The organism is Geobacter sp. PheSNFMC (assembly GCF_059620965.1).
In genome coordinates, this window is sequence record NZ_JCAMRN010000012.1 from 1 (window position 1) to 52077 (window position 52077).

Genomic DNA, 52077 nt, shown 5'->3' on the forward strand with positions numbered 1-52077 from the left:
GCCAAAGAATCGCGATTCGATCCGCGTGTGTAACCGGGGAGCAGTTATGACAGCACAACAGTATGAAATCATCATAAGCAGAAAACATGAACTGGTCTCCATGCCGGGCTTAACAATTCATGAGTTAAGTCGGTTGTGTGATTGCCACCTATCGGTGGCAAAGCGGCTCTTTTCCATTGGATTGATCGAGCCGTTATCGACAGGAACCCCCCATCTGTTCGACCGAAGCGCTGTGGTCAGGGCCAGAAAAGCCTTGCGCCTGAAGCGTGACCTTGGCCTCAATTTCGATGCCGTGGCATTGGTGATGGAACTGTTGGACCGCATTGACGACCTGGAACGGAGACTCTGAATTTGAGCGGAGTTTGTGTGATGAATGAACGAAGCAGACATCCATCATGGACGCATGAGATAGCCGAAAAGATAAGGAAAGCTAAACTTTACAATCTATTCGAGCATTTGATCGCCAACATTTTGGTGCTGCTCATTTCGTTTATAGTGATTGTTGCCCTCTATAAGTTGGGTGAGGATGTTGTTAATCTGTTGGTGAGCAGGGCTTTCGATCCGCTGAAACACGAGACATTCCAGACCGTGTTCGGCGGGATCATGACCCTGCTCATTGCCATGGAGTTCAAGCACTCCATTTTAGTCGTCACCAAGCGTCAACAGAACATTATTCAGGTCAAGACAGTAATCCTCGTCTCATTGCTTGCCTTGGCCCGTAAATTCATCATCCTGGACATCCACGCCCTTGAAGCGGCCAAGATCGCCGCACTGGCTCTGGCACTCGTCGCTCTAGGGGCCGTGTACTGGCTGATGCGGGAACGGGATGCCTGGAACATGGAACATGGCCGGCAAGAAGAAGGATAAATCTTATTGTTTGTATGATCGGAGTACCACATGCCTCAGTATTCGCCAAGTGACCCTTTCCTGCGCCGATTGCGCTGGCTGACCATCGCGGTCATCACCGTGCTGTTCGCCTGGCATGCCCTGTCGTGGGCGGACCGGGCTTTCCAGAAAGAATCGGCAACACCGCGAGCGGTAACCGCCCGGGGCGATCTGGCCGCCGATGAGAAATCGACCATCGAACTGTTCGAACGGTCCCGCGATTCGGTCGTGTATATTTCAACCTCGGAACGGGTCATGGACTTCTGGAGCCGCAATATCTTCACCATCCCTCGTGGCACCGGGTCCGGGTTCATTTGGGATGACAAGGGACATGTGGTCACCAATTACCATGTCATCGATGGGGCCTCGGAAGCACGGGTCAGATTGTCGGATGGCAAGGAGTACAAGGCCAGTCTGGTCGGCGCCAGTCCCATGCACGACCTGGCGGTGCTGAAGATCGCTACCGGCTTCAAAGGGCATTCGCTGCCGGTGGGGACCTCTCACAACCTGAAGGTCGGACAGAAGGTCTTTGCCATCGGCAATCCCTTCGGCCTCGACTGGACCCTGACTACCGGGATCGTCTCTGCTCTGGACCGGTCATTGAAGGGAGAATCCGGCAGCGTCATCGAGCATCTGATCCAGACCGATGCCGCCATCAACCCGGGCAATTCCGGCGGGCCGTTGCTTGATTCCGCCGGTCGGCTCATCGGCATCAATACCGCCATCTACAGCCCGTCCGGCGCATCCGCCGGGGTCGGATTCGCGGTTCCGGTTGATACTGTCAACCGGGTGGTTCCGCAACTGATTGGTCAAGGGAAATATGTTCGTCCATCCTTGGGAATTGAAATTGATCAGGATCTCAACGAGGCGATTACCGAGCAGCTTGGCGTCAAAGGTGTGGCAATACTCAAGGTGCGTTCAAATTCTCCGGCAGCGCGTGCAGGGTTCAAAGGCATAACCATTAACCGTGACCGAACATTTACTCCGGGGGATATCATTATAGCCGTACAAGGAAAACAGGTCGAAACGACTCCCAAATTGCTGGCTCGACTGGATGACTTCAAGGCGGGCGATACGGTGACCATCACCATTCTCCGTGACGGCAAACAGCAGCAGCGCAGCGTTCAGTTGCAAGCAGAGTAAGCAAAATCAAGCCAGGGAGAAGCGGAATGCCCCAAACCATTGACGATCTCATCCGACGGATCAAGGAACTGCAGGAGGAACTCGAAGTCGAGTTCAAGAAGAAACGGGACGAATTCGAGTTCATCATCGAAAAGAAACGGGTTCGTTTTGCCGAGGAGGTAGCACGGCAGCAACGCCGCCTGAAAATCGGCTGGTTCCGCTATATGATCAAATCAAGACCGCTCAATGTCCTGACCGCTCCGGTTATTTACGCGGGGTTCATCCCCTTCATAATCCTGGATCTGTTTCTCTGGCTTTATCAGTCGATCTGCTTTCCTGTGTACGGCATTCCCAAGGCAAAGCGCTCCGATTATCTGATTTTCGACCGGGAAGACCTCCCGTACCTGAACGTCATCGAGAAGTTCAACTGTTTCTACTGTTCCTATGGCAACGGCCTGATGGCCTACGGTCGGGAGATTGCCGCACGGACCGAACAATACTGGTGCCCGATCAAGCATGCCCGCCGGATAAAAGCGGCTCACGAGCATTATCCGCGCTTCTTCGAGTACGGCGACGCCGAGAGCTGGCAGAAAGGGCTGGAACGGCTGCGTCGGCAATATCCAAAAGAACAACAACCTGCAACCGAGGTGAAGTGACATGGCTACGGCAAGCTACCTGATTTCCTGCCCGTCCTGCGGTACTGGTAACCGTATCCCGGCTGATAAAGAGGGCCTGCGGGGACGCTGCGGTAACTGTAAGTCATCTTTACCGCCGTTGTACTGCCATCCCCAGCAGGTGACCGACCGGACCTTCGACTCCTTCATCAACTACTATCCTGGTCCGGTGCTGGCAGAGTTTTGGGCACCCACCTGACCGCACTGCCATACCTTCGCACCGGTGGTGCAAACAGTTGCTGAAAGACTGGCCGGCCAGGCGGCTGTATTACAAATCAATACCCAGGACAGCCCGTCGTTGGCGGCTCGCTTCAGTATCCGTGGTATACCGGCAATAGTACTGTTGAAGCATGGACGCGTTGTTGATCAATTACCGGGAGCACAACCGATTGATGCGGTTCTGGCATGGTTCCGCCGGAAAGCATGATGAAATCGAATTTGACTCATGGCAAGCAACGGCAAAAACCAACAGCAGTAGCACAGCGTCACTCTAAAGGACTGCATATAGTTGCTTTGTTAAGGGTGCTAAGGGGGGATGGTCCTTCTGGCCGTCTTCGGACTTTTTTCCGATGTGAAAGTGTGACCATGTCCCTAATTCAAGATACTGCTCAATATATCGCTACAATCGGCGTTTGGGGTGAATGCAGAAGCACTTTTAGCCGATCTCAGTTCATCCTGCGGCTTATCTGCTGGTTTCATTTCACTCAATGTAGGAATTGCTGGCAATTGCTGACCTGCCGTGACTCCATCCATGTTGGCCAGCACCTGCTTTCCTCGCTCCGTTGAAAGAAATTGCTTGATCGCCTCGTGGGTGAATGTCGCCTGTTTTCTGCTTTTGCGTAACCGTTCGAAGGCATCGATAATTTCCGGATCATAGGTGGAAAGTTTGAGTGAGTACAAGGGCACATCACACCCCCTTGGCAAAGGCGAGCGTCTGGAATCCCCTGGCATTGGCATATTCCGGTTCCGGTAGTACAATAACCTCGATGTTTCTGGCAGGCAGGCCGTTCTTCAGGAATGCGGCACCGCCGCCGAACAGCAGGACACGATCAAAATCGGCATGCATCCCGACATGAGCCTGCAACTCACCCTGAATATCACGGATGATGTGCTCAATATAGGCAACGCCAGCTTCCTGGATCTCCCGGATGACATCGTGCCGCTCGAAGCCGTACTGCAGGTAGCCCTTCTCGATCAGGAAGGCGATTTCCACGGGGGTGAAGGTGCCAGAAGGCGCGAGATCCTTGATCCGTGGCAGCAGAAAGCTGGTGGCCATCTGGTGGACACCCCGCTTGTTGAGGGTCTTGCCATGGATGATCTGTTTTTTATGAGGTGAGAACAGGGTGAAGATGATGGTGTTGAAGCCGATATCGATGCCGAGAACATTGCCCGTCGGACGCTCCAGAAGTCCGTCAAGATAATCCCTCAGTCCTCCTAGCCCCTGCGGGAATACCGCCACCTCCTTGATTGCCCCACCGGTCAGTGACTTTGCCAAGGCCGACACGGCGCCGCCCGGCTTATGCTGCTCCTGCCAGTAGGAATACGGCAGCCCAACGGCAAGAAGGATGTCACCATCACAGCCAGCCTGTTTCAAGCACTGTTCCACAAATACCGGATAGTAGCGCACGAGCTCTTCCATCGTTTTCAGATAGGAAGAGCCCGATGACATCAGCGAATCTTCCCCGATCAGCAGATTTTCGCCGTTGTAGCTGAACGCAGAAATGATCCTTCCCTTGCGCTCCCCGTAAATCCACTTGGCCGAAGAAAACCCGAGATCACACACCAGCACATTCATATAAACCCCCAAAAAGTTTGTAAGGCAGGTATGCCTCCATACAAAATATCTATAGGGGGGGCAGGTGCCGGTGGCAAATATGGGGATATATTTGGTGACAAATTTGCCACCTCCGGAACTTGGCGCAAATTTGGTAACAAACTTGGTACCAAATATGGCGCAAATACGGAGAAGTGACTATTTGACTCCACTGGCCGGACAAAACTCGTTGCCAGATCTGCTGAGAAGCCAGTCAATTCGTTTCACATATTCGTGCATCAGATGCACCGACTTTATGGCGTAGAAAACATCATCCCAGTTCCTGCCACTGGCTTCGATGCCTGGACATTCCGGGACAGTCGCTAAAAATGCTTTCCGTTCCGAGCTCCATTCGATCAGTAGAGAAGCAGGCTTGGACCGGTATTTTCCCTTTTTCTCCGATTTGATCTTTGACCCATGGTACAGCCTGAGATAGACATCCGGGAAATCTCTCTTCAGCGCCACATGAGCAGCACTCTCTTCCTCTCCGTCAGGAGCAGATTTCAGCTCAGCTGCGGCCAAATGCGGATCAAGACGCCAACTGAGACACCATCGTCCAAAGGAGAATCCCTTTTGCCGGCATGCGGTCGTCAACTTTGGGTCGATATCGTATTGGCGGCGGTACTCGCTTCTAACCACAACTGGGACACGGCCAGTATCGCGCAGCAGATTATAGACCGAAGTCACGGTAGTTTTCCTCAGCGCCCTGGTGATCTCAACAACACTGAATCCTCTCGAAAACGCTTCGATGATCCGGCTGTTGAGAAGCTCTTCGATATCTTCAATCTTCATTGCAGACTCCTTGTCGTAATACAAACTTTTCTATAAAGACTTTTCCTTAGAAAAGTTTGTTAGTTGGATTATTTGACAGATTTCCTGCGCTGTTTTTCCATCGATTGCCGTTCCAAAGTCGTCAATGAAAGGTACAGTCTTCGACACTCTCCCCTGCAGCAGCGCAACATGTTGTAGGCAATCTGACGGATACGCTTGATCTTGAGCTCCGGATACTCAATGTGGAAATAGGTGCGAAGGTTATTGGCAACATCACGCACCGAGACCCTGTACCTGGGTCCGTTCTCTTTCGGGAGATAGGAATTCAAAATGTAACGCTCGATCTTGCCGAAGCTTGGGAATGCCAACATCAGCGCTCTCTTGTCTGATTTGAAGGACATGTTCATCCGGGCGACGTACCATTCATCCGCCCAAAGGCGGGAAAGCAGTTGCAGAGCGTGTTGATCTTTCTCATCCAAAGGCTCGGTCAACAGACCCTCGCCAACCATTCTTTTCAGAGCTTTCAGTGGTACTGGTTTATACTGCTGTGCTGCCTGTTCCAGGTTCATGGTGCATCTCCTTTCGTGATGGCGTATCTGGTGAAATGACGACAAAGTGCTTGGGATCAATGCCGCCTTTCTCGACAAGGGTTTTGATCCGGTCGAGTGCTCTACTGAGGATGTCTCTGACGTTAGAAACAACGCATCCCAGCCGATCAGCAATCTCGTAATTCGACATCTGTCCTTCCATACCGACTCCGAGCGCCCAGTAAAGGACCTGTTGCTCCTTTTCCGTGAGGTGATGGCGCACCGACTGGAATATCACCTCGATGTCGGGCTCTTTCTGTCTTCCCCCGGAGCTTATTTCAGCAACGACCGAAAGATCGTCAGAGCAGAAATGAGAGGGAATCGAATTCGATCCATGGGTCAGAATATCCGGCGCCGGGGTTATGACGCTGATCTGATTTCGGAATATCTTCCAGAAGGCAGCCTCGAATTTGATCTTCTTCTCGCTGTACCGGCTTGCAGCTACGAAAGCAGACTCATAGGCTTCCTGCATGTAGTCGCAATCTTCATAGGGTGAGAAATTCCGATACTTGGCGATATACCCTCTGATTACAGCCTCGTGATCTTTTACCCATTCCATAGCCTGCTGAAAGTCCATGTAGGAACCCTCCAGATAAAAAAAAGCCGGCCTCGAAGTCGTGCTTCGATGACCGGCTTTGCCTGTGCTCAACTCTGTGAGCTTGGCCGTGCCAGAATGAATATTCGATTTAGCGGCTGATATGGCCTATGACCAAATCCAGTCGCTATACTGCCCTGGTGATCAAGTTATTCAGGGGAACAGGGAGGAATCAGTTACTTCAGCTTGATGCCTAAACATGCTGCTATGCGGATAATGTCCTGCTTCGATGCCGATTTTCGTAGATGATCCTCAACTCTTCTGCGTAGCTTTACAGTATCCATCTCCGCCATGATTCGTGTTCCGCATACCTGAATAGCGCCATCCTCGGTCAGAGACACCGCACCGTCCGCGCATGCCTGTTCAATGACGATGATATTTGGAGTCCCTTTCGCAAGCACAAATGAACCCTCCGAAAAGACAACGGTCTGGCCTGATCGGCGCAAATACGAGACCACTGTTCTCATTGCTTCATCCGGAAATGGGCAGTTCATCGTATTCCTTCCTGTCAATCCGACGCCTCTTATGGTTAAAAATTGGTTAAAAGAAGGTTAGTAGGGTGTTGATAACCTTCTAACCAATCGATTGTTCATTGAAATCAGGACAATGGCGGTCGGCCAAAAGTCATGGTTCGGGTCGGTCAATAGTCAATAGTTCGGTAGGCCAAAAGTCAGTACCGGTCGGCCAAAGGTCAATAGTCAGTCGGTCAAAAGTCAATGTCCGGTCGGTCATAGGTCAATGCCTCCGGACAACCACAACAAGTTCATCCTTCAGATCCCACGCTTCCAGAAAGCCTGATTCCTTGAGAAGTTCGAGAGCCCTTTTCAACTCAGCCTTGAAATGCTTTGCCTGCATGCCGGAGCCGCAGAGCTTCAGCAGAGTCTCGACCTTTACCGGGTATGGTTTCCGGTGGCTGGCCCAGTATCCGAACAGTTTTGAGGCAATTCCGTCGGGCAAGGACCGCCTGGTATCCCACATCACCTTGGTGAGAAATTCCTCGTCGAACAGCAACTGCATCTCTTTGCCGACCCACACCTGCCATCGGGTCAGGTTCTCGTTTCGCTCGTTCCTGGACATGAACTTCTGGATCAGTGAAATACTGACAAAGCTGTGCAGGCGCTTGGACTGTATTCGCAACGCTGTGGCCTGCATTCGACTCAGACAATTCCGAAGCCGCTCATAGCTCTGGCCCTTGATGGGCCATCCGAGTGCCTTGATGAACGAATAGGGGGTAAACTCAACGCATTCCCCCAGCGGGCTCTTCTTAATCAAGTGCATCAAGTGCATCCACACCAGCTCGTCATCCTGCCGAAGCTCTTCCCCTCGATAGATGACCTGACCATCGCCAATCACGGCAATCTCCACTTCCTTCATGAACATGCGTGGCAGGTTCCGGTTACGGCAGTTGAATAGCGCCGACCGCAAAATCTCGTTGGGTAACGCCCTGTAGCTCTCCGGCCAATCGGGAAGGTATTTGGGTCTGGCCGCGATGCTCGCCAGCAATTCATTGAATGAGTCAGGTGCTTGCGATTCCTTGGAGTCCGAAAACAGCATGGGTTGAAGATGATCATGCAACCGGGACCTCCCGAATCGGCGTTATTGAAATGATGCTTGTCTCAGGCACTTTTCCGTGCCTCGATCCACGATGCGACTTCCTCAGTTCTCCAGCGTTTGCATCCCATCAGGATGACCGGTTTGGGAAAATCCTGGTATCTCAGCATCCTCCAGAGCGTTGCACGCGATACGTTCATGATTTCCATCAGGTCACGCTGCCTCAAAAGTGCTTCCATTGCTTTTCCTCCGTTCTTGGTGTTTCTCCCTGTCTCTAATATCTATAAGGGGGGCAGGTACAATTTGTGTTCTGACCCGATAAAGTCGTGTAACTGACTAAAAGTTCGTATGAAAAAAATTTCGCCATGGGAATGTCCGGATTCTTTGAGGGTGCCCATGCCGGGAGGGACCGGCAGGCAGGTACTGGTCATTTCCGCCAGATTGGCTTCATTGCCGCCCAGCAGTTTTTTCATCTTCGCCATTCCTTCGGCCTGACCATCACCGAAGATGTAGATATTCATTCCACATTCTGATGCTTCCAGCTCACCCAGTAACCTAACCACTTCCCCACACGAACATTCCTGAACAGAGTCGTATTTGAGCAGATGAGCAAGAGTTGGCGCGTTACCCAGATCAGTGACGGCGACCGCACCTGCCCCCCCTATAGATTATGTGTATGAAGCACACTCCTACTGGAGGCCTGTTCTCCTTATGAAATCGCTCAACATCACCGCACTGGCGTTGATTCTTCCTCTGGCAGCCCATGCCGCAGAGATCCGCCAGCGGCCATTCAGTTATTCGCTCGATGCAGGTACGGCTAAACAGGATGACCAGTTCGTTGTCTGTTCCGACTGCCCTGATCACCGGCTTTCACCCCTGCCAGTGAAACCCAAGCTTACCGTGCGGCTTTCCGACCCGGCAAAACCGGAGCCGCAAGTCTCCCTTGAGACAAAGCCTGTTCAGTCATCCACCAACGGCGCCATTGAGACAGATATTAGGCTCACAACCGTGCAGTTCGATTTCGACAGCGAACGGCTGTCAGGTCATGAGCGTTTGAGATTCGATGGGCTATTGGTTGGATTGTCGAAGCAGAGCACGTTCGGACTGAAGGGCTACACCTGCACGATTGGGACGGATGACTACAACGAGAGGTTGTCGATCAGGAGAGCGAAGCACGTAGCAGGAATAATGAAATCTAATGGTTTTAATGTGGTGACTGTGGAGGGAAAAGGCAAGTGCTGCCCTGTTTCGACCGACAAGCGCCTGAACCGGCGCGTGGAAATCGTGGAACATCGAAAGGAGGAGAAGTGAAGATCATTAACGGCAGGACCATGATGGTTGGCGGATTGATGCTGCTTCTTGTAGCGGTCGCAGGGTTCTCCATGGCGAACGACGACGTGAAGACGGAGAAAGAGAATTTGATGAAGAGTTTCCCGAACCTGAGAATCGACAGTTTCAGAGAATCACCGCTCAAAGGACTCTACGAGATCACCGCAGGCGAGCAGGTATTCTACTTCAGCCCTGAAGGATACCTTTTCTTCGGGGAGATCTGGTCCAAGGACGGCAAGAACCTGACCGCTGAAATACGGGAAAAGGTTGTCGCAGAACGAATCAATGGTCTCCCCCTCGATAAAGCCCTGAAAATCGGTAATGGCCCGAAAAAGGTCATCGAGTTCACCGACCCCGACTGTCCATATTGTCGAAAAGTCGACGACTTCCTTGCGAAACGCACGGATGTGACGCGCTACATCTATTTCGTCCCGCTTCGCAGAATCCACCCCGACGCTGAAAAGAAGGCCCGTTACATCCTGTCACAGCCCGACAGGGGCAAGGCTTTTCACGAGGTCTTTACCGGACAACTGGACGGCAAACCGATTGCCATCGCCGACGGCGTGCAGCAACAGCAGCTGGAGGAGATGGAAAAAATTGCGGCTGGGATTGGGGTCCGGGGAACACCGGCACTCTGGATCGAAGGTGCTCACGTGAATGGTGCGGACATCCAACGGATATCCGGGCTGCTGGACAAGGGAAAGGAGGTGAGCAAGCCGCAATCGCACTGATTCTGTACCACTGTCACCGCAGCACCATCACGTAACCAGCACAAAGGAGAAATGAATGCAGAAACGGAAACTACTTTTGATGACCGCCGTCGCCATGATCGTGACCCTGGTGGCATCGCAGGCCATGGCCCTCGTTGCCCCGGTAGCCGGTTCCTTCGGTTTCGAGGCCTACGACTTCTTCATCAACAACATCCTCAAAGGTCCCTTTGGCGCAATTGCCGGCGTCCTGTCGATCATTGCCGGCGTCGTCGTCATGATCCAGCAAAAGATGGTCCCGGCAGTTCTCTGCATCCTGGGAGGGGTACTTGTCATCAACTCGGACAAGATCGTCACCTCGCTCGGGATGATCATCTGAACACAACGGGGGGCGAAAGCCCCCCTCACCACCTTTGTGAACGGAGCCGGATGTGACCCGCAAGTTTCCCCAATACCTGACCCAGCCGTTCCAGGTTCTCTGGTTTGAGCCCGATGACCTGGCGATTATGACGGCCAGCTTCATCCTGGCTCAGCAGTTCGGAGGGTGGCTCTGGCTGACAATGATCATCGTTCCATGGGCATACAGCCGCTTCAAGCGACAGTACCCGCGAGGCTTCCTGCGGCATGCGCTCTATTTTCTCGGCTTGGCACCAATGAAGGGGTACCCGCAGTTTTTCGATAAGGATTTTCTGGAATGACCACCACAGAGGGAGCAAAGAAGTGAACCTCGATATTTTCCTGCAGAAGAGTTCCAACATTTTCGCCGAGAACCGGTTGCTAAAGTTCGTTGTTGTGGCGCTCGGCATCGCCGTCGTCATCAACACCGCAGGCCTGTTCATGGCGTTGAACAGCCAGCGGGTCATCCTCGTGCCTCCGGTCGTCAACTCGAAAATCTCGGTTTCCGGAGACAAGGCCTCTGACGAGTACCTCAAGGAATTTGCCCGTTACATCCTGAACCTGGCCCTGACCTACAACCCGGTCAATGCCCGGTCGCAGTTCAGCGAACTGCTGGCCGTCTATGATCCCGCCCAGTTCCAGGCATCGCGGAAAGAGCTATACGAGCTGGCCGACAAAATTGAAAACACCAAGGCCTCCAGCGCCTTTTACATCCAGTCGATCATCAACGATACCGAAAAGCGCCGGCTCGAAGTCACCGGCACCAAGAAGACCTACATGGTGGACCAGAAGGCAGAGGACACCCTGAAGGTCTATCTCATCGACTACCGCATAGAAAACGGAAAATTCATCCTGGTCCGCCTCTACGAGAAGCCGGCCCAAGGCGAAAGCAAGGGGGCATGATGCGCAGCACGGTTATGTTACTGGCCGCATTGCTGGTTCCGGCAATACTCCACGCGGCTGATCAATCCGCAATCCAGAAAAAGAGAACCATCGATGACCAGGTTATGGAGAAACCGGTCGAAAGTGAATTTCCTACAGTGGTGCTGCCGGAGGCGACGACTACCATTCGCCTGTCCAGTTCGGATATGAACCGTATTTCCTGCCCGGCCGAGATCCGCGAGGCGCTCACCTCCACGGAAAAAGGGGTCACCATCAAGATCACCGGCAAGGATGCCTTCGTGAAATTTAAGGTCACGAAGAAAGGTGACAAGCTTTCCTATTCGACCACACCAACCGAGTTGTATGTCGTCTGCGGCGAGGAAACCTTCAGCATGATTGTGTTTCCCCAGAGGGTTCCTTCTCAGACCATCCGACTGTCGTCAGGCAGGGAACGCAAGATCAAGGAGAATCTCTCGCTCTATGCCGGGCTCCCCTTCGAGAAGAAGTTGCTTCGCGCCATTCGGGACGTTTACACCGAGAACATCCCCGATTCCTACTCCGTGGTTCGCAAGGACAAGCGGTTTTCCATATTCAGGGAAATTGTCCTGACACTGAAGCGCACCGTGGATATCGAAGGCGAAGGGCTCCGGATCAAGGAGTATGAGGTGAACCTGCGGGGGGAGCCGGCTGAGTTCAGGATGAACGAGAAGATGTTCCTGAGAACGGAGTTGGCGGAAAACCCGGTGGCTGTCGCACTCGAACGACACATTCTGCGTCAGGGGGATACCTCACGGATCTTTGTGGTGGAGCAGCGGGCGGAGAAACAGGAAGGCCGGAAATTGGCCGGCGAGCTGCCGGTCATGGATCATTCCGCTTCCAGCCAGAAGGCAAAGCTGGACACTGCCCAGAAACCGCAACCGGCACCGGCTGACCAGGAGGCGGATGATGAAAAATAAGCTGCTGTCTTACTGGAACGGCCTGACCGGCAACCAGAGGCGACTGTTGGTCTGGGGGGGCGGTGTAGCCATTTTCGGTCTGACTTTCGTGCTCGGGAGCATGGCCATGAACCGCGGCAAGTCGTCTCAACCGGTGAGGAGCACAAAGCAGGCACCGTTGAGCATCGAACCAAAGCTTCTGGAGAAGTCGCAGTACCTTGAGAGCCAGAAGGAAATAGCCAAGCGGGATGACAAGGTTGCCGAACTCCAGCAAAAGCTCGATGAAATAACCCGGGAGAAAAAGGGAGATGCACCGGCAGCTCCAGTGCTGCAGCCGGGAACGTCACTTCCCATATCAGGTGATGCCCGCAATGCTGCATCTGCCCAGGGGCAGGTTCAAAAAGCCGGTTCGGGACGATCCGTACTGGCAAAACAGCCGCTGCCGCCACCGCCAATTCCGCAGACCAGTTCCATTCCGCTGCCGCCTCCTCCCACGTCAGCGCAGACGATGGCTGCCGGACAACCGCCATCACTCCCCGAGACCGAAATAGGCGACATCGCCGTCGTGTCGTCACCCGGGGCAGGAAAGCAGGCGAAAGCCGAATCGGAGGATAAAAAAAAAGACGCAGCAGGTTCAGTTTATCTGCCGCCTTCCTTTATGGAGGCGACCCTGTTGAGTGGCCTGGACGCCCCGACCACTTCGGAAGCCAAAGGTAACCCGGTCCCGGTACTGCTCAGGGTCAAGACTCCGGCGGTTCTGCCCAACAGCGTGAAAGCCAACCTCAAGGGATGTTTTGTCATCGCTGACGGCAAGGGGAACCTGGCTACTGAGCGGGCCGAACTGCTGCTGGTCTCCCTGTCATGCCTCGACCGTAAGGGGCAGGCCGTGGTTGACCAGAAGGTCAAGGGATTTGTCGTCGACGCAGATGGCAAGATCGGCCTGCGGGGACGGGTCGTGGCCAAGATGGGTTCTATGATTGCGAGGAGCATGCTGGCCGGTTTCTTCGGCGGTGCCGGTGACGCTATCAAGGCGTCGGCGACAACTTTAGCCGTCAGTCCTCTCGGCACCACCCAGACCGTAGATCCAAAGGATATTGCCATGTCAGGCGCCGGATCAGGGCTGTCGAGCGGCTTCAAAGAGATCCAGAAGTTCTACATGGAACTGGCCAAGCAGACCATGCCGGTCATCGAGGTAGGCGCCACGAAGCCGGTGACGCTGGTCATTAGCGAGGGGATCAACCTGGAAATCAAAAAGATCGCCAAGGGAGGCGGAAAGTGAAGAGAACACTGGCTCTGGCGGGAATGCTGCTCATGAGCGGCTGTGCCCTGCTCAATCCTTACGAAAGCAATTTCAGTTGCCCGGAGAGTTACAACGGCAAATGTGTCTCAGTCCAGACGGCCTACAGCGAATCATCAGGCGGCGTTGCCAAAACTAAGGATATGGCTGCCGATCAATCCCGTGAGAACTGCGGACCAGAGTCCGATAATTCCGGCGCCTGCACCGAAAGCACGAAGGAAGCGGCAGGAACCAACCCAGCGTCGAAAGAGAACGGAGCCTTGACGAAATACCGTGCCGCACTCTTCGACAAATTCACCGGTCTACTCAAGGAGCCGGTCACGCCGGTCGTTGCTCCCCCCAAGACCATGCGGGTGCTTCTGCTTCCCTATACCGGGCAGGACAATGAGTTCTACATGCTGCGCTACGTTTACTTCTTCGTGGACGAACCGCGCTGGCTCCTGGGCGACACCGTGTCGTCCGGTGAGGAGGAGTAGCGTAATGGGGATCATGTCCGGTCTATTCGGAAAGGACGGTGGCATTACCAAGGGAGAGCTGGAACAGATATCCCGTCGGGAGAAGTTCTCCGATTACTTCCCCTGGATTGCCTACGACGACAGGAAAAATATCTACCTCAACACCGACAACACCTTCGGGATGATGTGGGAGTGCGCTCCCCTGGCATTCGCCTCCGAAACGAGCATCAAAACCCTGGAGGGAATCTTTCGCGTCAATCTGCCGGAAGGTTCGGTCATGCAGTTCATTCTGTTTGCCGACCCGTTTGTCGAACCGATTGTCAATGCCTATGGGGCTCAGAAGACGCGCAGCAGCAAGCTGGTCCACGATGTCTCCGACAATGTCATGCGGTTTTTCCAGGAGGGGGTGGAGGGGCTCGGCTGCCTGAGCGGTATTCCGGTGCGCACCTTCCGGATGTTCTTCACCGTGAAGTTTCCGGTCAAGGAGATCGGCCATGTGAACCTGGACGAAGTGTTCGGCACCATTCAGGAAGTGCTGCGCGGTGCCGGCCTCGCCCCGGTCGTGGTGGGACCGGGACGTCTGCTGGACTGGCTGCGGCGGATGCTGAACGAAGATCCGTCCGGCAATTCGACCCACTACGATGACCGGAACATCATCCGCAAACAGGTGCTGCTCGGTACGAAGATCGAAAAGCGCTTTACCTCGCTCCGCTTCGATAACAGACACTTCCGCTGTGTCACCCCCAAATCGTTCCCCCTGAATGGCGACCCGATCCAGACCAACCAGCTCTTCGGCGGGATCATGGGGATGGCGACCGACTCAGACCAGATCCGTACACCGTTCTTCTTCACTCTCAACATTCTTCTGCGTAACCAGAAGAACAAGCTTCACACCAAGTGCAACCTGGTCCTGCAGCAGCAGGGAGTGGGTAGCTTCGCCCCGTCGCTGGCTCGCAAGAAAGATGAATACCTCTGGGCCGTGGATGAATTGGAACGGGGTACCAAGTTCTACCGGATCATCCCGATCATGTGGGTCTACGGCAGTGACGAGTGGCTGGTGAACGAGTCAGTCACCCGGGCCAAGCGGGTCTGGGAGGGGCAAGGGTATGTCATGCAGGAAGACAAGGGGATTCTCCCGATCCTGTTCATCTCGTCGATGCCATTCGGCCTTTACGACAATGGCAGCAACATCGACACTCTTGACCGTGATCACATCATGCCGGTGGACAGTATCGCCGTGACCCTGCCGATCCAGGGTGATTTCTCGGGGCTGGGCAAGCCGGTCATGCTCTTTGCCGGGCGGAAAGGGAACCTGTTCGGCCTCGACATTTTCAACAAGGGGGTCAACAACCACAACGCCATGGTCTGCGCCTCCAGCGGCGCGGGAAAAAGCTTCTTCATCAATTACCTGGTCTACAACTACTTCGCCATGAACTCCAAGATCAGGATCATCGACATCGGCGGTTCCTACAAGAAGATGACCAAGCTGTTCGGTGCCCGCTACCTGGACTTCAGCGAGGATTCCCAGGTCTGCCTGAACCCTTTCACAAACATCATCGACCCCGAATACGACATTCCGGTCATTGCCCCCATCGTCGCTCAGATGGTTTTCTCCACCGGGAAGACCATCCCCAGCGAGACCGAGATGACCCTCATCAAGGGGGCCGTGCGCTGGGCCTGGCAGCAGGAGGGGAATGACGCCGGCATCGACACGGTCTACGAGTACTTGGCCAACTTCGAGCGCTATTCCTCCGAAGGGGGCGAGATCAAGGAGGCTGCCTCACGGCTGGCTTTCAACCTGGCCGATTTCCGGAGCGATGGGGCCTTTGGCCGCTTCTTCAACGGCAAGAGCAGCCTCGACATCTCCAACGACGAGTTCGTGGTGCTGGAGCTGGAGCATCTCAAGTCCCGCAAGGAGCTATTCCGGGTTGTTACCCTCCAGGTAATCAATGCCGTCACCCAGGATCTCTATCTCTCCGACAAGTCGGACCAGCGCCTGATCGTTTTTGACGAGGCGTGGCAGTTCCTTGGTGAAAGTTCGACTCTGAAGGAGGTTATCGAGGAAGGGTACCGCCGGGCCCGAAAATACGGCGGGAGTTTCACCATCATTACGCAGTCGGTTCTCGACATGAAACTGTTCGGTGGGGTCGGTGATGTGATCAGGAACAACTCCGCCTTCAAGTTCTTCCTGGAGTCGTCTGACTTCGAGAAGGCCCTGGACGAGAAGCTCCTCTATTACGACGACTTCACCATGCGGATTCTGAAGTCAACCAAGAGCAACAAGCCCAAGTATTCGGAGATCTTCATGGACACACCATTCGGCACCGGCGTCGGCAGGCTGGCAGTCGATCCGTTCTCCTATTACGTGTTCACGTCCGATGCGAGCGAGATCGCAGAAATAGAGGCAATGGTGGATGGCGGAGTTAGTTATGAGGATGCGATCCGTGAGATGGTCAAGAAATACCGCAGCTAGCCTGACCATGGCTATGGCGCTCGTGAGTTCGAATGCCCTGGCCGTTGACGGGAAGACCGCCGGCCAAAGTGCAGGTCAGACGGCTCTCTCCCGGTTCGGCACCAAAAGCGGCGTCAACAGCAACATCTCGATGCCGATGACCAACTCCTCGAACCTCATGCAGACCGTCAACGGCGCCACCAGCTTCCCGGCGACCCTGAATGCCCCCTCATCGGCAAAGTTCCTGGAGGTAATGATCCAACCGTCAGGCACCGGCGACCTGCAGCAGGTCATAGTCAGCCAGGATCTCAATACCGATGGCGCCATCGACAATGTCCACACCGTTCCGGCGCTCGTTTCAGGAGTCTGCGCCAACGGCTTCATCTCCTGCACTGCCGGCAGCTGGTCGAACTGCAAATACTACACGTGGGCAGCCGATGCCGATGGCCGCGTTACCGAAGCGCCGGCTTCCATCACCGACCTGGGGGGCTGCTATTGCATCAACAGCAGCTGTGGCAGCAACCTGGTCTGGGTTAACAGCGCCATTGTGCTCAAGGATATCGGCGGTGGTATCGTCAACGCCGTCCATACCAGCAACACCCAGTTCACCATCACCAATGTCGCCACCGACATTACCACCATCACCTACTATGGACAGGTGACCACCCAGACGAACAACGCCGCGGCAAGTGTCTCAGCCTTTGCTTCATCACCGACCGTCTCCACTCTGTCGAGTTACTACACCAACTGGCCACAACTGACCGCCGCTCGGGATTCTGCCGCCATCGCCCAGTCTTCCGATCCCAGCAGTTTTTACTATCTGATTTCCAACTCAGGAGCGGCACGACAGGCGCAGGGCAAATCAAGCATTTGCACCGTCGACCGGGCTGGCCGTGTCGATACCACCGTCAAATCCTTCAATGATTCCGGAAACAGCTCACTCTGTACCGATCACCTGGTCTACATGCGGGTTCACAAGGTCGATGACCTGACCTACAAGCTGGAATACCTGGATACCGGCCCGGGCGGACCAGGGGCGGCACACAACAACTGTGGCGGCAGTCCCGGAGGGGATGGCTGGCATGTGGTCAAGACCGTGACCGTATCGACCCCGGACCCGGCCAAGCTCGGTCAGATCATGTCCGCCACATTCAACATGAACAACATGAGCGGTGGCGGCTGTAACTCCGCTTCGGCCTCGGTGGACGGGATCATCAACGGCTTCGATACCTCTGTTCAGACCGGCATCGTCTGCCCGGCCAAGGGGGCCCAGGGGGTGTCGTTCGACTGGAGCTATTTCTTCGACTTCAAGGAAGATACCTACACGGAAGGGGTAGAAGACAAATGTGCAGCCCTGGCCAACGACCCGGACTGCCGACTCAAGGAAGAGGATATTGACGGTGTCGTGACTTACCAGAACTTCAATCCGACCGGTTTTAATCCGCTCCCGTCCTGCAAGAACTTCACTGGTCAGGTGGGTACCAATAAGATCTGCCGGGACTGGTGGCACAAGAAGCGTACCTATGTCTGCGGCAGCACGCAATACGACTTCTCCGACGTGGCGACCCGCTTCGGGCAGGTGGTTTCCTCCGCCAGCGACAATACCTCGAACCTGACCTTTCAGGACCCGCGTCTCGGTCCCACCGGTTGGACCATAGCCAATGGCAGCATCAATCTGCCGCAGCGGGACCCGGTTTCGGAATGCGAAGTGGCCTGCAAGACCCGCATCGCCAAGACCGACACCCAGGTAACGACGACCGGGACGGTCAATGACATGCGGGTTCCCGCCCAGTCCTACGACATCTTCTACAAGACCTGCATCAATAGCAGCTGTCCTGCCGACCCGGGCGAGGAAATCGTCATCGATTGCCAGTGCATCAACGAGTTTGCCGAGGCTGCCACAGTGATCCAGACACTCAGGCTGGCCGGCAAGGACAACATCTGTTCCAGCGGCCAGAAACAGCCGATGCAGTCGAGGTAAGACCAGATGCTATTCCGCATTGCCTATTCAGTTCTTTATGCCGTCCTTCTGCTTTCCCTCTCCGGGATAACCAGCACCGCACAGGCTGTTGTCAGTTGCCAGGACACGATCACGACGGGAACCACCTATCGCTATATCGATGCCCTGACGTTTTTCACCGAATTCAACGGCAAGACCTACGCCATCGCCAAATCAGCCGTCAGCGGCAGCCAGTCGCTTCCCGACATCTATTTCGACTTCTCGGCGAACATCAGTCGAGAGTATCTGATGACAGGCACTGACACGGCCTCGCTCAAAAAGATGCTTTCTCTCGGGCAGTTCGGAGCGGCCAAACCGGTCAGCGTGGACAGCCAGCAGACTCTGGACTTTCTGATCAAGCGCTATGGGGCCTATCTGGGGGCATCCCCATCGGATAAGAGCACCTATATCGATGTCTGGAAGGAGTTCGGCTCCGTTGGCTTCACCACCATTGACGGTTCCGGGCTTGCCTTTACGAAATGGCCGGCTGCCGGCGCCTATACCGGCCAGGACCCACAAGCGGTCGTCATGGGGAGTGACGGCATCTGGGCCAGCGGTATCGATGGGACGAGGAGCTCCCAGATCGTCGAGTTTCCCGGCAAGCTCGACTGCGCCTTGTCGTACATCGATCCCGGCACGATAACCCCGCCTCCGCCGCCACCTCCACCGCCTCCTCCCGACCCCAACGCTATCAACAACATCATGTGCGGTCAGGATCTGAACAACAACGGTTATGCCGGCGACCAGGGGGAAGTGGCGAACTGCATTCAGACCACACAAGGACAATTCTGCCCGGTTGGTTCCACGGAATGCGTGGAAACCTATACCGCACCGGTCTGCCCAAATGGCTCGACCCTGGAGACGACCCGTGACATGTGTCAGGCCACGGCCCAGAACATCTGCGGCAGCGGTTACACCTGGGATGCCGGCATCGATAAATGCGTGAAGAATGTTGTCTGTCCGGAAAACGGTACCTTCAATCCGGTTGCTGACCGCTGTGAAAAGCTGGTTCAGAACGATTGCCCCGTGGGCTATGTCTATGATGCCAATCCGGCCAGTCCGACCTATGATCGCTGCGTGAAGCCGGCAACGTGCGCTGACGGAGGAGCGTTCGTCGTGGCAAAGGATCGGTGTGAAAAGGCCTGGATGCCGGTCTGCGACACAGCCAATGGCTATGCCTACAACGGTGCGACAGGCAAGTGCGAACGGTCGCCGATCTGTACCTATGGCAGCTACAACGCCACCTACAATATATGCGCCCAGCCCTTTGTGCCATCATGTCCGGGCGGCTACAGCTATAACAGTTCCCGGGGCCGCTGTGAAAAGGCTCCCGAATGTCCGCCCGGAACCACCTACAACGGGGTGACCAACAAGTGTGACGCCATCACCGCTGCCAGTTCCCAGCAGGTGCTCGCCTGCAGTCCAAAGTCATTCCTCTGCGCCTCCTACGCCGATTCCTGCTGCAACGTGAATATTTCCTGCCCCAGTGGTCCCCAGGGGCAGGTGAATGTCACTGCCAATTACTGCTGTCTCGGTTCTGATGCTATTACGATCCAGTCACCCCTCAGCCTCCTGAGCAGGACCGAGTTGACCAGCACCGGTTATGCCCTGTCTGCGTTGCAATGCGACAGTGTCGGCAACTGCGGCTACTACTTCATGGACCGCTACTGTGCCGACGGCTCGCCGGCCAGCGACTGGATGTTGTCCGGTTCGTTCACCATGTCATCGACCCAGATGGTCTGTCCCCAGGGGCAGGCGCTGATCAACGGCAACCAGTGCCTGTCCGCCACCAACCCGACCTGTTCCGGAGGTAACTTTGACCCGAACATGGATGTCTGCTGGGCTGCCTATACGCCGACCTGCAGCCAGGGGACCTATGACAGCGCCAGCGGGCTGTGCGTATTGGCGGCCTCCTGTCCCAACGGCACCCTGAACACGGCGACGGACCTCTGTGAAGCAACCATCACCAGGGATTGCGGTACCTACTCATTTGATGCTGCCGCCAATCTCTGTTTCTCGTCACCGGTATGCGCCAACGGGGCCTACGACGCGAGCCTCAATGTCTGCCAGGCCACGCTGACCCGTAATTGCGGCACGTACAGCTGGAGTCAGTCTGACTTCAAGTGTCTGCAACCCGTTGCATGTCCCAAGGACCCTGCTTTCTCCCAGGCTGCTACCACCACGTTCTCTGCCACGCTCGACAAGTGCGTATCCGATGTTCAGCACGACTGTCCGGCGGGAACAACCTACACACCGCTTCCCATTGGCAAGTGCGAGGCGGTGCCGATCTGCAGCGCTGCCGGCATCTACAATCCGCAGAAGGACAGCTGCTTCGAGGGGTTCAATACCTGTCCGCTCGGGACTCAGTACGCTTGCATGGAATACCAGGGCAAGATGCAGTGCTCCCCGAATCCCTGTTTCAATCCCGGAGCGCCCGGATCAGAGGTGACGACCACCCTTGACGAGTCAATGCTCCAGGATGACGGACCGCGTGATCCCAATGGTCAATGTCTCGGCCAGATCTACATCTTCAACGGCAAGGCATCTCGTTGCCGTCCTCCCGGCATGACGGTCGGGTACCTCAACAACTGCTGCGAGAGCGACAAGGTGGCGTCGGAGGATACCGGCAGCAATATCCAAATGGCAGTTCAGGGCATCCAAATGGCCTATGAGATCGGTCAGGTTGCCTATTACGGCAATGCTCTGGTGACCGGGGCAGCCCAGATTTCTGCAATTTCAACCACCGCTACGGGAGCAGTCACCTCCATGACTGTGGTCACCGCCACCGGCACCACGACTACTCTGTCAGGTGCGGCAGCAACCGGGGCCTACGCCACTATGGCCAGCGGCGCCACCGGGGCATCGGCCATTGGCGCCGGCCTCCAGGCCTATGCCGCCGCACTGTTCAACCCGGCCACCATTGCCATTGCCATTGTTGTCATGGTGGTGATGAAGGTGCTGATGGGGAGCGGTTGTGATCAGGGTGATATTCAGACCGGGATGCAGAATGCCGCCAAGGACTGTCACTACGTGGGGGATTACTGCCAGAAAAAATGGCCGTTGGTTGGGTGTGTACAGAAAGCCAAGAGCTACTGCTGCTTCAACTCGAAAATGGCGAGGATCATCCATGAACAAGGGAGACCGCAACTGCAATCGTTTCAGCCAAACGGCGCGTGGGGTGTACCGGAAGCACCCAACTGCCGCGGCTTTAACCCCGATGAATTCCAGGCTCTGGATTTCTCGCGGATTGATCTTTCGGAATACTTCGAAGATGTGCAGAAGGATCTTGCTACCAAGATCGATGGTTCACAGCAGACCATCATGCAAAATATCCAGAACAAGTACCAGGCGACACCGAAATGATCAGACACACGGGAGTGGCACTGATAGCCCTGTTCCTGTGCGTTTCATCGGTGCAGGCCAAAGAGCTTGGCAACTTCGGCGTGACGTACCGGATTGCGGAGCGGGATGCCTTGACCGAGATCGAGGAACGGGCCAAACAGGTGGACTGGCACAAGGTGCTGGACAAACGCAAGGTCGAGAACTTCCAGGGGCCGCCGGACAGGGTGCGTCTGCCGCGAGCGAGGCAGAGCCGGAGCTTCCCGGTTGATATGACCTACACCACCGAAATCGATGTTCCCGACGGCAAGGGTGGAATCCTCTACCCGAAGGGATACACCTTCAATCCGCTCGACTATGTGACCTACCCGAAAACGTTGGTGGTCATCGACGGCACCGATCCGGAGCAGGTGAAGTGGTTTGCCGCTTCCGAGTATGACAAGCGGCTCGATGTGACACTCCTTCTCACCGGGGGGAGTTTCGGGGCCGTATCGAAGAGGATCAGCCGCCCGCTGTTCTATGCCGACCGGAAGATCGTTGAGAGGCTCAAGCTACAGGCGGTGCCGTCAGTTGTCAGGCAGAAGGGGCGGATCATGGAGGTAACGGAGGTCAAGCTGACAAAAGGTAGCGGTACACCAGCACAAGGCAGAAAGGTGGCGCCATGAAGTCGCAGATATCTCACCACCTGGCAACAGTTTGCATCCTTGCGCTGTGTGCAGGGTGTTCCCATGAAACATGGACAAAGGTGGAGGAGACATCCCGCCTGCCATCCGTGGCAGCACCGATCCTGGCGCCGGTCAGTTGGGTTGCGATGGCCGGCAGGGCTGCAACCAGACCTGCATCCGAGGGTACGGATACCGAGCGGGGGAAGCAGTTCGTGCTGACACGCAGGGTTTTGGATGATTTCAGCAGTGACGGGAAGTTCATGGAAGAGGTGCTGGCAATTCAGAGCCGGTTCCGTGCTCGTGACTGGGGTGAGATATCCCCGGAGCAGCTCCAGGTCAACAGCAACTCCACCAATGGCAAAGGAACTGTCGGTCGCTATCCGACCGGGAATAAGCGGTCAATCATCATTACGGACGAAGGTTCCGAATTCAAGGTGCGGTATGAGGATGAACCTGAACAATAGCATCCCGATCATCACGCTGATCGTGTTCATCATGACAGTGCCACTCGCCTGGGGTGCCGGCGGAAGTTGCAAGGGAAAGGTGCTTAACCCGGTGACGGACATCTGCTGGCAGTGCATGTTCCCGGTGAAGATGGGCAGCGTCTCCTACGGCAACGGTGCCGAGCCGGCTCCCGGCAATGTTACCTCGCCGGTGTGCGCCTGTCCGGACAGTAAGGGGGTTTTGATCATCGGGGTGTCCACCGCCTTCTGGGAGCATGCCCGTCTGATCGAGACCGTGAAGGACCCGTTCTGTTTCCCGGTCATGGGCACCGGCATGACCAACCCGAAGCCGGGCTTCTCGTCCGGGGAGAACCGGAGCAAGGAGTACGGTGACTCCGACTATGCCTTCCAGCAGGCCCATTACTTCTATTTTCCGGCATGGTCGATTCTGAAGCTGTTCATGGATTTCCCCTGTGCCGAAAACAAGGCCTTCGACTTGGCCTACATGACGGAAGTGGACCCCATGTGGAACGATGACAGCCTGTCGTTCATCATCAATCCGGAGGCGCTTCTGTTCGGCAACCCTGTGTCGCAACTGGCGTGCGTTGCCGACAGCGTGGGAGCGACCATGTCGTATCCCATTGATCCATTGTTCTGGTGCATGGGGAGTTGGGGTTCGTTTTACCCTCTGTCGGGGAGCATGATCGAGAACAACCCGTTCAACGTCAATGCAGGACTGGCAGCCCGGATGTTGTTCAAGCTCGGGCGTGAAACGCTCCTCTACGATACCGGCATCAACCAGTGCGCCGGAGCCGGGGTCGTCACTCCAATTCTGGTCAAAAGCAACTACCGGCTTCAGGTTGCCAGGCCGGTACGTGGCAACGACTGCATCCCCATCGGCAGGCCGTCGTTGCTTTGGGGGACGGCGAAGAATCCACCCTTCGGCACAACCAACACCTCGCCGGACAATTTTCTCTGGTCACTGACACGAAGGAGGGTCTGTTGCGTCGGCTATGCGCTCAATTGATCTCCTGGCTTGCGATTGTCTCGCCCTGCGAGGTTGTCGCTGCCGGCACTCCCGGATACATCGCCACTCCCGACACCTGCTGCGTGGTGGACAGGGTGGCGGAGGATACGGTCCATCTCAGGAAGGTCGGCACCTGCACCGGCAAACCTGGCCGGGCCTATATCGAGACGAAGCTGAAGAAAGTGAAGGTAGTCGTGGAGGGAACCTTGTGGAAGGAGACTGATGTGGAGGGGCTGACTGTGCCGGACCTGGCCAAAAGCCTATCCAATGCCGACCGGCTTGCGAAGCGGATGACCGTTCCCGGGAACCGGTATGAGAAGGAGATGCTCTCCCTGGCCGGCACGCTTGATTCCTATTACCACTCGGATGAATTCCAACTGCGCGTCTTGAACGAGACGGAACGGATCAAGTCCGAGGTGTTCGGGGACAAGGCCTCCGGTTACTACGCAGACAAGGGCAAACAGGCGCCAAAGGGAAAGTTGTCCGCTTCCGAGCGGGTCTACGTCTTCATCTCGTCGGCAATGCCGCTTGCGACCATCAGGAACTATGCGGCTTCAGTGGCCAGACTGGGCGATCCTAATATCTCCCTGGTCTTGCGTGGGTTTGTGGATGGAGTGACGAAGATTCAGCCGACCATCGGCTTCATCGCTTCGGTGCTGCAGCGCGACCCGGCGTGCCGCCCCCAGGACGGTGACTGCGAGATGCTTCCGGCAGGGCTGGTCGTCGATCCCCTGTTATTCCGCCGGTACCGGATCGACCGGGTTCCCGCAGTGGTCTATGTCCGCGGGCTCAAGGCCGAGGATGCCGGTTTGAGCGAGGGCGATCCCAAGAACACCACCATCTCGGATCACTATGCGGCATACGGAGACGCCAGACTGGAATATCTGCTCAACCAGATCCGGAAGGAGAGCGATTCGGATTCACTGGCCGCACTCCTGGCCACTCCGGGTGACCGGAAATGAACGAGGAAAGAGAGTCACTATCAATGAGTGAAGAGATCAGCATGGAAACAAGCGAGCCCCTTGAGAATAAGGATGCCGTTTCGGTACCTAAAGAGCATCCCAATACATACCCCAAAGAGCAATCCAAACGGCAACCGGGCACTCTGGTCCTGATTGGTGCCTGTTTGGTTGTGTCTTTGGGAGCATCTTTGGCAACCGTTGCCGGGTATGACCACTGGTACGCCCAGAAGATCGTGGCCGTCGATATTAAGGGGTACATCGCCCAGCAGCGGGACAACTATCTTGCCGGCAAGTTGAGCGATGAAGAGCTGCGGAAGAGTTTCGACCGTCTAGAGGCGGCCATCACATCCATACCGAAGAACCGGGTGATCATCATGGGTGACGCGGTGGTGCGCAATGCCGAAACCGTTAGACCTTGATTTCCGCAACTGGCGGCTCTGGATGGCGATCACCTGCCTGCTTATCGCAGGGACGCTGCTTCCGTACAAGGTCAGCGTCACCCTGACGCCATCTCTCAAGCACCGGGTCTACTGGCTCACCCGGAATCCGGACTGTGTGGGACGGGGAGAGTATGTCCTGTTCCACGACAAGGAACTGGCGGCCAGGATCGGGATGAAGAAGTCGGAGGATATGATGAAGCTCGTGGGGTGCAACGAGGGGGATCAGCTCACCGTGGATGCGGAGAAGAAGTTCTACTGCAACGGCGAGTACCTAGTCAGGGCCAAGGACTTTTCACTCAAGGGTGAACCGCTGCAGCACTTCGCCTTCAGCGGCACGGTCCCCAAGGGAGCCATGTTCGTGATGGGTGAGCACAAGGACAGCTACGATTCGCGGTATTTCGGCTTCGTGGACAAGAGCCGCATCCTAGCGAAAGCCTACCCGATCTTCTGAGAGGAATACCGTGCCCATCGAGAAACTCAATCCGCTGCACTACATGGGGCAGGCCGAATACACCGGCTTCTGGCAGAAGCTCTTTGCCACGATCCTCTATGGCTTCTGGGGGCGCTGCTTCTTCGTCGCCCTGGTGATTTCCGCTTTCTGGGTCGGGGTGCGACAGCGCAATCCGACCATGGCGGCTATCTGCCTGCTGCTGGCGGCTATCGTCGCCTATGGCGGCGGGGTCATGAATCTGGTCAGGTCATTCACGGGATAGGAGAGGACGTGCCGAAGGATAGTAATAGCACACCGGATATAATGCCGGTGCCACCAAGCAACGAGATTCACCCACGCGGACTTCTGGAGGCGATTTCGTATATCGACCAGAACTTCGCCAATGAGCTCGGGGGCTGCATGATCAAGTCACGCTTCCTGACCACCAAGCAGCGGCTGGAGTTCATGGAGGTGGGGTTTCGGAGTTCCTTTGCCTCGGGTATCGTCTCGGCGCTCCTCACTCCCATCGCCATCGGAGTGATCGAGCAGTACATTCCTATGTTCGGCGACCCGTCACCGACCCTGTTCGACAAGTTCAGCGCCTTCCTGCTGGCGCTGGGGTTCTCGCTGGGGTACGCGATCTTCATGGCCAAAGCCTCCACCTGCTTTATCGGCGAGTACACCCGTGCCATGGTACTGAACCTCCTGGGGGGCATGGTCTTCGGGGCGGTCGTCAAGGCAGTGGTGGCCTTCATCGCCTTCCATTTCCTCTACTTCAAGATTTTCTCCGACAGCAACGTGCTCTGGGCCGTGGCGAAGCTCTATTACGCCAAAACCACGCCCGCAACCGTCGCCAAGGTCTATTACTGGGTTCAGGGTTTCAAGGGGATCTTCCTCATCTCCGCCTACTTCGTATTGGTCTCGACTGCGGTGTTCATCATCATCCCCATTGCCGCCATGTTCGTCGCATGGCTGCGCAACCGCAAGCTCATCGCCGCAGGAGTCGTGCATGTCGATTCGGACCGCATCTAGGCTGGGGCTGGCGCTTCTGCTGGTGCTGATCCCGACCATGGCGCTGGCTCTGGACATGGAGTTCTATGTCTGGGGAGGCCATGACGCCGTGGTGAACGCCTTCGGCAAGCTGGCGCTGATCTTCGGCGACAATGCCTATAAGTCGCTCTATTTCGTGGTCATCACTGCCGGGCTGTTCTTCGGCGGCGTAACGGTGTTCGCCAAATCGCTCGGTACCGCCAACGGTTCGGTCATGACCTGGATCGTGCCGACCCTGATCGGCGTCATGGTCTATCTGGCCCTGGTGGTACCGAAGGGGACGATACATGTCTATGATCCGGTTTTCAACAAGAACCAGGCGGTGGGCGGCATCCCCGATGGTGTGGTGGCCGTGGCCGGCATCCTGAACAAGATCGAGCGGGGACTGGTGGATATCGTCACCACTGCCGGTGATCCGCTGAACTATCAGAGCCAGGCGGGCGGGAAAGGTTTCCTCGGGTTGGCCCAACTCACCAGCATCCCCTTGTCAGCGGTGGACAGCAACCTGGACGCTTCCATGCGTCGCTACGTAAAGGACTGCGTCTCCTACGCCCTGATGAATCCCAACGCCAACCTGACCGTGGATGAACTCCGGAAAACGACCACCAACTTTGTCGGCTCCCTGGACAAGGCGGTCAACCCGGCCATCTGGACGGTCTATTACGATGGTGCCAATCCCCAGGGGCAGGCTCTCACATGCACCGACGCCTGGACCAACATCAAGGGGACGCTCACTCCGGCAAATCTGGAGAAGAACATCGACTCGGTCTGCGCCAACCTCGGCTATGACGTGACCGATGCCGCCGCCGTCAACCAGTGCAAGACGGTCCTAAACAATGTGAACAGTGGGACCGGGCTCGGGGCGGCAAGCATCGATGACTTCCTGAAACAGGCCTACGTCTCCCAGCGGCTGGAGGAGACCTTCCGCAGCGGTAACGCCGCCGGTGCTACCAACTATCAGTTCCTGCTGAACGCCTCCGGTGCCATGAAGTCGGCCAACGAGTGGCTGCCGATCCTGAAGGCGGCGCTCACGGCCATAGCGGTGGGGCTGTTACCATTTTTGGCGCTTTTCATCCCCACGCCGCTGATCGGCAAGGCGGTGGGAATCATCGCCGGTTTCTTTATCTGGCTCACGGCCTGGGGGGTGACCGATGCCATAGTTCATCAGTTTGCCGTGGACTACGCCAACCAGGCCTACGAAATGGTACGCCAGAACAAGCTGGGCATGGATGCGCTCTATTTCTTTCCCGACCAGACTGTGAAAATCCTCGGCATGTTCGGCACGCTCCGGATGAGCGGCATGATGCTGGCCACGGTCATTACCGGGATGCTGATCAGGTTCGGTGGGCATGCCATGGCGATGATGGCCGGTGGCCTGGGTAGCCAGGTGCAGTCGGCTGGGAGCCGGGCGGCCCATGAGGTAGAGGACCCGGCCGGGCGGGCGTCGGCCATGCAGCGTAACGTGACGGCCATGCCGACCCAGGCATGGAGCAATGAGCACAGCTTCCAGGCGAGGCAGGCGCAATCATTGGTTGGTATGTCGGCCAGGACCACGGCTGCGAGCGACATGATCCGGGATTTCGGGATGGATTTTTCAAGCCGGATGGCTGCCGACGGGGAGCTGGGCCGTACCATCGGTTTCGGTGGTGCCGGCAGGGCCATGCGCGAGAACGGTCTGTCCTCATCCTATGACCTGAAATCTTTCGATGGCCGTCTCGGGCTTGACAAGTCGGCAGCGGTCAGGGATGTGGTTGGCAACAGCTACGGCGGCGACACTCAGGCATTTGCCCAGATGGGGGTTGCCAATGACCGGGCACTGGCCAATGTCTTTGGCAACGGTGACAACTATGCCGGGTTCCTGACCGCCAACATGGACAAGAGCGTCGGGCAGCTCCAGGGGGAAATGGGCGCCTATGCCGGTGCGCGGTCGCTCGGCTTCAGCGGCAGCTGGCGCGAGTTCAATTCGCTCCGCTCGGAGATTTCGGCTCTGGGGGATTACGCCAATGCCGATGCCGTGAGGACGATTGCCGACTCCTACGGGATCTCCTCAGCGCACCTGATGCAGATGAATTCCCTGTTCAATCAGGGTAAACAGGCTTCCGAGGTTTCCGGACTCTCGAACCAGATCGGTGGCCCGATGGCGGCAGGAACGGAAGCTGGCCGTGTGGTTGCGACCGAGACCGGCGGCAAGATTCAGGGGATCTACGCTGGTGGCGGATACGACAACTATCAGCAGCTCATCGGTAATGATGTGTCGGGGCGGATCGCCCGCAATCAACTGGTTCATTCCGCGGCTGATCAGATGGTCGGTAAGGTTGCGCCGCATCTTACCAACGATCCGGAGATGTACCAAAACGGCCACCTGACCGAACGGGGCTTTGCCGAGATGCAGAAGGCCATGGAGGGTCAGAACATCACCTTCACGACCGCCGATGGCAAGAGCGTAGTCAATGTCGGCATGGATGGCAGTGTCGTGAACTCCTCAGAAGCCGGTACCGTCGCCAAGGGGGACAGGGCCAAGTCGCTCGATCTGCAGAAGCAGCTCAAAGGAGCCGGTTTCCAGAGCGCGGCCGCCCATGTCGCCAGGATGTCAGGCCAGGCGTTCGACTACAAGGCGGATTACGACCGCAACGGCAATCTCGCATCATTCAGCGTCGATCAGGGCGGGCGGGTGCAGAAGTTCGATCTCGGTCAGAGTCGGACTGGCACCGACATTGAGCGGCTGGACCGGAACGTATCGACAACTGACAAGGGGCTGCGCAAGACCGTCGGTGATTTCATCAAGACCGGCTACGAGAACCAGTCACTGAATGTGTCCCGGAAGTCAGGTTCGTACATGATCCAGGCCGGCGGTAAGCAGATGATGGTCAACGGCGACTGGTATTACGCGAAAAACGAGAAGACCGGCAAGATGGAAGTGTTGGGAGGCTCGTTCTCCAACGGCCTTGACGGCAATGTCCTGATGTATGCCAAGGACAAAGACGGCAATCTGCACTATTCGCAGGTGCAGGGGAAAATGGACAAGAGCGGCAATCTGGTCGCCGGCAAGCGTTCCGAGATTACCGAGGATCAGTTCGTCCAGATGTCGCAACAGGGTGCAGCGGTGGTCAGTACTAGGTCAGGCGGCGGGATTACCGGAAGTATCCATGCCGATGGCGGGGTCAAGGCGGATTATTCCAGTTCGCAGGTCGTTGGGACGAGGGTTGAGTCCAGGCAGAATCTTGCTGGCAGTGCCGCTTCGCAGGAATTCACCGATGGGCGTTCAACTGATGCCGGTTCCGCTGCGACAACGATTGCCGTTGGTCAGGGTGCACTGCATGAAACAGCAATGACAGTCGGAGATATTGCGTCTGTCACAGCACCTAATCGTACTATGGCTACAAATCGAGCTGCAAAAGAAACTGCTGTAAAAAGATCGGAAGAAGTTGCCACAAGGGACGCTGCTAGAGTAATGGAGCAAAACTCACGAGATGTTCAGCAGCAAGTGCAAAGAACCAGCAAGATCCTTCAGCAACAGAGCAGAACATCAAATTTACCAAAAGGCCCGGGGCCCGCACCACTTCGGAGAGGGAAATAATCAATGACAGGCAAGAAAATACTTCTAGTAAATGACGGGTTGATTGCGCTCGTCACTGAAGACTTTAGGCTGAAAGAGAATTCTGGCGAGACAGGTATTGCATTAGCTGTTGCGGAATACGGGGCCATAATGACTGTGGATGGTCATCAATTTTCATTACCAGCCGATATTTTGACCCACTTGGAAACATCGGACGGAGCGAACATCTATTTCTATGTGTCGTCTCCATATGAACTGATTGCTGAATACCAAGGTTGCATACCAATTGATAGAGACGAAATCCTTAAACTGAAGGGTGCATGGGAATATTTGGCATCATCTGTTGTAGAACCAGTGCCGCCATAACCACCAATTATTGCAGCAACAATTAACAGGTCGTTTATCGGTACTTGCATATCCGTATTTCAGAAGTGGCCAAACCGATAACCCTCTCATTGTTCCAGCAAACAAACGAACCGGGATACGGTCAAGGCAGCAGTAGAAAAAAGACAATACGGTTATTCCTATCAAACAGTACCAGAATGCTGTTGAGAAAATAGCACCTACAATTCCCCCGGCAAGAGTGCAGGGAAGAGTTGTCCAGAAAATGGATATTACGCAAGCCTTGCATTTTTGTACCATCATCTCCTCCCTCCTTTCTCGACAGTCAATGCTCCTATACATTTCAGGTTAAGTTTGACCAGCCTGAAATGAATTGTCAATCCAAATCAGTGTCGTAATGTAAATATTTCAGTATGTTGCACTACTCTGTCCTGTTCGGACAGGGAGCGTGATAGACTCAAATTGACTTTTGAGACAAAAAAAGGTATTAACATGGCGTAATTTCATGCATTTGGAGGGTAAAGAGATGGGCTCTGCGCCCGAAGCAAATGTAACTACAATAACCGCCTGTTCGAGCATATTGCCGTCGGGCGGTTTTTTCTTTTTGGGTTGCACTAATGAGTAACGAAGCCGATACCTGTCGAAAACTGGTGTTGCCAAAACTGGTTGAAACTGGTTGGGACAATGAGCCCCACCGGATCAACGAGCAGGTGACCTTCACCGATGGCCGCATCGTTTTGGCCGGCAATAAGGTCAAGCGCCGTCCCCAGAAGCGGGCCGATTATCTGCTTCGCTACACCCGCGATTATCTTATTGCCGTTGTCGAGGCAAAACCGGATTATCTGTCCGCCGGTGACGGCCTCCAGCAGGCCAAAGAGTACGCAGAGATTCTGGGGCTCAAATTTGCCTACGCCACCAATGGCATTGAAATCATCGAATTCGATTACCTGACCGGCCAGGAGCGCCTGCTCCAGCAATTCCCGACCCCTTCTGAACTGTGGCAGAGGCTTCAGCAGGAGCAGGACATCACCGAAACCACCAGTCAGCAGCTTCTTACCCCTTACTACCACCACAGCGGCAAGAGTCCGCGCTATTACCAGGAAATCGCCATCAACCGGGTTGTACAGTCAGTTGTGCAGGGAAAGAAGCGGGTTCTCCTCACTATGGCCACCGGAACCGGCAAAACCGTTGTAGCTTTCCAGATCTGCTGGAAGCTCTGGAGCGCCCGCTGGAATGCTACCGGTGAGCATCGCCGTCCCAAGATTCTTTACCTGGCTGACCGCAATATCTTGGTTGACGATCCCAAGGACAAAATCTTCGCTCCTTTTGGCGATGCCCGCTGGAAAATCGAGAACGGTGAGGCCAACAAGAGCCGTGAGATGTATTTCGCCATCTATCAGTCCTTGGCCAAGGATGAGCGGCGGCCGGGGCTTTACAAGGAATACAAGCCCGACTTCTTTGATTTCATCATTGTGGATGAATGCCACCGGGGGAGCGCCCGCGACAGCAGCAACTGGCGGGAGATTCTGGAATACTTCTCCCCGGCATTCCAACTGGGGATGACCGCCACACCGCTCAGGGAAGACAACCGGGATACCTACCTCTACTTCGGCAATCCGGTTTACCAGTACAGTCTGCGGCAGGGGATCGATGACGGTTTCCTTGCTCCCTATAGGGTCCATCGCGTCATCACTGACTATGACGCTGCCGGGTGGCGCCCCAGCAAAGGTGAGCTGGATCGCTACGGCCGGGAGATTCCGGACGATGAGTATCAGACCAAGGACTTTGAGCGAATTGTCGCCCTCAAGGCCCGCACGGTCGCCATTGCCCGCCACCTGACCGACTTCATGGTCAAAACCGACCGCTTCGCCAAAACCATTGTTTTCTGTGTCGATCAGGATCATGCCGACGAAATGCGACGGGCACTGACCAACCTCAATCAGGACCTCTCCAGCCGTTATCCCGATTATGTCTGCCGGGTGACATCCAATGAAGGCGATATTGGTCGCGGCCACCTGGGAAGATTTCAGGAGCTGGAGACCGAAACCCCGGCCATTCTTACCACCTCACAGATGCTGACCACCGGTGTCGATGCCCCCACTTGCAAGAATGTGGTGCTAGCTCGGGTGGTCGGTTCCATGTCCGAATTCAAGCAGATCATTGGCCGGGGAACCAGGGTCAGGGACGATTACGGCAAGCTCTGGTTCAATATTCTCGACTATACCGGCAGTGCCACACGGCTCTTTGCCGACAAGGATTTCGACGGCGATCCGGCCTTCGTCAGTGAAGAAAAGATCGATGCCGCTGGTGCAACGTATGAATCAACCGTTACCGAGGAAACGCCTGTCGTTGAAGACGGCGGCATTCAGGATGATTACGGCCCGACCGGTGTCGTCATCGATGATGGTACACCTGAACCTCGTAAATACTTTGTCGATGGCGGACAGGTAGCAATTGCCGCCCATCTGGTTTACGAACTTGATCCTGACGGCAGGCAGCTGCGCGTCGTCAAATACAGCGATTATGCTGCTGACAAGGTGCGGACACTGTTCCCCGGTGCCATTCGGATGCGCGAACAGTGGGCCAACCCCAGGGAACGGGCTGAAGTTATCCGGCAGCTTGAGGAGCGAGGAATCAACTTCAACGAATTGGCCGATTCAGTCGGTCAGCCGGAAGCCGACCCCTTTGACCTTCTCTGCCATCTTGCCTTCAATGCCCCATTGCGGACCCGCCGCGAGCGGGCGGAACGCTTGAAACACGACCGGAAAGATTTTTTCGATCATTTCAGTCCAGAGGCAAGGGCAATTCTCGAAGAACTGCTGGAGAAGTACGCCCAGCATGGCACCGCGCAATTTGTAGTGCCGGATATCCTGAAGGTGCCGCCGATTTCGGAACGGGGGAACGTGATCGAGATTGTCGGGTATTTCGGCGGGGCGGAAAAGCTGCGGGAAGCGGTGAATGAACTGCAAACGCTGCTCTATGCGGGGTTTTAATTCGGGAATAGGATAGACAAAAGGTAGATAAATGTCACATGGCGTAACGCCTTCCGAAATATTTGTTGCCGGTCTTTGTGAACGATCATTTCTTAAGCTTTGGACCCATCCAAATCCGAAGGGTAAAAATGACAAAGAACTCTGTGATTGCCTTGTCGTTTGTGGGGATCACATCGTCATTATCTCCGTCAAAGAGAACGAATACAAAGACACTGGTGACACAACCGGTTGGGAACGTTGGCAGAAAGCTGCAATCGAAAAATCGGCATCCCAGATTTGGGGAGCTGAAAGATGGCTGGCAAGTGTAGATCGGTTTACTCGACATGACGGTCGATTTGTCACTCTTCCGGAAAAGTGCAAAAGAAGATATCACCGAATCTCTATATCCCTGGGCGGCCGGGGTCATGTCCCCCTTAAATGGGGGGATCTCGGTAATGGATTCGTCCATTTGTGTGACGAATACAGCGTCGGTGTGGTTTTTGGTGCTCTGGATACTATCACTGATTTTGTTGAGTATTTACAAGCCACTGAAGAGTTGGTTTCAAAGGCTAGACTAGTATTCGCAGGTGGCGGGGTTGAGGATCTCGTCGCGCTTTATCTTGTGCACGGGCGCTCGTTCACATTTGAAGATGGTTCCCAACCAGACATGATTATCTTAAATGACGACTTATGGAGGGGATATTCTGAGTCTGAAGAGTATCGCGCAATGCAGGAGGATTTAAAGGAATCCTATATTTGGGACTCACTCGTCGAATACTACACTGAAGATCTACTGACGGATGGTATGTTCGATATGCTGAGCAATGAAGTCACTGACGATCAGCACGCTTTAGTAACAATGGCTCTGCAGCCACGGATGTATCGAGCTGGGCTTGCAAAGGCGTTTAAGGAATTTCTAGACAAGCCAGAGCTAAAAGTGGGCTCTCGCGCAGCACAGGGTTTCGGTGAAACAGCCTTTGTTTTCTTGATCGGAAAGAGCTCTGACCGCGAGCATAGGATGAAAGAATTATTCCTCAGATGCTTGGTCATCAGAGGAAGGGTTCCCGGAGTTAAAACCGTTGTTGGAATCGCTACAGACAGGCCAGGAGTGCCTTCAGAGCTAGGATACTCTACTGATTTAGCATATATACATCTGCCTGAATGGTCTGAAGATAGAGAAACTCAAGTTTCCGGCATTCAAACGGATCTCGGTTATTTTCGGAACCTGTCGTGATGCGTTGATCGTTACACAAGATGCTTACTGTTCAATTATCACTCAGTTAACTGTGGGCACTATCTGTCCAGAATTAATAGAAACAAACAAAGGAAAATGCTGGATGTATCATATATGAAATTATTCAAGAAAGCTGAATTAGAAGCACTAGCCGAATGTCCAAAAGTGGATACTGAGGAATGGCTCAGCAGTGCAGAAGACTCGGTGTCTTATCTGAAAGTCAATGCTGAGAGTGACGAGTTGGTGATCTACGCCAGCGCGAAATCCATCTTGATCCACGGTGTTCTTGCGCTTACGTCAAAAGTTACTCCGCCAGACGGACACGACTTGATGCATGGTTCTATTCCGATGCCTGACGATTGCTGGGTTATTCAACGTGCTTGGGGCGGTGGTCAAGGGCACCGCATGTATCTAGAACCTCCTCTTTCGGATAGCAAATCTTTTGAGGGTGGTGAGAAACTGATTTACCGAAGGTCATTTGATGGAGTGCAACAGGGGCCCACGCCTATCGAATTGAGTCAAAAGCTCGTACACAGCCTGGATCTCTACTTCGTACCTGAACGCAAAGCGTATTGCAGGCTTGATCCACGGGGAGAAATTGAGGATGTAATAAGAGTTATTCAACGCAAGTCAGCCGATGCGTGGGAGGGCTTGGACGTGGTCACAATCCTTCGCAAGGACTTGGACAAGTTTATGGCTTTATCGGAAACATCTCTTGTCCTAAAGTTTGACTTCACTCGTGTGAAATGGGGGAGTTTTTCCGGATGGGGCGAAATTGAACATTACGAAAGGAGTGAGCCTGACCTATTTTATCAAGGCGGCAAGGATGGCCAGGGGAGCTTTGCATACGGAGCCATCATAATCAGGCCTAAAGTCACTGTTGATGAATTGGTACAGGCATGGAAAGATGAAGATAACCTGAAGAATCGCCAGTACGCTAAATTTAAAATTTACGACCGCAAGAACAAAACCAACGTTGATACCTCCTGTGCTCCAGAATTTCTTTCCAACTATTTCCAAAAGTCTGATCTGCCTTGGGAAGTGTCACCAGCTTTCTTCCGGCCAGAAGTATTGCTCCGCTTTAAAGCCGACCCTGAAAGATTTACATTAGAGGATAGAAGTATCACCTGTCGCAACGCATGGCACCTTAAGACTTATGATATTAATGAGGCTGGCCAAGTACATACATACATTGGCTACTTGGCAGACCTACCCTATGAAGAGCAGCTTTACTGGCAATCCTTCAATGTTTGGCCACAGGGGGCGATCTCTGAACGCGCTTACCAAACAGATATTCTGGGGGAATGGAGTACCGTGCATGATCCGCTAACCGCCTTGAAACACACGATCAGTAAACTCGATAAATCACCGCCTGAATGGTGGAAGCCAAGGGGCGCGGCTCTGTCCGACGCGACACGATATCCGGTGACTGATTCTCCGAAGGAGTGGGCAGATGAAATCTTGGCACTTGATCAGTTACTTATAGAAGGTTTCCTTGGTAAACCCCTGCAAATGTTGGCAGAAGCGGCTGGTCGTAAACTTGACCCGAAATGGGGGCCGCTCAAGGTCATGCAGGAATTGCTGGTAGCGAAGGGGCGGAGTGAAACAGAAGCAAAAGCTACTGTAGAACCCATGCAGAGAATTCACGGTTTAAGGACTGTAGTAAAAGGCCATGCAACAACTGATAAAAAGAGAAAAGCTGAAATAGAGGCGCGGACTGAATACGGCAGTTTCCGTTCCCATTTTACTCAATTGGCAGAAGAATGTGACAAGGCACTTAACGAGGTACTTTCTGTGTTTGAAATTGTCCTTAAATGAAGACTTATTTTTTACAGTTCAAGGTCATTCCAACTACTGATAACGAAAAATATCACCTCGCTGAAGGGGCATTTGCTTCTTGTTGGGTTCTAGAAAATAATCCTGAAACTGCAGTCACCAAGGCTGCATTTCAAGTTTCTAAGTATGACTGGGAGATCATAGGACTTGATCTTTCTCCCATCGAAGTGTCAGAAGAACATTTTACTCAAAGGGATATTGGTTTAGAACAATTTCGGAAAGCTCAAACAGATGGTATGGCTATTGTTTACATGGCATGGGCTAGAGACAAGAAAACATCAACTGGGCCTATCACGCTTAAGTCTTCTTACAAACCTGATATTCAAGGTTTTATAAAAGAACAAAAAAAACAAAAGAATAGAGGGAGGTGCCTACATTTTGATGCTGGCAATCAGTGCCAAGAGATAATTAGCGCTCACTCCATTCAGAAAAGCCGGTTGCTTTTAGCTATATCTAAAGATGGGCATGTTTATACGCTGTCCAGCGAAGTGAGCCAGTTAAACAAGAGCATGGGTAAACCAACATACCAGAAAAAAGGAATAAACAACCTATCAACATTCCTTGGCTTTTGTAAGTATCATGACAACGAGTTATTTACTCCGATAGACGATCAGTATCTGGTGCCTACCAACCAGCAAGTGTTGTTGTACGCCTACAGATCCCTTGCTAGAGAGATATTCATTAAAGAGAACGTGCTCAACACGCTAAGACATAGGATTAGCAAAACAGACCATCCATTTATAAAGCAATACTGCGAGGATTATAAATCCGGAACTGAATTCGGTTTTAATAACCTGAAAAGGCATAAATTACTGTATGACCAATCATTAAAGTTTAACAAATTTGATGATGTTAGATATGTGCTTTTCCTTTCAAATAGAAAGCCGAATATTGCCTTTTCTGGGTTGCTTTATCCTGACTTCGACTTTATGGGTAACCAGTTACAACATCTCGGTAATCATAAGCAAGAGCTTGAATTAATCACTTTTTGTTCAGCTCCAATGAGCAATGGTTGGGGATATTTGTTCTCATGGCATCATTCAAGTTCAAGAGTCTGTATTGATTTTATGCGATCATTGGCGACAATGATGCATGATGGGCACAATGTTGGCGATATCCTTTTTAGAATGATCATCCTCAACTGTGAGAATTGCGCCATATCCCCTGAATGGTGGGAAGCGCTTTCTGAAACGCAGCGAGAGCAAATTACCGCGAAAGGCGGATCAAATGCTCTTCCTTTCACACCAATGAAGAACACATATCTTAGAGATGGGTTGGAAGGAATATCAGGTTGGCAATTCGACTCTGTAATTTCAAGTATGGACTGAGCCCAACCTACTATAACGACATAACATGAAGGAATCCAATGGCACGCATCAAGAAAACCGCTCAGCCTCAAACCACCGCCCAGCAACTGGGCTCTATCGTTAAAACCTCCCGTGACATCATGCGCAAGGACAAGGGGCTTTCCGGTGATATTGACCGGCTGCCTATGCTCACCTGGATCATGTTCCTCAAGTTCCTCGACGACATGGAGCAGATCAGGGAAGAGGAGGCGATCCTTTCCGGAGATAAATTCCGCCCGGCCATCGAGGCACCCTACCGCTGGCGGGATTGGGCTGCTCGTGAAGATGGGATTACTGGCGATGAACTGATCGCCTTTGTCAACAACGATGAAGCTGTTCGTCCCGATGGGACACGGGGCTCGGGGTTGTTTGCCTATTTGCGCGGGCTCCAGGGGGCCAACGGCGGCGACCGGCGCGATGTCATTGCCACGGTCTTCAAGGGGACCATCAACCGGATGATCAACGGCTACCTGCTGCGGGACGTGATCAACAAGGTGAACGGCATTCACTTCACCTCTTCGGACGAGATCCACACCCTGAGCCACCTCTACGAATCCATGCTCAAGGAGATGCGAGACGCTGCCGGCGACGCCGGCGAGTTCTACACCCCTCGGCCTGTGGTCCGCTTTATGGTGGAAGTGCTCGATCCCAAGCTGGGAGAAACCATCCTCGATCCCGCTTGCGGCACCGGCGGCTTCCTGGTGGAGGCTTATAGTCACCTGGAAAAGCAATGCAATACGGTTGAAGATCGTAAGACCCTTCAGGCGAGCAGCATCTATGGTGGCGAGGCCAAACCGCTGCCATATCTTCTCGTGCAGATGAACCTGCTTCTGCACGGCCTTGAATACCCTCGTATCGATCCGGACAACAGTTTGCGTTTCCCCCTGAACGAGATCGGTGACCGGGACCGGGTGGACGTCATCCTCACCAATCCACCATTCGGCGGAGAGGAAGAGAAAGGAATTCTCAATAATTTTCCTGCCGAGATGCAGACATCGGAAACGACGCTCCTCTTTCTACAGCTCATCATGCGCAAGCTCAAGCGTCAGCCAAGACCTGGTAGGGCTGCAGTGGTAGTGCCTAATGGGACTCTTTACGAAGAGGGAATTGCTCAAAGGATTCGCGGAGAGTTGCTGACAAAATTTAACTTGCATACAGTTGTTAGGCTCCCTAAAGGAGTGTTTGAGCCATACACAGATATTGCTACGAATTTATTATTTTTCGACAGATCAGGACCAAGTTCTGATGTCTGGTTTTACGAACACCCCTTGCCAGAACGTCGAGCGCATCTCAAAGGAAAGAGTTATTCTGCAACTGATGGCTTGCAATACGAAGAATTCGAGCCTCTTATCAACTGGTGGAACAATCGAATAGAGAATGAACATGCATGGCACATATCTGCAGCGGAGTTAATTCAAGGGAATATCGACCTAGCACAAGTACACCCGCGCCACTCCAATATAGTACTTGCGGCTCCGGCAGTAATTATAAATGGTGTACGCAAGCTCAAAGACGAGAGTGAACTTCTTCTCCAAAAACTTGAAGCAACTGTCAAAGGTTTAGGAAACGTTGATGCTCCGTTTGTTGCTTTAGGCGAGCTCATTAACCAAAGGACTACTACAATAACAATTCAGGATGATGTTATTTATCGGCGGACTCGTGTTCAACTCCATTTCAGGGGAGCAAGGGTTCGTGATGTCGTGCAAGGCCTTGATATTGGAACTAAAACGCAAACCATAATTAGAACAAATGACTTAATCCTATCAAAAATTGATGCTCGAAACGGCGCTATGGCCATAGTTACGAGTGACCTTGATGGCGCAATTGCCACAAATGATTTTCCAGTCTTTGAAATTGTCTCAAGTCGAGTTAATCCTGCCTATTTAAGATACTGTCTATTTCAGCCATCAATGTTAAGGGTTTACGAGAACTTAAGCCGCGGATCAACAAATCGCCGTCGTCTCAAAGTCGATAAGTTTTTGGACTTAAAAATACCCCTACCGAAAGAAATTGATGCGCAAATCGAAGTAGCAGATCGTTTACATGCCGCAGAAACACTGATTTCTGAGTTGGCAGATAGGTTTGGAGGAATGAATGACGAACTGGCGGATTTGGTTGGTTCGGCGTTACATAACGTTTTTTCTGTTGCTCGAAATGAATAGCAGCCGACACATCCAAAGTTTGTTTAGTGAGGAGTAGATCATGCCAATCCGCCACGCAATCTGGAAAGTCGGCACCAAGCCTGAACCCTTGGCAGAAGTATCTCTCGGCAAGGAAGCCTTGCTGGAGCAGATGATCACCGAAGATCCGACGATCCTTTCAGACCGTTGGCTACTAATCGGTCGGCAGGTGCGTACCACTCATGGAGGCTTCATCGATCTCCTGGCGTTAAATCAGGACGGCCAGCTTATCGTGATTGAGCTGAAGCGTGACATGACCCCCCGTGAAGTTGTCGCCCAGGCTTTGGATTATGCCTCTTGGGTTCAGGAGCTCAAGGCAGATGATGTTGCGTCCATCTATAGCCGGTTCTCCGGTGGTGGATCATTGGGGGATATTTTCCGGCAACGCGCCCGTGATTATGAAAGTGCGAGTAAACCGAATCCGCACACCGACCGGACAAACAGTTTGGCCTACCTCTGGATGAGGAACAGCTCAACGGCTCTCATCAAATTGTTATTGTTGCATCGTCACTGGACCTGAGCACGGAACGTATCGTCAATTACCTGAACAGGATGGACATTGCAATCAACGTCATCTTCTTCCAGGTTTTCCAAGACGGCTCCAGTCAATATTTGAGCCGTGCCTGGCTGATTGATCCGGTAGAGACTGAAAGCAAGGCGACTGCCGGGCCGGCCGGAGAACGCGGGGAATGGAATGGAGAGTATTATGTATCGTTCGGACAGAGTGCTGATCGTGATTGGAAAGAAGCTGTGAAGTTTGGTTTCATCAGCGGCGGTGGCGGCAGGTGGTACAGCCAGACACTTTTCATGCTTTCACCGGGAGACCGCGTCTGGGTCAATATCCCGCAGCAGGGGTATGTCGGTGTTGGAAAGGTAATCAGTGGCGCTGTTCGAGCCAGTGAGTTCAAGGTCAATGTTGACGGAGTCGAACGGTCTCTGTTGGATGTCGCACAGTCCAATTATCACCGGCAATTCAACGACGACGAAGAAAAGTCTGAATATTTCGTGCCGGTCGAATGGATTTGCACAAAGCCGATAAACGAGGCCGTCTCAGAAGTAGGATTTTTCGGTAACCAGAACACTGTCGCTCGTCCCAAAACTCACAAGTGGAATCATACCATTGAACAACTGAAGCAGCGGTTTGGAGTGGAGTAGTGAATGTCTTGCCAATTGGCTATGGTAAAAATTGTCGAATGCAAAAATGGGGACTTCCCTCTGAAATGAGACATTAAAATGGACAATACCACACTATGTGCCTGCCCATTCTGCAATTTGGACAACTCCAGAATAATTCAGGCCAACACCCATGCCTTTGCCATCTTCGACGGCTATCCTGTTTCCCCTGGACACAGCCTGATCATTCCGAAACGGCACATAGCCTCATTCTTTGAAGCAACCAGAGAAGAACAGACTGCGATATTCGACTTGTTAGCTGTAATGCGTGCAGCTTTGCAGAAGGAGCATAACCCCGACGGCTTTAATATAGGCATCAACGATGGTTCTGCTGCCGGGCAAACTGTTATGCATCTGCACATCCACTTGATACCGCGCTACGCAGGCGACATGCCCGACCCACGCGGCGGAGTTCGCTGGATCTTCCCCGATAAGGCAGCATATTGGGAATAGCTATGATGATACCTGCCGCAGAAGAACAACTGAAATTCATCACCCACATTCAGCGAATCCTTGATGAAGGCTCTTTCGTAGCAACATACAAATTTGCCCTGATCATGTCCCTTGCCGACTATGCGGTGGAAAACGGCGACGATTCCGGCGCGGCTTTACAGCTGACGACGCGAGATATTGCTGAGAGTTTTGTGGAGTATTACTGGCGACAGGCTGTTCCGTATGCTCACGGCAATCTACAGGCTCCTGTCCGGGTTCTGAAGCAGGGGACTGGGCAGCAACCGGTAGTATTGAGCCGAATAATGGATCTTCACAATCTGTTCAATGGTTCGTTGTCTGCCGCTCGCAAGGACGCGAAAATCTGGGGCGTCCTTCTGAACAAGGTCGCTGCAACCATAGCGCAGATGCCCCTTTGGAAGCTTCAAGTGGTGGGCCGTTCGATCGTACCGTTTATGTACGAACAGCATGGCAGGGGTAATACCATCAATCTCCATCCCGGAGTTGTCTATAACTTCAGAAGATTTTACGATCTGATCCGGAATCTGGTGCAAGGTGCGTGGATTCGACACGTCAGAATCCTCAACGTCGATCTTCTGGGAGAATCCGATTTGGCCGAATTTCTTTTCGGTGCTGAACGCACAGTGTTACCAGGACTCCGTGCGGTGCTCAGAGATGTTCAAGCCGATGATTGCTTCTACTGCAAAGGTAAGCTCCGTGAAGGCGGAGACATTGATCACTTTGTCCCGTGGTCCCGTTATCCGTTGGACCTCGGCCACAATTTCGTTCTTGCCCATGCGGTCTGCAACAGGAGCAAGAGAGACTTTCTTGCCGCACCCTGTCACCTGGAAAACTGGCAGAAAAGGAATCAACTTCACGGCAAGGAACTTGCCCGGGAGTTCGATGCACGCAGCATTCTCCATAATCAGGAAGCAACCGAAAAAATAGCTTTCTGGGCCTATTCACAGGCTGAAACAGCAGGCTCAAACCTCTGGTTCCGTAAAGATGATGTGCTACCGATAGATCACAGTTGGCGGCAAGCTCTTTTGCATGAATATGTAAACTTCCAATGCTAAAGTTCTCAGTGAAGCACTGAGAGGACAGGCAGAGCCGAATCCTCCCATTTCTTACCATTCCGGTTTTCTTGTTTATCAGCATAGTATGTCTAATTATTATGGACATACTATGCTGAAATAAGTTATATTGCCATCAAGAGGAGATGGTGGTTATGACGAATGCCCAGTTGCTCAATAGCATTCCCTATGAAGAGTTTGACTACCAGACTCTTCTTGATGCTGTGCATGAGTATTCCCGGCCACGGATGAAGATCTCCGGCATGCTGGCCAAGGGTGACATTATCCGCGTCAAGAAGGGGCTCTATATCCTCGGTGAGTCACTGCGTCGTCGGCCATTCTGCCGGGAACTGCTCGCCAATCTCATCTATGGCCCCTCCTACGTATCCCTCGAATACGCGCTGCACTATCACGGTTTGACCCCGGAACGGGCAGAAACCCTGACGTCGGTGACCTGCGGTCGTTCCAGGAGCTTCGACACACCGGTCGGGACGTTTTCCTATCGCATGATTCCGCTGGAAGCATTCCGCACCGGCATGGACCGGGTAGAGCTTGACGATGGACGTTCATTTCTCATTGCAGTGCCGGAAAAGGCGCTGGCAGATCGGATCGTTGCCGACCGTGGCACCGGAATAACCACCCAGAAAGAGTTACACGACTATCTGTTCTCAAGTCTGCGCATTGACCCCGGCATACTTCGAGAACTCGATCCGGCTCGGCTTGCGGAGATTGCCCAGCACTATCGTTCTCACAGGGTGAAACTGTTGTCCGATCTGGTCAGTCGATTGCGCAAAGGGGATAGAAATGCATGATGCTGTGAAGCGCATGCTTGCCAAATACGAACCGAAGAGCGTTGACGATTCAGTCAGGGCCTTGCGGGAGATCATCCAGGAAGTGGCGCTACTCGGGCTCTGGCGCGCCAAGTTCTTCGAGCACGCCGCCTTTTACGGCGGAACAGCCCTGCGTATCCTGTACGGACTCGACCGCTTCTCCGAGGATCTTGATTTTTCGCTGCTGGAGCCGTCAGACGATTTCAATCTGGCGCGGTTCACGGCATCGCTTGAAGAGGAGTTGCTGGCATTCGGCTTCAACGTGCGGGTGGAGATGGTTGACAAGGCGGTGGAGTCGGCGGTGCAGTCTGCCTTCCTGAAGGCGAACACCCGTAATGAACTCCTGGTTATCGAAGCCGGGGAAGAACTTGCCGGACAGATTTCCGTAGGCCAGGTGCTGAAAGTGAAAATCGAGGTGGACACCGATCCGCCTGCCGGATTTACTACCTCGACCCGTTACCTGCTGCAGCCGATACCCTTTGCCGTCCGGAGCTATTCGCTCCCGGACCTTTTTGCCGGCAAGATGCATGCGCTGCTGTTCCGTAAATGGAAAAACCGGGTCAAGGGACGCGACTGGTATGATTTTGTCTGGTATGCCGCCAATCATCCTCATCTGAACCTTAGCCACCTTGAACAGAGGATGCGCCAGACCGGCCATTGGAGCGGAGAGAAACCTTTGTCGTTCACATCTTTCAGAGACCTGCTGTTCGAGACCATTGACCGGCTCGATGTGAACCAGGCGCGTAAAGATGTTGCACCGTTTGTTAAAGATCAAGGGCAGTTTGCACTCTGGTCACACGACTTTTTCCGTGACGTGGCAAGTCGCATTCAATGTAACGAATAATTCTGTCGGAGGATTCTGTGGTTGATTGCGAAGATTTACTGGCGGCTCTTCAGGAGCTGCTTGAAGCATCCAGCGCCATGACCAGCGGCCAGTTGCCGACGGCAAGCCAGCTTGAACGCTACCAGCGTGCCAGGGAGTGGGCGCAGCGACTCCTTGATCGTGAAGAGAAGGCCAAGAATTCCCGCCTGTAGGGTTCTTTCTATTTTTTGGGTGGCGGGGACGTCGATGGTCTCTGACCTGTCGAAGGAGTAGGCAGGCTTGGCGGTGAGTAGCCTGCACCTGGTTTTGGATTGGATGGAAGCTGTGCCGGCGCATATCCGCGGTTACCATTAGTTGTCCCGATCTTGTTGTTCATTTCCGAGTACCTCCTGACGTTGAACGTTGTGAAAAGAATGGTGAGAATGAGCCCTGTAAAGAACAGGGCACCGGCAAACACGTTTAACCTGTTTGTCCGGTCGGTGTGCGGATTCGGTTTACTCGCACTTTCATAATCACGGGCGATTTGTGATTCGAGGCGTTGCATCTGCACGTCAATCGCTTTTCTGCTTTCGTACTGAGAGAACAGTACGCAGGCGATTGAAAATCCGAACGCACTCCATGCCGCAATAATCAAGGGGAGCTCGATAACGTCTTTCAAGGGGACAATGTCCTTGAGAAACGTCATCGAAAGTGCCAGGGCACCGGCAGAGAGCGTCATGATTGCCTTGTCGGTATGCTCGCTTGCCGATTTCCCCGCTTCCCAGAGATGCTTTCGGTATTCCAGGAAGAGCGCATCGTCATTTTTCCGGTTTTCGGTCCTGCGCCTTGGTCGCATGTCAGCCTTTGGGCGGGAAGGGATCGTTTTCGTGGCTGTCCGCACCTGAAATTCTTCCATTTTTGTTATGGATGATGAATTCTGATCCCTGGTTCTGGCTTATTTTCCTCCCCTGATCGATTGCCTCTCTCTTGGTCTCGGTATGCACCGACACCCGCTGTGCTCCCGGCTTGACGACGTCCCAACCTCCCTTTGAACTTGGTACAACATGATGTTCTTTCCGTGGCATGGCTCACTCCTTTTTACGTGCTAAATATTGTGCCATTGAAGGCGTATATCCACAAGATATGGTGCTTGGGTGCGAATGTCAAGCGTCTATATAATAAAATATTATATTGTTGACTTCAAGGTATAATATTATTATATTTATTAACAGCAGAAAGGGGGGATTTTGATGTCGAGAATGGAGTTGGCTGAGCGACTGCGAAAGGCCCGCGAAGCCGTCGGGTTGTCAATCGGCGAAGCTGCAACGCGTCTTGGTTTCGGTAATTACCAAACGTTGAGCAATATTGAAAAAGGGGATCGTGAGGTCAAGGCGAGTGAGTTGACGCAGTTCGCCAAGACGTATTTCTGTAGCCTGAACAGTCTCCTGGTGGGGGAAGATGTGCCGCAGCCGGCCGTTCATTTCCTCTGGCGGAGAGCACCATCTGAGAGGAAGGCAGAAATAGAGGCTTCGATAAAGCACAGGTTCGAGGAATATCATCTGCTCGAAAAACTTCTGGGCTTGGCTGAAGAAGGGACAGGGCTCGCAATAACGGTATCACCGACAGATATTCGCAACTACCATCAGGTCGATGCGCTTGCGGCCAGGGTGAGCAACCTTCTGAATATGGGGAGTAGACCGGCATTGTCTCTCCAGAAAGTTATGGAGCAGGTACTGCGAACCAAGATCCTTTTCGTGGAGTTGTCAGAGTTTGGTTCGGCAGCCTCAACGGTACATCCGGATTTTGGCGCAGCAATTGTCGTCAATAGTGAGGAAGCTCCCTGGCGCATCAATTTCACGCTTGCCCACGAACTCTTCCATATCATCACCTGGAATACCTTCAATCCTGTCGATCTTGAACAGGATGAAGTGCTTTTCAAAGACATCGAGAAAAAGGCCGAGCGTTTTGCCTCGACACTTCTTCTCCCGGAAAGTGCTGTCCGGGAAGAACTGAATGCGAGGATTAAGGAACAGAAACTCTCATTTTCGGACATCGTAGATGTTGCAAGGGAATTTGGGGTTTCAACAAAGGCTTTGCTCTATCGAATGGCTAACATGCGCTTGATCGAGTGGGATAAAGCGAATGATCTGGCAAATAACGATGAACTGCTCATGATTGACCGGCGCATCAGAAGGGATACGGCAATCGAGGCTCCCTCCTCGGAACGATTCTCACTCCTGGCAGTAAAATGCCTCCGGAAAGGGCTGATCTCGCGCGGCAAATTCTCTGAACTGCTTGACATTGACCGTGCAGATATCGACGAGTTTCTTGAATACCGGGGATTGAGTGAGGTGGAGGGCGAGTCGATTGAAATTATGGCTTCTTGATGCTGATGTTATCATCAAACTACTCGAAATCGATGTATTCGACAGGCTCGTTGCCATGCATGAACTGTATGTCGCCTCGACCGTGGTTAATGAGGTAAAGTATTTCCGCAGAGGTGGACAGAAATTTCAGGTTGATTTTCGTCAGCAGTATATTGAAACACGTCGAGTGATTGAGACTACGGCAACCCCCGAAGAGATGCAGGATGTTCTTCGCCGGTTGCCGCCGTTGCGTCAGCAAGCTGTTCACGCAGGCGAGATCGAATCACTTGCAGTTCTCGTCAGACAGGAAGATCTTACTCTTTGCACGTTCGATTCAGCGGCAATCAAGACACTTCCTTTTCTCGATGTTACCGAGCGTGCGGTTTCTGCGGAGCGCCTTCTGCAAACCTCGGGGCTGACCTTGTCACCAGGCTTCAAACTCGATCCCAGGCTCAGCGAGGAATATTTTCGATCCAACATCGAGCAAGGCTTGCAAGAGTATATCTATTCACACAGAGGCTGAATTCCGGCTGATCTGTTTACGTTGTATGAACAAGGGGAAGGAACAGGAAATGAAAGTTTTTCGCGATTTGTATATCAGGCTGAATGGGGCCAGGATTGAAGATCTTATTGAACAGTTCACTGCTCAATGTGGCGACCATTGGCACCGTGCATTGGATCGTGAAAAAGATGCCGGTTCTATGGGGGAGAAAGCCTTCAGTTTTGAACATACGGCAGGTGATGGTCTTGAGAGGGCTGGACTGTCCTTGTTTCAGAAAGAGGATGACACCTGGTACGTTCCCAATATTATTCCCCTGGATAGCAGCCAGCTTTCTCGCGATCAGTACAACAAGATTCTGGAAAACTTTCTCGACACCGTTGTACGCCCGTCCATCGAAGGCCTCCCGGCGACAGCCGAATTGTCAGGAGACGTAGTGATGTTGAAGGATGTCGTCGGCGAAGATGTGGCAGCGCTACTCCAAAAGTTTTCGGTGTTGGCGAATAAATCTACCGGCAGTTCTCATCCGTGTGATCGGAATCGCTGGTATGATTTCCTCATTGCCGTACAGAGAAAGCGCATATCTCTCGACACTGACTTGCTGATCAATTCATTAATGGAAGATGGCTGGTCAGAGGACAGGGCTCATGACCTGGCAATCGAGTATGAATTTGCGATAGGTCTTCTTGATTATAAAGAAGGCAAATGACCATGTTCATTGAAGTTGATGAGGTCTGTACCGCCATTGCAGCCAAGCCGGCGCCGGTTTTGTTTCTCGACACGTGCACCATACTGGATGTGCTCCGCGCTCCGTGCCGGGAGACGATTGGCGTAGAAGAGATTTCAGCGGCCATGGCGCTGATAAAACTGAACGGAAAGCCTACTCCCGGTGTATGGCTTGTGACGAATGAAACGGTCCATGATGAGTGGACTGCTAATCTCGACACCGTTAAAACCGAGTTGGAAAGGGAATCGAAAAAAATTGAGAGACTTAGGTCCCGGCTTGTCGATGCTGTCGATATTGTTTACGGCAGGACACACGAAGTCGGTCACCGCATTGAACACCTTAAACTTTCAGAGCACCTTGAGAACCTTTCAAGACAACTGCTTTCTGTCTCTCAGAAGGTGAAGATAGCCGATTTGCACAGCCTCAATGCCATGAACAGGGTTCGAAAGTATATGGCCCCAGCAGGTCGCGGCAAGCAGGAGGCAAAGGACTGTGAAATCTTCGAGGCTTTTCTTGATGTAGGTCGAACGCTGCGAACAAGAGGCTTTGCAGATTCCATCTGCTTTGTGACTGCCAATACCGATGATTATGGAAAACCCACGGAGCCAAAGAATCCGCTCGAAGCGGAGTTGCTGGCCATTGATGCCCGGTATGTTGGATCGCTAACCTGGGCACTGGCTGTTGTCGAGGGACGCGTAAACTAATCTTTATTCCCTCCACATAACAAAAATGAAAAAAAGGCGACCTCCAGGGCCGCCTCTATCCAGGCCGGACGGGTATCCGGCCTGAAGATGTTAGTAGGGTCTCCCGCTGGCATAAATGGCAAGAACCTCGAATTCACCACCGACAATGTTGTTCCGGTGCAGCGCCTTCTCGAATTCCTCCCAGCTCAGCGTAAATTCCCTACCGTTGATACGTGCTCTGACTGACATGACTCTATCCCCCCTTGATGTAGTGTTGGTGGCCCAAAAGGGCTCCCTACAACCACCGCCGGAACGGTGACTCTAGGGAACCCTTTTGAGCAGGGGGAAGAGTCGGGGGAGGGCGTATGGAGCGCCGCCCCCCGTTATTTATAAAAGTCCCTGTTCGACAAAACTCAGGAACTCGTCATCACCGACGATGATGTGATCCAGTACCCGGATGCCGAGGATGTCGCCGCTCTCCCTGAGACGCTTGGTGATGGCGATATCTTCACTGCTGGGTGTCGGATCACCGGTCGGATGGTTGTGCACAAGCAGGATGGCCGCCGCATTGGACAGACATGCCGTCTTGAACACCTCCCGAGGATGAACGATGGCCTGGTTGAGCGACCCGATGGAGACCCGGTCGAAACAGACGATCCGGTTCTTGCCGTCGAGATGCAACACCACGAAATGTTCCTTCGTCTCACGCCGGAGATCCCGGAACATTTCATAGACCTGCTCTGGTTTCGTAAAACGCATCGACACCCATTCCGGGGCATCGTCACGCACGACTTCGTTTCGGTAGCGTGCCTCGATTGAGCGCACCATGATTCGTTTGGTGATCGGCGGTACCGGTTCACCGAAGAGATTGAGATTCATGTCCTCCTCCGATAGCGGGGGCGGACTTCCCCCTATGGGGGCAGTCATCGCCCCCATAGGGTTTGAGATAGATTATGTTCAGCTCTGGAGAGCCAGTACGGCTTCCCGGAAAGTCACGTCATCCAGCGCCATCGTGGCGCTGATCGAATCCCAGGTCCGGTTACAGACGAAACAGTGAACATGGTTTTCGTACAGGGCCATGGACGGATTGCGGTCCTCGTGAAACGGACAGCAGCGGTACCGCCCCTTGGAGAATTCGATGATGCTGGTAATGGGGTACTGCCGGGCCTGGTCGATCATCTCCGGGGTGATTCCGCCAGGCACCTGCGCCGTCTCCTTGCCGTTGACATGGTTGAGGAGCGCCGTTGCCTCCCGTTTCAGGGGGCGCAGCTCCTTTTCCTGGTCTCTGATGAAGGATTCGGACAGGGCCTTGATCAGCGGGTCGCGACTGCGATCCATCCGCCGTCGCGCTCCCCAGATCTCCCGCTCCAGATGTTTGATCTGCGGCTGCAGGAAGGCCAGCCGGCGCATTACCGCGTAACGCTCCGGCACTCCCATATCCCGTGCCGCCTGCAATGTTGCGTTCAGGGTCATGGCAAGCCTCCTTTCAATCACGTAGCCGTTCGTCCCAGCAGCACTCGCCGATGAAGTGGGCGTAGTCGTCCCGCTGGTACAGAATGCGTGCTGAAGCCTGCGGAATCATGTTGCCGCAGCCGACGCATTTGACGGCACGCTGGAGCGGACTCTCCGGGGCATTCAGTTCCCGGATGAAGGTTTCGTCGCATTCCTGGCAGTCGTACAGCTCCCGGTCGACCCCCAACAGGGTGTCGGTACGAGTGACTTCCAGAAAGCAGCCGCATATTGGGCAGACGAGCTGGCCGGTATCGCCTTGTTCCGCGAACCGTTCATGGTTGTAGTTGTTGCGGGCGACGCGGAGATTCTCTTCAAAATCGATCTCCATCCGTTCACAGAAGTGCATCAGGTCAGTGAGCAGATCCTTCACGTCGTCTTCGTCGCCGTCGAAATCCCGCCCTTCGAGGGTCAGGCAGTAGGCCTGCATGGCCGTGTCGATCCTGCCGACACGTTCCTCGTTGCTCGGTTCGTCAGTCTGTCGGTCGAGATGGCTCATGCAGCGTCCTCCTTTTCTCCGCACGCTTCCCGTTCATCCAGGATGTCCGCTTCGTCGAGTGAGTTGATCAACACCGTGTCGGTTTCCCACCGGACATCGGTGTGCTTGTAGTAGCCCGACCAGAAGAAATCGCTGTCGGTGACGTTCAGAGTGGAACACTCCATCCGCCCCTCGAACTCCTTCAGGGCTACCTTGCCTTTATCCGGCTTGATATCCCAATCGACTGTCCTGAAGTCGCAGGCAAAGTTGAATTCGCTGATCTTGTAGGCCTTCACCTGCCTCACGACCACCGCCAGCTTCTTGATCCGCTCGATGAGAGCGGTGTCAAGATCGATGACGGCGTAGTCAGCGTTGTCGGAAAAGAACTCGCTGTTGTCGTGAAGGGGGATGATGAGGCGCTTTACGATAGGATTATGATTATTGTCAGTCATGACACACCCCCGAGTGGCCGGCTTACCTTGACCGTGCGAGGGACCATGATGGTTTTCTCCGCTGCCTCGTTGTGCAGAGTGAAGTCGATGAACGTCCCGATTGCGGCATCGACAGTTCTGTCGAAGTCCCAGACGATATCAACCAGCTCCTTGAGGCTTGAGGTGTCCCAGTCATCGTAATCGCCGGAAGGCTCGCCAACCGATTCACCGGTGGTGTACATCGTCATGACGGGGTGGGTGTAATTGCGGCGCGGATGTTTGCAGACACCGCACAAGCTTTTCCCTTCCTCGGCTTTCTGGTAGTTCCGCTGGCCGCAGGCCGGACAGTATGACTGGTAGCCGGTGTCCTTTCTGCCGCCGTGGTAAAGCACCAGGTAGCCTCCGCTTCTGCCGTTGCGATGGATCTGGTAGCTGTAGCCGTGACGTACGTTGAATTCCGCGATGGTATCGTTGAATTCATCGAACGCCTCTTCTACGTCAAGTAGCTCCCAGGCACGGTTGCGCGTTTCGGTGTCCGGGAATTGAATGCGATGGAGTTTGATATTGCGGGAGAATGACGTTCCCCGGTTCCAGCTGGACATTGTGTCGTAGCGCTGGTGGTTGGAGAGGAACAAGATCATCTCCTTGCGTGATCGCGGTTTTGCCATTGATGTTCTCCTCTTCCCAAGGAGAAGGCAGAACACCCCCATCGGGGAATGTTCTGCTTCCCCGGATGGGTTGGTAGGTGAAAATTAAGCGACCAGCTTTTCCCGCAGCAGTTCCA

58 protein-coding genes and 1 pseudogene are annotated in these 52077 nt (G+C 53.8%); 42 read left to right on the forward strand and 17 right to left on the reverse strand.

Annotation, left to right across the window (positions count from 1 at the left end; genetic code table 11):
- The 5 genes from AC6CDK_RS04070 to AC6CDK_RS04090 form a co-directional block, all read left to right on the forward strand.
- A partial coding sequence (locus tag AC6CDK_RS04070) for a chaperone modulator CbpM (RefSeq protein ID WP_226048453.1) occupies nt 1–349 on the forward strand: 349 nt, incomplete at its 5' end.
- 20 nt (nt 350–369) lie between these two features.
- Nucleotides 370–867, forward strand: coding sequence for a phosphate-starvation-inducible PsiE family protein (locus AC6CDK_RS04075; protein ID WP_108103957.1), 498 nt, complete (start codon nt 370–372; stop codon nt 865–867).
- Between the two features lie 30 nt (nt 868–897).
- Nucleotides 898–2028: a S1C family serine protease gene (locus AC6CDK_RS04080; protein ID WP_108103958.1), complete on the forward strand. Its 1131-nt coding sequence runs from the start codon at nt 898–900 to the stop codon at nt 2026–2028.
- Between the two features lie 26 nt (nt 2029–2054).
- On the forward strand, nt 2055–2663 hold the full coding sequence (locus tag AC6CDK_RS04085) for a hypothetical protein (protein ID WP_192905689.1): 609 nt from the start codon (nt 2055–2057) through the stop codon (nt 2661–2663).
- 1 nt (nt 2664) lies between these two features.
- A complete protein-coding gene (locus AC6CDK_RS04090; protein WP_108103960.1) occupies nt 2665–3108 on the forward strand; it encodes a thioredoxin family protein in 444 nt (147 codons plus the stop codon).
- Nucleotides 3109–3272: 164 nt separating this feature from the next.
- Here the strand turns inward: AC6CDK_RS04090 and AC6CDK_RS04095 are convergent, their stop codons facing one another.
- From AC6CDK_RS04095 to AC6CDK_RS04135, 9 genes are all read right to left on the reverse strand, one after another.
- A complete protein-coding gene (locus tag AC6CDK_RS04095) occupies nt 3273–3581 on the reverse strand; it encodes a hypothetical protein (RefSeq protein ID WP_192905690.1) in 309 nt (102 codons plus the stop codon).
- A gap of 7 nt (nt 3582–3588) precedes the next feature.
- Nucleotides 3589–4476, reverse strand: a complete 888-nt coding sequence (locus tag AC6CDK_RS04100; RefSeq protein WP_108103962.1) for a ParM/StbA family protein — start codon at nt 4474–4476, stop codon at nt 3589–3591.
- 177 nt (nt 4477–4653) lie between these two features.
- Nucleotides 4654–5286 (reverse strand): hypothetical protein, encoded by a 633-nt coding sequence (locus tag AC6CDK_RS04105; RefSeq protein ID WP_108103963.1) that lies wholly within the window; start codon nt 5284–5286, stop codon nt 4654–4656.
- 68 nt (nt 5287–5354) lie between these two features.
- The gene (locus AC6CDK_RS04110) at nt 5355–5834 is read right to left on the reverse strand and encodes a hypothetical protein (RefSeq protein ID WP_108103964.1); all 480 of its coding nucleotides are present in this window, start codon (nt 5832–5834) and stop codon (nt 5355–5357) included.
- Nucleotides 5803–6429, reverse strand: coding sequence for a sigma-70 family RNA polymerase sigma factor (locus tag AC6CDK_RS04115; protein ID WP_108103965.1), 627 nt, complete (start codon nt 6427–6429; stop codon nt 5803–5805). Before AC6CDK_RS04115 ends, AC6CDK_RS04110 begins: the two co-directional genes overlap by 32 nt.
- A 194-nt stretch (nt 6430–6623) precedes the next feature.
- On the reverse strand, nt 6624–6914 hold the full coding sequence (locus tag AC6CDK_RS04120) for a hypothetical protein (protein ID WP_226048454.1): 291 nt from the start codon (nt 6912–6914) through the stop codon (nt 6624–6626).
- 268 nt (nt 6915–7182) lie between these two features.
- The gene (trfA, locus tag AC6CDK_RS04125) at nt 7183–8022 is read right to left on the reverse strand and encodes a plasmid replication initiator TrfA (protein ID WP_108103967.1); all 840 of its coding nucleotides are present in this window, start codon (nt 8020–8022) and stop codon (nt 7183–7185) included.
- A gap of 41 nt (nt 8023–8063) precedes the next feature.
- A complete protein-coding gene (locus AC6CDK_RS04130; RefSeq protein WP_108103968.1) occupies nt 8064–8237 on the reverse strand; it encodes a helix-turn-helix transcriptional regulator in 174 nt (57 codons plus the stop codon).
- Nucleotides 8238–8279: 42 nt separating this feature from the next.
- The gene (locus AC6CDK_RS04135) at nt 8280–8519 is read right to left on the reverse strand and encodes a hypothetical protein (protein ID WP_108103969.1); all 240 of its coding nucleotides are present in this window, start codon (nt 8517–8519) and stop codon (nt 8280–8282) included.
- A gap of 190 nt (nt 8520–8709) precedes the next feature.
- On the opposite strand from AC6CDK_RS04135, the gene AC6CDK_RS04140 reads away from it, so the two are divergent.
- The 33 genes from AC6CDK_RS04140 to AC6CDK_RS04300 all read left to right on the forward strand — a co-directional run bounded on the left by AC6CDK_RS04140 (nt 8710) and on the right by AC6CDK_RS04300 (nt 44833).
- Nucleotides 8710–9309, forward strand: a complete 600-nt coding sequence (locus AC6CDK_RS04140) for an OmpA family protein (protein WP_192905691.1) — start codon at nt 8710–8712, stop codon at nt 9307–9309.
- Nucleotides 9306–10058, forward strand: a complete 753-nt coding sequence (locus AC6CDK_RS04145) for a DsbC family protein (protein WP_192905692.1) — start codon at nt 9306–9308, stop codon at nt 10056–10058. The genes AC6CDK_RS04140 and AC6CDK_RS04145 overlap by 4 nt, the downstream gene beginning before the upstream one ends.
- A gap of 55 nt (nt 10059–10113) precedes the next feature.
- Nucleotides 10114–10413: a hypothetical protein gene (locus AC6CDK_RS04150; RefSeq protein ID WP_045667281.1), complete on the forward strand. Its 300-nt coding sequence runs from the start codon at nt 10114–10116 to the stop codon at nt 10411–10413.
- A gap of 52 nt (nt 10414–10465) precedes the next feature.
- Complete coding sequence (locus AC6CDK_RS04155) at nt 10466–10732, forward strand: type IV conjugative transfer system protein TraL (protein ID WP_108103972.1); 267 nt, start codon at nt 10466–10468, stop codon at nt 10730–10732.
- A gap of 22 nt (nt 10733–10754) precedes the next feature.
- Nucleotides 10755–11333 carry a type IV conjugative transfer system protein TraE gene (locus AC6CDK_RS04160; protein ID WP_192905693.1) on the forward strand — a complete coding sequence of 193 codons (579 nt, stop codon included), beginning with the start codon at nt 10755–10757 and terminating at the stop codon, nt 11331–11333.
- Nucleotides 11333–12268 (forward strand): type-F conjugative transfer system secretin TraK, encoded by a 936-nt coding sequence (locus AC6CDK_RS04165; RefSeq protein WP_192905694.1) that lies wholly within the window; start codon nt 11333–11335, stop codon nt 12266–12268. The genes AC6CDK_RS04160 and AC6CDK_RS04165 overlap by 1 nt, the downstream gene beginning before the upstream one ends.
- On the forward strand, nt 12258–13526 hold the full coding sequence (locus AC6CDK_RS04170; RefSeq protein ID WP_192905695.1) for a TraB/VirB10 family protein: 1269 nt from the start codon (nt 12258–12260) through the stop codon (nt 13524–13526). Before AC6CDK_RS04165 ends, AC6CDK_RS04170 begins: the two co-directional genes overlap by 11 nt.
- Entirely contained in the window at nt 13523–14020 is a 498-nt protein-coding gene (gene traV, locus AC6CDK_RS04175; protein ID WP_192905696.1) for a type IV conjugative transfer system lipoprotein TraV, read from the forward strand. The genes AC6CDK_RS04170 and traV overlap by 4 nt, the downstream gene beginning before the upstream one ends.
- Nucleotides 14021–14024: 4 nt before the next feature.
- The gene (locus AC6CDK_RS04180) at nt 14025–16472 is read left to right on the forward strand and encodes a TraC family protein (RefSeq protein WP_192905697.1); all 2448 of its coding nucleotides are present in this window, start codon (nt 14025–14027) and stop codon (nt 16470–16472) included.
- Nucleotides 16435–18432 carry a hypothetical protein gene (locus tag AC6CDK_RS04185; RefSeq protein WP_226048463.1) on the forward strand — a complete coding sequence of 666 codons (1998 nt, stop codon included), beginning with the start codon at nt 16435–16437 and terminating at the stop codon, nt 18430–18432. Before AC6CDK_RS04180 ends, AC6CDK_RS04185 begins: the two co-directional genes overlap by 38 nt.
- A gap of 6 nt (nt 18433–18438) precedes the next feature.
- Nucleotides 18439–21813, forward strand: coding sequence for a conjugal transfer protein TraN (gene traN / locus AC6CDK_RS04190; protein ID WP_192905699.1), 3375 nt, complete (start codon nt 18439–18441; stop codon nt 21811–21813).
- Complete coding sequence (locus AC6CDK_RS04195; RefSeq protein ID WP_192905700.1) at nt 21810–22454, forward strand: hypothetical protein; 645 nt, start codon at nt 21810–21812, stop codon at nt 22452–22454. The genes traN and AC6CDK_RS04195 overlap by 4 nt, the downstream gene beginning before the upstream one ends.
- Nucleotides 22451–22918, forward strand: coding sequence for a hypothetical protein (locus tag AC6CDK_RS04200; RefSeq protein WP_192905701.1), 468 nt, complete (start codon nt 22451–22453; stop codon nt 22916–22918). The genes AC6CDK_RS04195 and AC6CDK_RS04200 overlap by 4 nt, the downstream gene beginning before the upstream one ends.
- On the forward strand, nt 22902–23924 hold the full coding sequence (locus AC6CDK_RS04205) for a TraU family protein (protein WP_192905702.1): 1023 nt from the start codon (nt 22902–22904) through the stop codon (nt 23922–23924). The genes AC6CDK_RS04200 and AC6CDK_RS04205 overlap by 17 nt, the downstream gene beginning before the upstream one ends.
- Nucleotides 23900–24886, forward strand: a complete 987-nt coding sequence (locus AC6CDK_RS04210; protein WP_192905703.1) for a type-F conjugative transfer system pilin assembly protein TrbC — start codon at nt 23900–23902, stop codon at nt 24884–24886. The genes AC6CDK_RS04205 and AC6CDK_RS04210 overlap by 25 nt, the downstream gene beginning before the upstream one ends.
- A gap of 188 nt (nt 24887–25074) precedes the next feature.
- Nucleotides 25075–25305 carry a hypothetical protein gene (locus tag AC6CDK_RS04215; RefSeq protein ID WP_226048455.1) on the forward strand — a complete coding sequence of 77 codons (231 nt, stop codon included), beginning with the start codon at nt 25075–25077 and terminating at the stop codon, nt 25303–25305.
- On the forward strand, nt 25283–25777 hold the full coding sequence (locus AC6CDK_RS04220) for a S26 family signal peptidase (RefSeq protein WP_192905705.1): 495 nt from the start codon (nt 25283–25285) through the stop codon (nt 25775–25777). Before AC6CDK_RS04215 ends, AC6CDK_RS04220 begins: the two co-directional genes overlap by 23 nt.
- Before the next feature lie 10 nt (nt 25778–25787).
- Nucleotides 25788–26039, forward strand: coding sequence for a hypothetical protein (locus AC6CDK_RS04225; protein ID WP_045667267.1), 252 nt, complete (start codon nt 25788–25790; stop codon nt 26037–26039).
- Between the two features lie 41 nt (nt 26040–26080).
- On the forward strand, nt 26081–26788 hold the full coding sequence (locus AC6CDK_RS04230; RefSeq protein ID WP_226048465.1) for a hypothetical protein: 708 nt from the start codon (nt 26081–26083) through the stop codon (nt 26786–26788).
- Nucleotides 26766–30383, forward strand: a complete 3618-nt coding sequence (locus AC6CDK_RS04235; protein ID WP_192905707.1) for a conjugal transfer protein TraG N-terminal domain-containing protein — start codon at nt 26766–26768, stop codon at nt 30381–30383. Before AC6CDK_RS04230 ends, AC6CDK_RS04235 begins: the two co-directional genes overlap by 23 nt.
- Before the next feature lie 3 nt (nt 30384–30386).
- Entirely contained in the window at nt 30387–30728 is a 342-nt protein-coding gene (locus tag AC6CDK_RS04240; protein WP_192905708.1) for a hypothetical protein, read from the forward strand.
- A 593-nt stretch (nt 30729–31321) separates the two neighbouring features.
- The gene (hsdR, locus tag AC6CDK_RS04245; RefSeq protein ID WP_192905709.1) at nt 31322–33697 is read left to right on the forward strand and encodes an EcoAI/FtnUII family type I restriction enzme subunit R; all 2376 of its coding nucleotides are present in this window, start codon (nt 31322–31324) and stop codon (nt 33695–33697) included.
- Between the two features lie 31 nt (nt 33698–33728).
- Entirely contained in the window at nt 33729–34910 is a 1182-nt protein-coding gene (locus AC6CDK_RS04250) for a hypothetical protein (protein WP_192905710.1), read from the forward strand.
- A gap of 114 nt (nt 34911–35024) precedes the next feature.
- Nucleotides 35025–36728 (forward strand): hypothetical protein, encoded by a 1704-nt coding sequence (locus AC6CDK_RS04255; RefSeq protein ID WP_192905711.1) that lies wholly within the window; start codon nt 35025–35027, stop codon nt 36726–36728.
- A complete protein-coding gene (locus AC6CDK_RS04260; RefSeq protein WP_192905712.1) occupies nt 36725–38074 on the forward strand; it encodes a hypothetical protein in 1350 nt (449 codons plus the stop codon). Before AC6CDK_RS04255 ends, AC6CDK_RS04260 begins: the two co-directional genes overlap by 4 nt.
- A gap of 38 nt (nt 38075–38112) precedes the next feature.
- Nucleotides 38113–40254, forward strand: coding sequence for an N-6 DNA methylase (locus tag AC6CDK_RS04265; RefSeq protein ID WP_192905713.1), 2142 nt, complete (start codon nt 38113–38115; stop codon nt 40252–40254).
- 40 nt (nt 40255–40294) lie between these two features.
- Entirely contained in the window at nt 40295–40792 is a 498-nt protein-coding gene (locus tag AC6CDK_RS04270; protein WP_226048456.1) for an endonuclease NucS domain-containing protein, read from the forward strand.
- A gap of 32 nt (nt 40793–40824) precedes the next feature.
- Nucleotides 40825–41427 carry a DUF8606 domain-containing protein gene (locus AC6CDK_RS04275; RefSeq protein ID WP_226048457.1) on the forward strand — a complete coding sequence of 201 codons (603 nt, stop codon included), beginning with the start codon at nt 40825–40827 and terminating at the stop codon, nt 41425–41427.
- 78 nt (nt 41428–41505) lie between these two features.
- Nucleotides 41506–41898, forward strand: coding sequence for an HIT family protein (locus AC6CDK_RS04280; protein ID WP_192905714.1), 393 nt, complete (start codon nt 41506–41508; stop codon nt 41896–41898).
- A 2-nt stretch (nt 41899–41900) separates the two neighbouring features.
- The gene (locus tag AC6CDK_RS04285) at nt 41901–42971 is read left to right on the forward strand and encodes an HNH endonuclease (RefSeq protein WP_192905715.1); all 1071 of its coding nucleotides are present in this window, start codon (nt 41901–41903) and stop codon (nt 42969–42971) included.
- A gap of 152 nt (nt 42972–43123) precedes the next feature.
- The gene (locus AC6CDK_RS04290; protein WP_192905716.1) at nt 43124–43780 is read left to right on the forward strand and encodes a type IV toxin-antitoxin system AbiEi family antitoxin domain-containing protein; all 657 of its coding nucleotides are present in this window, start codon (nt 43124–43126) and stop codon (nt 43778–43780) included.
- Nucleotides 43773–44642 carry a nucleotidyl transferase AbiEii/AbiGii toxin family protein gene (locus tag AC6CDK_RS04295; protein WP_192905717.1) on the forward strand — a complete coding sequence of 290 codons (870 nt, stop codon included), beginning with the start codon at nt 43773–43775 and terminating at the stop codon, nt 44640–44642. The genes AC6CDK_RS04290 and AC6CDK_RS04295 overlap by 8 nt, the downstream gene beginning before the upstream one ends.
- A 17-nt stretch (nt 44643–44659) precedes the next feature.
- Complete coding sequence (locus AC6CDK_RS04300) at nt 44660–44833, forward strand: hypothetical protein (protein WP_192905718.1); 174 nt, start codon at nt 44660–44662, stop codon at nt 44831–44833.
- A gap of 8 nt (nt 44834–44841) precedes the next feature.
- On the opposite strand, the gene AC6CDK_RS04305 is transcribed toward AC6CDK_RS04300, so the two are convergent.
- Both AC6CDK_RS04305 and AC6CDK_RS04310 read right to left on the reverse strand, forming a co-directional pair.
- Nucleotides 44842–45456, reverse strand: coding sequence for a hypothetical protein (locus tag AC6CDK_RS04305; RefSeq protein ID WP_192905755.1), 615 nt, complete (start codon nt 45454–45456; stop codon nt 44842–44844).
- Between the two features lies 1 nt (nt 45457).
- On the reverse strand, nt 45458–45685 hold the full coding sequence (locus tag AC6CDK_RS04310) for a DUF2188 domain-containing protein (RefSeq protein ID WP_192905719.1): 228 nt from the start codon (nt 45683–45685) through the stop codon (nt 45458–45460).
- Between the two features lie 165 nt (nt 45686–45850).
- Between AC6CDK_RS04310 and AC6CDK_RS04315 the strand changes: the two genes are divergently transcribed.
- Genes AC6CDK_RS04315 through AC6CDK_RS04330 form a run of 4 tightly spaced genes read left to right on the forward strand, consistent with a single transcriptional unit; the run spans nt 45851 to nt 48896 of the window.
- The gene (locus AC6CDK_RS04315) at nt 45851–46987 is read left to right on the forward strand and encodes a helix-turn-helix domain-containing protein (protein WP_192905720.1); all 1137 of its coding nucleotides are present in this window, start codon (nt 45851–45853) and stop codon (nt 46985–46987) included.
- Complete coding sequence (locus AC6CDK_RS04320) at nt 46968–47489, forward strand: hypothetical protein (protein ID WP_192905721.1); 522 nt, start codon at nt 46968–46970, stop codon at nt 47487–47489. The genes AC6CDK_RS04315 and AC6CDK_RS04320 overlap by 20 nt, the downstream gene beginning before the upstream one ends.
- Nucleotides 47490–47538: 49 nt before the next feature.
- Nucleotides 47539–48174 carry a hypothetical protein gene (locus tag AC6CDK_RS04325; protein WP_192905722.1) on the forward strand — a complete coding sequence of 212 codons (636 nt, stop codon included), beginning with the start codon at nt 47539–47541 and terminating at the stop codon, nt 48172–48174.
- Nucleotides 48175–48176: 2 nt separating this feature from the next.
- A complete protein-coding gene (locus tag AC6CDK_RS04330) occupies nt 48177–48896 on the forward strand; it encodes a PIN domain-containing protein (protein ID WP_192905723.1) in 720 nt (239 codons plus the stop codon).
- Between the two features lie 90 nt (nt 48897–48986).
- Here AC6CDK_RS04330 and AC6CDK_RS04335 read toward each other — a convergent pair whose 3' ends face one another.
- The 6 genes and pseudogenes from AC6CDK_RS04335 to AC6CDK_RS04360 form a co-directional block, all read right to left on the reverse strand.
- Nucleotides 48987–49124 carry a hypothetical protein gene (locus AC6CDK_RS04335; protein ID WP_192905724.1) on the reverse strand — a complete coding sequence of 46 codons (138 nt, stop codon included), beginning with the start codon at nt 49122–49124 and terminating at the stop codon, nt 48987–48989.
- A gap of 138 nt (nt 49125–49262) precedes the next feature.
- A pseudogene (radC, locus tag AC6CDK_RS04340) lies at nt 49263–49637 on the reverse strand (RadC family protein); the annotation flags it as partial.
- Between the two features lie 195 nt (nt 49638–49832).
- Entirely contained in the window at nt 49833–50348 is a 516-nt protein-coding gene (locus AC6CDK_RS04345) for a CHC2 zinc finger domain-containing protein (RefSeq protein WP_192905726.1), read from the reverse strand.
- A 13-nt stretch (nt 50349–50361) separates the two neighbouring features.
- Nucleotides 50362–50883, reverse strand: coding sequence for a hypothetical protein (locus AC6CDK_RS04350; protein WP_192905727.1), 522 nt, complete (start codon nt 50881–50883; stop codon nt 50362–50364).
- Nucleotides 50880–51314 carry a hypothetical protein gene (locus tag AC6CDK_RS04355; RefSeq protein WP_192905728.1) on the reverse strand — a complete coding sequence of 145 codons (435 nt, stop codon included), beginning with the start codon at nt 51312–51314 and terminating at the stop codon, nt 50880–50882. Before AC6CDK_RS04355 ends, AC6CDK_RS04350 begins: the two co-directional genes overlap by 4 nt.
- Complete coding sequence (locus tag AC6CDK_RS04360; protein WP_192905729.1) at nt 51311–51961, reverse strand: hypothetical protein; 651 nt, start codon at nt 51959–51961, stop codon at nt 51311–51313. Before AC6CDK_RS04360 ends, AC6CDK_RS04355 begins: the two co-directional genes overlap by 4 nt.
- Nucleotides 51962–52077 lie beyond the last annotated feature (116 nt).

What these genes read in the sequence shown, in the direction of transcription:
- AC6CDK_RS04110 (WP_108103964.1), bottom strand. Translation starts at nt 5,834, where the DNA reads ATGAACCTGGAACAGGCAGCACAGCAGTATAAACCAGTACCACTGAAA.
- AC6CDK_RS04170 (WP_192905695.1), top strand. Translation starts at nt 12,258, where the DNA reads ATGAAAAATAAGCTGCTGTCTTACTGGAACGGCCTGACCGGCAACCAG.
- AC6CDK_RS04260 (WP_192905712.1), top strand. Translation starts at nt 36,725, where the DNA reads ATGAAGACTTATTTTTTACAGTTCAAGGTCATTCCAACTACTGATAAC.
- AC6CDK_RS04285 (WP_192905715.1), top strand. Translation starts at nt 41,901, where the DNA reads ATGATGATACCTGCCGCAGAAGAACAACTGAAATTCATCACCCACATT.
- AC6CDK_RS04100 (WP_108103962.1), bottom strand. Translation starts at nt 4,476, where the DNA reads ATGAATGTGCTGGTGTGTGATCTCGGGTTTTCTTCGGCCAAGTGGATT.
- AC6CDK_RS04290 (WP_192905716.1), top strand. Translation starts at nt 43,124, where the DNA reads ATGACGAATGCCCAGTTGCTCAATAGCATTCCCTATGAAGAGTTTGAC.
- AC6CDK_RS04115 (WP_108103965.1), bottom strand. Translation starts at nt 6,429, where the DNA reads ATGGACTTTCAGCAGGCTATGGAATGGGTAAAAGATCACGAGGCTGTA.
- AC6CDK_RS04265 (WP_192905713.1), top strand. Translation starts at nt 38,113, where the DNA reads ATGGCACGCATCAAGAAAACCGCTCAGCCTCAAACCACCGCCCAGCAA.
- AC6CDK_RS04335 (WP_192905724.1), bottom strand. Translation starts at nt 49,124, where the DNA reads ATGTCAGTCAGAGCACGTATCAACGGTAGGGAATTTACGCTGAGCTGG.
- AC6CDK_RS04130 (WP_108103968.1), bottom strand. Translation starts at nt 8,237, where the DNA reads ATGGAAGCACTTTTGAGGCAGCGTGACCTGATGGAAATCATGAACGTA.
- AC6CDK_RS04275 (WP_226048457.1), top strand. Translation starts at nt 40,825, where the DNA reads ATGGACATTGCAATCAACGTCATCTTCTTCCAGGTTTTCCAAGACGGC.
- AC6CDK_RS04280 (WP_192905714.1), top strand. Translation starts at nt 41,506, where the DNA reads ATGGACAATACCACACTATGTGCCTGCCCATTCTGCAATTTGGACAAC.
- AC6CDK_RS04270 (WP_226048456.1), top strand. Translation starts at nt 40,295, where the DNA reads ATGCCAATCCGCCACGCAATCTGGAAAGTCGGCACCAAGCCTGAACCC.
- AC6CDK_RS04250 (WP_192905710.1), top strand. Translation starts at nt 33,729, where the DNA reads ATGTCACATGGCGTAACGCCTTCCGAAATATTTGTTGCCGGTCTTTGT.
- AC6CDK_RS04140 (WP_192905691.1), top strand. Translation starts at nt 8,710, where the DNA reads ATGAAATCGCTCAACATCACCGCACTGGCGTTGATTCTTCCTCTGGCA.
- AC6CDK_RS04185 (WP_226048463.1), top strand. Translation starts at nt 16,435, where the DNA reads ATGCGATCCGTGAGATGGTCAAGAAATACCGCAGCTAGCCTGACCATG.
- AC6CDK_RS04350 (WP_192905727.1), bottom strand. Translation starts at nt 50,883, where the DNA reads ATGAGCCATCTCGACCGACAGACTGACGAACCGAGCAACGAGGAACGT.
- hsdR (WP_192905709.1), top strand. Translation starts at nt 31,322, where the DNA reads ATGAGTAACGAAGCCGATACCTGTCGAAAACTGGTGTTGCCAAAACTG.
- AC6CDK_RS04330 (WP_192905723.1), top strand. Translation starts at nt 48,177, where the DNA reads ATGTTCATTGAAGTTGATGAGGTCTGTACCGCCATTGCAGCCAAGCCG.
- AC6CDK_RS04200 (WP_192905701.1), top strand. Translation starts at nt 22,451, where the DNA reads ATGAAGTCGCAGATATCTCACCACCTGGCAACAGTTTGCATCCTTGCG.
- AC6CDK_RS04240 (WP_192905708.1), top strand. Translation starts at nt 30,387, where the DNA reads ATGACAGGCAAGAAAATACTTCTAGTAAATGACGGGTTGATTGCGCTC.
- AC6CDK_RS04255 (WP_192905711.1), top strand. Translation starts at nt 35,025, where the DNA reads ATGAAATTATTCAAGAAAGCTGAATTAGAAGCACTAGCCGAATGTCCA.
- AC6CDK_RS04195 (WP_192905700.1), top strand. Translation starts at nt 21,810, where the DNA reads ATGATCAGACACACGGGAGTGGCACTGATAGCCCTGTTCCTGTGCGTT.
- AC6CDK_RS04105 (WP_108103963.1), bottom strand. Translation starts at nt 5,286, where the DNA reads ATGAAGATTGAAGATATCGAAGAGCTTCTCAACAGCCGGATCATCGAA.
- traN (WP_192905699.1), top strand. Translation starts at nt 18,439, where the DNA reads ATGCTATTCCGCATTGCCTATTCAGTTCTTTATGCCGTCCTTCTGCTT.
- AC6CDK_RS04360 (WP_192905729.1), bottom strand. Translation starts at nt 51,961, where the DNA reads ATGGCAAAACCGCGATCACGCAAGGAGATGATCTTGTTCCTCTCCAAC.
- AC6CDK_RS04120 (WP_226048454.1), bottom strand. Translation starts at nt 6,914, where the DNA reads ATGAGAACAGTGGTCTCGTATTTGCGCCGATCAGGCCAGACCGTTGTC.
- AC6CDK_RS04230 (WP_226048465.1), top strand. Translation starts at nt 26,081, where the DNA reads ATGCCGGTGCCACCAAGCAACGAGATTCACCCACGCGGACTTCTGGAG.
- AC6CDK_RS04075 (WP_108103957.1), top strand. Translation starts at nt 370, where the DNA reads ATGAATGAACGAAGCAGACATCCATCATGGACGCATGAGATAGCCGAA.
- AC6CDK_RS04345 (WP_192905726.1), bottom strand. Translation starts at nt 50,348, where the DNA reads ATGACCCTGAACGCAACATTGCAGGCGGCACGGGATATGGGAGTGCCG.
- AC6CDK_RS04135 (WP_108103969.1), bottom strand. Translation starts at nt 8,519, where the DNA reads ATGAATATCTACATCTTCGGTGATGGTCAGGCCGAAGGAATGGCGAAG.
- AC6CDK_RS04310 (WP_192905719.1), bottom strand. Translation starts at nt 45,685, where the DNA reads ATGCCACGGAAAGAACATCATGTTGTACCAAGTTCAAAGGGAGGTTGG.
- AC6CDK_RS04295 (WP_192905717.1), top strand. Translation starts at nt 43,773, where the DNA reads ATGCATGATGCTGTGAAGCGCATGCTTGCCAAATACGAACCGAAGAGC.
- AC6CDK_RS04085 (WP_192905689.1), top strand. Translation starts at nt 2,055, where the DNA reads ATGCCCCAAACCATTGACGATCTCATCCGACGGATCAAGGAACTGCAG.
- AC6CDK_RS04205 (WP_192905702.1), top strand. Translation starts at nt 22,902, where the DNA reads ATGAACCTGAACAATAGCATCCCGATCATCACGCTGATCGTGTTCATC.
- AC6CDK_RS04315 (WP_192905720.1), top strand. Translation starts at nt 45,851, where the DNA reads ATGTCGAGAATGGAGTTGGCTGAGCGACTGCGAAAGGCCCGCGAAGCC.
- AC6CDK_RS04080 (WP_108103958.1), top strand. Translation starts at nt 898, where the DNA reads ATGCCTCAGTATTCGCCAAGTGACCCTTTCCTGCGCCGATTGCGCTGG.
- AC6CDK_RS04180 (WP_192905697.1), top strand. Translation starts at nt 14,025, where the DNA reads ATGGGGATCATGTCCGGTCTATTCGGAAAGGACGGTGGCATTACCAAG.
- AC6CDK_RS04235 (WP_192905707.1), top strand. Translation starts at nt 26,766, where the DNA reads ATGTCGATTCGGACCGCATCTAGGCTGGGGCTGGCGCTTCTGCTGGTG.
- AC6CDK_RS04325 (WP_192905722.1), top strand. Translation starts at nt 47,539, where the DNA reads ATGAAAGTTTTTCGCGATTTGTATATCAGGCTGAATGGGGCCAGGATT.
- AC6CDK_RS04165 (WP_192905694.1), top strand. Translation starts at nt 11,333, where the DNA reads ATGCGCAGCACGGTTATGTTACTGGCCGCATTGCTGGTTCCGGCAATA.
- AC6CDK_RS04355 (WP_192905728.1), bottom strand. Translation starts at nt 51,314, where the DNA reads ATGACTGACAATAATCATAATCCTATCGTAAAGCGCCTCATCATCCCC.
- AC6CDK_RS04305 (WP_192905755.1), bottom strand. Translation starts at nt 45,456, where the DNA reads ATGCGACCAAGGCGCAGGACCGAAAACCGGAAAAATGACGATGCGCTC.
- AC6CDK_RS04220 (WP_192905705.1), top strand. Translation starts at nt 25,283, where the DNA reads ATGCCGAAACCGTTAGACCTTGATTTCCGCAACTGGCGGCTCTGGATG.
- AC6CDK_RS04150 (WP_045667281.1), top strand. Translation starts at nt 10,114, where the DNA reads ATGCAGAAACGGAAACTACTTTTGATGACCGCCGTCGCCATGATCGTG.